43 protein-coding genes (2 of these 43 only partly in view) are annotated in these 57671 nt (G+C 67.0%); 21 read left to right on the forward strand and 22 right to left on the reverse strand.

Features of this window, described 5'->3' with window-relative positions:
- The 4 genes in view from F9K07_RS10350 to F9K07_RS10365 are tightly spaced (at most 25 nt apart) and all read right to left on the reverse strand, a layout consistent with a single transcriptional unit that may run on beyond the window.
- On the reverse strand, positions 1–2012 hold the 5' portion of the coding sequence (locus F9K07_RS10350; RefSeq protein ID WP_159592452.1) for a PAS domain S-box protein. It extends 547 nt beyond the left edge of the window; 2012 of the gene's 2559 nt are visible here — the first part of the coding sequence; the start codon lies at positions 2010–2012; the stop codon falls past the left edge of the window.
- Positions 2013–2035: 23 nt separating this feature from the next.
- Entirely contained in the window at positions 2036–2896 is an 861-nt protein-coding gene (locus F9K07_RS10355; protein WP_159592455.1) for a sulfurtransferase, read from the reverse strand.
- Between the two features lie 25 nt (positions 2897–2921).
- Positions 2922–3812: a DMT family transporter gene (locus F9K07_RS10360; protein WP_159592458.1), complete on the reverse strand. Its 891-nt coding sequence runs from the start codon at positions 3810–3812 to the stop codon at positions 2922–2924.
- Between the two features lie 2 nt (positions 3813–3814).
- Positions 3815–4969 (reverse strand): aromatic ring-hydroxylating oxygenase subunit alpha, encoded by a 1155-nt coding sequence (locus tag F9K07_RS10365; RefSeq protein WP_159592461.1) that lies wholly within the window; start codon positions 4967–4969, stop codon positions 3815–3817.
- A gap of 279 nt (positions 4970–5248) precedes the next feature.
- On the opposite strand from F9K07_RS10365, the gene xseB reads away from it, so the two are divergent.
- From xseB to dut, 7 genes are all read left to right on the forward strand, one after another.
- Positions 5249–5506, forward strand: coding sequence for an exodeoxyribonuclease VII small subunit (xseB, locus tag F9K07_RS10370; RefSeq protein WP_159592464.1), 258 nt, complete (start codon positions 5249–5251; stop codon positions 5504–5506).
- A complete protein-coding gene (locus F9K07_RS10375; protein WP_442907412.1) occupies positions 5491–6408 on the forward strand; it encodes a polyprenyl synthetase family protein in 918 nt (305 codons plus the stop codon). Before xseB ends, F9K07_RS10375 begins: the two co-directional genes overlap by 16 nt.
- A 46-nt stretch (positions 6409–6454) precedes the next feature.
- Complete coding sequence (gene dxs / locus F9K07_RS10380) at positions 6455–8350, forward strand: 1-deoxy-D-xylulose-5-phosphate synthase (RefSeq protein WP_159592467.1); 1896 nt, start codon at positions 6455–6457, stop codon at positions 8348–8350.
- A 188-nt stretch (positions 8351–8538) separates the two neighbouring features.
- Positions 8539–9618, forward strand: coding sequence for a TRAP transporter substrate-binding protein (locus F9K07_RS10385; RefSeq protein ID WP_159592470.1), 1080 nt, complete (start codon positions 8539–8541; stop codon positions 9616–9618).
- Positions 9619–9730: 112 nt separating this feature from the next.
- Complete coding sequence (locus tag F9K07_RS10390; RefSeq protein ID WP_159592473.1) at positions 9731–10333, forward strand: TRAP transporter small permease subunit; 603 nt, start codon at positions 9731–9733, stop codon at positions 10331–10333.
- The gene (locus F9K07_RS10395) at positions 10330–12117 is read left to right on the forward strand and encodes a TRAP transporter large permease (protein ID WP_159592476.1); all 1788 of its coding nucleotides are present in this window, start codon (positions 10330–10332) and stop codon (positions 12115–12117) included. Before F9K07_RS10390 ends, F9K07_RS10395 begins: the two co-directional genes overlap by 4 nt.
- 35 nt (positions 12118–12152) lie before the next feature.
- Complete coding sequence (gene dut, locus F9K07_RS10400; RefSeq protein WP_159592479.1) at positions 12153–12602, forward strand: dUTP diphosphatase; 450 nt, start codon at positions 12153–12155, stop codon at positions 12600–12602.
- A gap of 217 nt (positions 12603–12819) precedes the next feature.
- Here dut and F9K07_RS10405 read toward each other — a convergent pair whose 3' ends face one another.
- Positions 12820–13371, reverse strand: a complete 552-nt coding sequence (locus F9K07_RS10405; protein WP_159592482.1) for an FKBP-type peptidyl-prolyl cis-trans isomerase — start codon at positions 13369–13371, stop codon at positions 12820–12822.
- Between the two features lie 14 nt (positions 13372–13385).
- Between F9K07_RS10405 and F9K07_RS10410 the strand changes: the two genes are divergently transcribed.
- The 3 genes from F9K07_RS10410 to F9K07_RS10420 all read left to right on the forward strand — a co-directional run bounded on the left by F9K07_RS10410 (position 13386) and on the right by F9K07_RS10420 (position 15615).
- Positions 13386–14546 carry a JmjC domain-containing protein gene (locus F9K07_RS10410; RefSeq protein WP_159592485.1) on the forward strand — a complete coding sequence of 387 codons (1161 nt, stop codon included), beginning with the start codon at positions 13386–13388 and terminating at the stop codon, positions 14544–14546.
- A gap of 48 nt (positions 14547–14594) precedes the next feature.
- Positions 14595–15101 carry a hypothetical protein gene (locus F9K07_RS10415; RefSeq protein ID WP_159592488.1) on the forward strand — a complete coding sequence of 169 codons (507 nt, stop codon included), beginning with the start codon at positions 14595–14597 and terminating at the stop codon, positions 15099–15101.
- Between the two features lie 139 nt (positions 15102–15240).
- Positions 15241–15615, forward strand: a complete 375-nt coding sequence (locus F9K07_RS10420) for a hypothetical protein (RefSeq protein WP_159592491.1) — start codon at positions 15241–15243, stop codon at positions 15613–15615.
- A 111-nt stretch (positions 15616–15726) separates the two neighbouring features.
- Here F9K07_RS10420 and bamC read toward each other — a convergent pair whose 3' ends face one another.
- The 5 genes from bamC to F9K07_RS10440 all read right to left on the reverse strand — a co-directional run bounded on the left by bamC (position 15727) and on the right by F9K07_RS10440 (position 19820).
- Complete coding sequence (gene bamC / locus F9K07_RS10425) at positions 15727–16818, reverse strand: outer membrane protein assembly factor BamC (protein WP_442907434.1); 1092 nt, start codon at positions 16816–16818, stop codon at positions 15727–15729.
- Positions 16819–16888: 70 nt separating this feature from the next.
- A complete protein-coding gene (gene dapA, locus F9K07_RS10430) occupies positions 16889–17788 on the reverse strand; it encodes a 4-hydroxy-tetrahydrodipicolinate synthase (protein WP_159592497.1) in 900 nt (299 codons plus the stop codon).
- Between the two features lie 72 nt (positions 17789–17860).
- A complete protein-coding gene (locus F9K07_RS10435; RefSeq protein WP_236581880.1) occupies positions 17861–18451 on the reverse strand; it encodes a class I SAM-dependent methyltransferase in 591 nt (196 codons plus the stop codon).
- On the reverse strand, positions 18451–18582 hold the full coding sequence (locus tag F9K07_RS32080) for a hypothetical protein (RefSeq protein WP_268894752.1): 132 nt from the start codon (positions 18580–18582) through the stop codon (positions 18451–18453). The genes F9K07_RS10435 and F9K07_RS32080 overlap by 1 nt, the downstream gene beginning before the upstream one ends.
- Positions 18579–19820 (reverse strand): MFS transporter, encoded by a 1242-nt coding sequence (locus F9K07_RS10440; protein ID WP_159592500.1) that lies wholly within the window; start codon positions 19818–19820, stop codon positions 18579–18581. The genes F9K07_RS32080 and F9K07_RS10440 overlap by 4 nt, the downstream gene beginning before the upstream one ends.
- Positions 19821–19981: 161 nt before the next feature.
- Here F9K07_RS10440 and F9K07_RS10445 point away from each other — a divergent pair, with 161 nt between their 5' ends.
- The 4 genes from F9K07_RS10445 to F9K07_RS10460 are packed head-to-tail and all read left to right on the forward strand — an operon-like array spanning position 19982 to position 25717.
- The gene (locus tag F9K07_RS10445) at positions 19982–21952 is read left to right on the forward strand and encodes a DNA topoisomerase IV subunit B (RefSeq protein ID WP_159592503.1); all 1971 of its coding nucleotides are present in this window, start codon (positions 19982–19984) and stop codon (positions 21950–21952) included.
- Positions 21953–21967: 15 nt separating this feature from the next.
- A complete protein-coding gene (gene parC / locus F9K07_RS10450) occupies positions 21968–24322 on the forward strand; it encodes a DNA topoisomerase IV subunit A (RefSeq protein ID WP_159592506.1) in 2355 nt (784 codons plus the stop codon).
- Positions 24323–24367: 45 nt separating this feature from the next.
- Positions 24368–25474: a DNA glycosylase AlkZ-like family protein gene (locus tag F9K07_RS10455; protein WP_159592509.1), complete on the forward strand. Its 1107-nt coding sequence runs from the start codon at positions 24368–24370 to the stop codon at positions 25472–25474.
- 60 nt (positions 25475–25534) lie between these two features.
- Entirely contained in the window at positions 25535–25717 is a 183-nt protein-coding gene (locus F9K07_RS10460; RefSeq protein WP_159592512.1) for a hypothetical protein, read from the forward strand.
- 43 nt (positions 25718–25760) lie between these two features.
- Here the strand turns inward: F9K07_RS10460 and F9K07_RS10465 are convergent, their stop codons facing one another.
- The 4 genes from F9K07_RS10465 to F9K07_RS10480 all read right to left on the reverse strand — a co-directional run bounded on the left by F9K07_RS10465 (position 25761) and on the right by F9K07_RS10480 (position 33423).
- Positions 25761–26231 (reverse strand): RidA family protein, encoded by a 471-nt coding sequence (locus F9K07_RS10465; protein WP_159592515.1) that lies wholly within the window; start codon positions 26229–26231, stop codon positions 25761–25763.
- Positions 26232–26256: 25 nt separating this feature from the next.
- A complete protein-coding gene (locus F9K07_RS10470) occupies positions 26257–27228 on the reverse strand; it encodes a transglutaminase family protein (RefSeq protein ID WP_159592518.1) in 972 nt (323 codons plus the stop codon).
- A 2-nt stretch (positions 27229–27230) separates the two neighbouring features.
- Positions 27231–29831: a circularly permuted type 2 ATP-grasp protein gene (locus F9K07_RS10475; RefSeq protein ID WP_159592521.1), complete on the reverse strand. Its 2601-nt coding sequence runs from the start codon at positions 29829–29831 to the stop codon at positions 27231–27233.
- 85 nt (positions 29832–29916) lie between these two features.
- The gene (locus tag F9K07_RS10480; RefSeq protein ID WP_159592524.1) at positions 29917–33423 is read right to left on the reverse strand and encodes a transglutaminase family protein; all 3507 of its coding nucleotides are present in this window, start codon (positions 33421–33423) and stop codon (positions 29917–29919) included.
- A gap of 132 nt (positions 33424–33555) precedes the next feature.
- Between F9K07_RS10480 and F9K07_RS10485 the strand changes: the two genes are divergently transcribed.
- Entirely contained in the window at positions 33556–34575 is a 1020-nt protein-coding gene (locus F9K07_RS10485) for a 3'-5' exonuclease (RefSeq protein ID WP_159592527.1), read from the forward strand.
- A gap of 18 nt (positions 34576–34593) precedes the next feature.
- On the opposite strand, the gene F9K07_RS10490 is transcribed toward F9K07_RS10485, so the two are convergent.
- Genes F9K07_RS10490 through F9K07_RS10505 form a run of 4 tightly spaced genes read right to left on the reverse strand, consistent with a single transcriptional unit; the run spans position 34594 to position 39446 of the window.
- Entirely contained in the window at positions 34594–35772 is a 1179-nt protein-coding gene (locus tag F9K07_RS10490) for an iron-containing alcohol dehydrogenase family protein (RefSeq protein ID WP_159592530.1), read from the reverse strand.
- A 49-nt stretch (positions 35773–35821) separates the two neighbouring features.
- Positions 35822–36226, reverse strand: coding sequence for a nuclear transport factor 2 family protein (locus tag F9K07_RS10495; RefSeq protein WP_159592533.1), 405 nt, complete (start codon positions 36224–36226; stop codon positions 35822–35824).
- Between the two features lie 14 nt (positions 36227–36240).
- The gene (locus tag F9K07_RS10500) at positions 36241–37215 is read right to left on the reverse strand and encodes a Bug family tripartite tricarboxylate transporter substrate binding protein (RefSeq protein ID WP_159592536.1); all 975 of its coding nucleotides are present in this window, start codon (positions 37213–37215) and stop codon (positions 36241–36243) included.
- Positions 37216–37271: 56 nt separating this feature from the next.
- Positions 37272–39446 carry an acetate--CoA ligase family protein gene (locus F9K07_RS10505; protein ID WP_159592539.1) on the reverse strand — a complete coding sequence of 725 codons (2175 nt, stop codon included), beginning with the start codon at positions 39444–39446 and terminating at the stop codon, positions 37272–37274.
- Positions 39447–39777: 331 nt separating this feature from the next.
- Here F9K07_RS10505 and F9K07_RS10510 point away from each other — a divergent pair, with 331 nt between their 5' ends.
- Complete coding sequence (locus F9K07_RS10510; protein ID WP_159592542.1) at positions 39778–42459, forward strand: hypothetical protein; 2682 nt, start codon at positions 39778–39780, stop codon at positions 42457–42459.
- A 64-nt stretch (positions 42460–42523) separates the two neighbouring features.
- Here F9K07_RS10510 and F9K07_RS10515 read toward each other — a convergent pair whose 3' ends face one another.
- Positions 42524–43024 carry a cyanophycin metabolism-associated DUF1854 family protein gene (locus F9K07_RS10515; RefSeq protein ID WP_159592545.1) on the reverse strand — a complete coding sequence of 167 codons (501 nt, stop codon included), beginning with the start codon at positions 43022–43024 and terminating at the stop codon, positions 42524–42526.
- Positions 43021–45303 carry a cyanophycin metabolism-associated ABC transporter gene (locus tag F9K07_RS10520; protein ID WP_159592548.1) on the reverse strand — a complete coding sequence of 761 codons (2283 nt, stop codon included), beginning with the start codon at positions 45301–45303 and terminating at the stop codon, positions 43021–43023. Before F9K07_RS10520 ends, F9K07_RS10515 begins: the two co-directional genes overlap by 4 nt.
- Before the next feature lie 165 nt (positions 45304–45468).
- Between F9K07_RS10520 and F9K07_RS10525 the strand changes: the two genes are divergently transcribed.
- Positions 45469–47694 (forward strand): cyanophycin synthetase, encoded by a 2226-nt coding sequence (locus F9K07_RS10525; protein WP_159592551.1) that lies wholly within the window; start codon positions 45469–45471, stop codon positions 47692–47694.
- Between the two features lie 41 nt (positions 47695–47735).
- Entirely contained in the window at positions 47736–50342 is a 2607-nt protein-coding gene (cphA, locus tag F9K07_RS10530) for a cyanophycin synthetase (RefSeq protein WP_159592554.1), read from the forward strand.
- Here the strand turns inward: cphA and F9K07_RS10535 are convergent.
- The gene (locus F9K07_RS10535; RefSeq protein ID WP_236581991.1) at positions 50331–51314 is read right to left on the reverse strand and encodes an endonuclease/exonuclease/phosphatase family protein; all 984 of its coding nucleotides are present in this window, start codon (positions 51312–51314) and stop codon (positions 50331–50333) included. The genes cphA and F9K07_RS10535 overlap by 12 nt on opposite strands.
- 143 nt (positions 51315–51457) lie before the next feature.
- Complete coding sequence (locus F9K07_RS10540; protein WP_159592560.1) at positions 51458–53272, reverse strand: DEAD/DEAH box helicase; 1815 nt, start codon at positions 53270–53272, stop codon at positions 51458–51460.
- 311 nt (positions 53273–53583) lie between these two features.
- Between F9K07_RS10540 and ettA the strand changes: the two genes are divergently transcribed.
- The 3 genes from ettA to F9K07_RS10555 all read left to right on the forward strand — a co-directional run.
- Entirely contained in the window at positions 53584–55245 is a 1662-nt protein-coding gene (gene ettA, locus F9K07_RS10545; RefSeq protein WP_159592563.1) for an energy-dependent translational throttle protein EttA, read from the forward strand.
- Between the two features lie 120 nt (positions 55246–55365).
- Positions 55366–55911 (forward strand): DUF1415 domain-containing protein, encoded by a 546-nt coding sequence (locus F9K07_RS10550; protein ID WP_159592566.1) that lies wholly within the window; start codon positions 55366–55368, stop codon positions 55909–55911.
- A 97-nt stretch (positions 55912–56008) separates the two neighbouring features.
- Positions 56009–57671, forward strand: partial view of a DUF1631 family protein gene (locus F9K07_RS10555; RefSeq protein ID WP_159592569.1) — the 5' portion only. The gene runs 434 nt beyond the window's last position; only the first 1663 of its 2097 coding nucleotides appear in the window; it begins with the start codon at positions 56009–56011; its stop codon lies off the right edge, out of view.

Genomic DNA, 57671 nt, shown 5'->3' on the forward strand with positions numbered 1-57671 from the left:
TGTTCTTCCGGGCTCAACCGGGGGCCGACCTCTTCGGCCAGCAGACGGGTGAATCCGTCGATGGCGCGCAGAGGCGACTTGAGGTCGTGCGAGACCGAATAGGCGAACGAGTCGAGCTCGGCGTTGAGCAACTGCAGATCGGCCGTGCGCTCGCGCACGCGCTGCTCCAGCGTCTCGTTGAGCCGCTGGATCTCGCGGTCGCGCCGCAGCCGCACCAGCTCGGCATTGGCACGGCTGGCGAAGATGGAGATGAGCGCCTGCGCATCCTGCCCCAGGTCCACCGGTCCGCTCCAGAGCGCGAAGATCACGCCAATGGCCGTGCCATCGGCGTCGCGCAGCGCCTTGCCCAGATAGGCCTGGCAGCCCGAATCGATCAGGCTGTGGGCCTGCGGGAACTGCTCGGCCAGGCCCGACGTGCAGATGAACATGTCCGACTGCAGCAGCGTCCTGGCGCAGGGCGTGCCCTCGATGGAGAAGGTGAAGTTGGGGCGGGACTGCTCACCCTGGCGGACCGCCAGGCTGCGCACACGCCCGTCGCTGCGGCACTCGCCCACCACCACCATGTCCGCGCCAATGGTCTCACCCAGGTGGCGCGTGAGCGCGCTGAAGAACGCCTCCCCGGTTTCGGCGGCCACGCCGCGTGCCACGTTGAGCAGCAGCGCTTCACGCCGTTTCTCTTCGTCGATGTTGACGTTGCACGACAGGATGCAGGGTTCGCCATCGATCTCGATGAGTTCGGCCCACAGGCGGGTATCCACCAGCGAGCCGTCCTTGTGGCGCATGCGCGTCTCGTAGCTGTGAATGTGGCCATCGCGCAGCAACTGCGCGACGAAGGCTTCGCGGTCCTGGGGCGAGAGCCAGGTACCGATCTCGATCGAGGTCTTGCCCTTGATTTCCTCGGGCTTGAGTCCCTGCGCCTGGTCCTCGGCCTGGTTGACTTCGATGAACGAGCCATCGGACAGGCGCGAGATGGTCATGTTCAGCGGACTGAAGTTGAAGGCCTTGGCAAAGCGCTCTTCGGAGCGGCGCAGCCGCTCCATCACTTCGTTTTGCGCGCTCACATCGGTGATGGTCGTCATCACGAGCTTGTCTTCGCGGTCGTCTCCCATCTCGCTGGAGACGAGGCCTTCGAACGTGCTGCCATCGGCGCGCAGGCCACGCGCGGGGAACTGCTCGACGCGGCGCGTCGCGAACAGGCGCGCGAGGTAGATCTCGCGCTGCTCCGCGTCGGCCCACAGAAAGTCGTCCTGGCGCCCCAGCGCCTGGGCCTTGGTGTAGCCGTAGCAGCGCTCGAACGCCGGGTTCAGGTCCAGGATGATGCCCGAGCGCGCCGACTGCGCGAGCATCGGGCTGGGGCTGGTGTGAAAGATGCGGGCAAAGCGCTCGAGGTTGCGGTCGCGCTCCTGCTCGGCCTTCTTGTGCAGCTCCAGCGCATCTTTCTGCCGCTCGAACGCCTCGCGCAGCTGGCGGCCGCTGTGGTAGACCATCACGGCCACCACGATCAGCGTGGCCGAATGCGTGATCCACACCCGCAAGCCGACCTCGAAATACGGCGTTGCGCTGAACCAGCCTTGAACCTCGGCCAGGGTGAGCAGGCCCAGCGCCCCCACGGCCGAAATCACGGTGACGATCAGCGCGGTGCGGCCGAGGAACGTGCCTGCGCCGGCCACGGCGGCCACGAACAGGAAGCCCACCGCGGTGCGCACCGAGCCGTAGGTGATCACCGACAGGATGGCCGAACCCAGCGTGCCGCACACGATCACATGCGGCACATAGTTCAAGCGGTTGCGGCGGGCAAGTGCGTAGGCCAACAGAGACACGGCCATCAGGATGCCGGCAATCCAGGCCTCGCGCTGGCCAGGGCTGGCCACCAGCAGATCGAACACGAGCACCACGAACGCGGCCGTACCGGTCAGCAAGGCCAGCAGTTCCATCACGCGTTTGCGTTGCGAGGCGATCGGCGGCGCCACGCCGACGGGGCGGGTGTTGGGAGGAGAGGACGGGAGCGCCATGGGCGTTGAATGTGTCGTCTTTTTCAGCCCTGGGCGACCGGCAGGCCCGGCGTGTTGCACCACTCGCTCCAGCTGCCGGGGTAGAGGCGGGTGCGGCCCAGGCCCGCGATTTCCATGGCCAAGAGGTTGGGCACGGCGCTCACGCCGCTGCCGCATTGGTGTACCACGCTGGCTGGGTCACGGCCCGCCAGCAGGCGTTCAAATTCGAGCCGCAGTTGCGCGGCGGGCTTGAAACGGCCGTCGGGCATCGCGTTGTCGCTGAACGGCCGGTTGAGCGCGCCGGGGATGTGGCCGGCCACCGGGTCCAGGGGCTCGGTCTCGCCGCGAAAGCGCACGGCGGCGCGCGCGTCGACCACGGTCTGCTCCGCACGGCCCAGCGCACCCGAGAGCTCCTGGGCCGACACGGTGCGGGCCAGGGGCTCCTTCAAGGCGAAGCTGGCGGGCGGGAGCGGCAGGGCCGGGCCCGACGCCACCGCGCCTCCAGCGGCCTTCCAGGCGGCCAGTCCGCCGTCGAGCACGGCCACGGCCTCGTGCCCGCACCACTTGAGCATCCACCACAGACGCCCGCTGGTGGTGATGGCCTGGCGGTCGAGCACCACGGCCTGCATGCCATTGCCCAGGCCCAGCGCACCCAGCCGCGTGGCGAAGGTCTCGCGCGAGGGCAAGGGGTGGCGGCCACCGCTGGCCCGCTGCGCTGTCGAGGACTTCTCGCTCAGGTGGTGGTCCAGGTGCACGTAGATCGACCCAGGGATGTGCTCGCCCTCGAACTGGGCCTGGCCCGCCTCGGGCTTCATCAGGTCGAAGCTGCAGTCCATCACGCACAGCGGTGCGCCGCTGGCCATGAGTTCCTGCAACTGGGGGGCGGTGATCAGCGTCGTGTACATGCGGACATTGTGAGGGAGGACCCGCTCAGTGGTCCTCCGCTGGGGCATTGGGCACGGCACGCACGCGCAGCACCGTCGACGCAATACCGCTCAGAATGATGAGCGCCATGCCCAACCAACCGATCAGGGGCAAGGCTTCGCCGAAGAACAGCAGGCCGAAGAAGGCCGCGAACACGATGCCCGAGTACTGCAGATTGGCCACCACCATCGTCGCCCCTCGGGAGTACGCCCGGGTCATGCACAGCTGCCCGAGCACGGCCAGCAGTCCGATGGGCAGCAGCCACAGGGCAGAAGGCCAGCGCCATTCACTGGTGCCGGTGAACAGCATGCCAATGGCGCCCGCCAGGGTAGCGCACAGGCTGAAATAGAACACGGTGCGCAGCTCGGGCTCGCCCGCGCGCGCAAGCCCTGCGACCTGCAGATAGGCGAGGGCGGTGAAGATGCCCGAGAGCAGGCCGGCCAATGCGCCGACGACCTGATCGGGGGCCAGGGTGGGGCGCAGCATCATCGCCACGCCACCGAAGCCCGCGAGCACGGACAGAAACAAAGGGGCCTGCTCCCGGATCGGTGCCTGCCGGCCTTGCAGCAGGAGCGCGCCGCCGATGAGGAAGGTGGCGATCCACACGCTGCTCATGTAGTTGAGCGTCATGGCTGTGGCCACGGGCAGCGAAACGAACGAATAGAACCAGGCCGCGAGCGCGGTCGTGCCGACCACGCCGCGCCATGCGTGCATCATGGGCACGCGGGTGCGCAGCGAGACGCCTTGGCCGCGCATCAGCACCGCCAGGGCCAGGACGCCCACGAGTCCCCGGTAGAACACCAGTTCCAGGCTCGTGAAGTGGGCCGAGCCGAACTTCACGCACACGCCCATGGCCGCGAAGAAAAACGCGGCCAGCAACATCCACAGGGCTTGCACGTTCAGCGCACCGAAGGCGCAGAGGGGCTCATCCTCCCCCTATACCACTCGTGGAAGTGCTGCATGCCATCTTCCATCGGGCTCTGGTAGGGGCCGACCTCGTTGTCGCCGCGCGCCAGCAAGGCCTTGCGGCCCGCGTCCATGCGCTCGGCGATCTCGTCGTCCTCGATGCAAGTTTCCATGTACGCGGCCCGCTGTGCCTCGACGAACTCGCGCTCGAACGCAGCGATTTCCTCGGGGTAGTAGAACTCGACCATGTTGATGGTCTTGTCCACGCTCACCGGGTGCAGGGTGGAGACCGTGAGCACGTGCGGGTACCACTCGACCATGATGTGCGGGTAGTAGGTGAGCCAGATCGCGCCGTGCTCGGGCATCTTGCCCTGGCGGTACTGCATCAGCTGCTCATGCCAGCGCTGGTACACGGGGCTGCCGGCCTTGCCCAGCAGGTTGGCCGGGCCGACCGTCTGCACCGAGTACTCGGACTTGAACTCCCAGCGCAGGTCCTCGCAGGTGACGAAGCCGCCCAGTCCCGGGTGGAAGGGCGCGACGTGGTAGTCCTCCAGGTAGACCTCGATGAAGGTCTTCCAGTTGTAGTTGCACTCGTGGATTTCCACGTGGTCCAGCACCATGCCCTCGAAGTCGAGTGCGGCGCGCGGCCCCATGTGGGCCAGGTCGGCCTGCACGTCGCGGCCGTTGTCCTCGAACAGCAGGCCGTTCCATTCGCGCAAGGCGTAGTTGTTGAGGTTGAGGCAAGGGTCCTGCTCGAAATGCGGCGCGCCCAGCAACTGCCCGGCCTTCTCGCCGTGCGCGCCGCTGTAAGTCCAGCGGTGCAAGGGGCAGACGATGTTGCCGCCGGCGCTGCCGCTGCGCGTGTCCGCGAGGTTGCCGCGGCCTGTGAGCATGACGGCCTGGCGGTGGCGGCAGACGTTGGACACCAGTTCGACACCCTTGGCGGTGCGCACGAGTGCGCGGCCGCCATTCTCATGGGGCAGCGCGTGGTAGTCGCCGACGTTGGGGACCGAGAGTTGGTGCCCCACGTACCGGGGCCCGCGCTGGAAGAGTGTTTCCTTTTCGCGCTGGAACAGCGCCTCGCTGAAGTAGCTGGAAACCGGAAGTTGGCTTGCGGCCTGCTGCAGTTGAAGACTTAAATCAGACATGCGGTCCTGACCTGAAGACTCCCCCTATGAAGGGGCAGGGTAAGCGCTGTGCTCGTCAGACGAATTCGCGCGGGGTGGGTGGGTGGTGCGTCCCTCCGGACAGAAGCTGTCCGTGGTAAAGAGTGGGGGCGAAAAAAGGAACGCGGATTGTACCCCCAGGGGGAAATGCCCTTCGCGGGCATAAAATGCCCTTTTCATGAGCCCTCCCACGGCCGCGCCAACGGCGCATGGCCTGCGCCCACTCCAGTGGTGGGCAAGGGCCTCAGCCGATCGAAAACCATGCCTACACCCACTTCTTCTCGCGCTCCCCGAGAGGCCGCCACGCCCGCCCCGGCGACCAGCTATGAGGCGGCACTGGAAGAGCTCGAACAACTTGTTGCACAACTCGATGCCGGCAAGCTGCCCCTGGACCAATTGCTCACGCGCTACCAGCGCGGCGCCGAATTGCTCACCTTCTGCCGAGCACGGCTGGACGAAGTCGAGGACCAGATCAAGGTGCTTGAAGGCAGCACCCTCAAACCGTGGGACGCCAATTGAGCGCGGTTCTTTCCTGCGACACCGACTTCGTGGCCTGGCGCCAATCGCAGCAGGAGGCGGTGGAGCGTGCGCTGGACCGCTGGGTGTGCGCCGGCGCACCCGCTGGCCTGGGCGATGCCATGCGTTACGCCGTGCTCGACGGCGGCAAACGGCTGCGTCCCCTGCTGGTGCTGGCCACCTGCGAGGCGGTGGGCGGGCAAGCCGCGGCGGCCATGCGCGCGGCGTGCGCGGTGGAGCTCATCCACGCGTATTCGCTGGTGCACGACGACATGCCCTGCATGGACAACGACGTGCTGCGCCGAGGCAAGCCCACGGTGCACGTGCAATTCGGCGAGGCGCAAGCCCTGTTGGCCGGCGATGCCTTGCAGGCGCTGGCCTTTGAACTCCTGGTGCCCGGCGACGGCAGCATGGGCGACGCCATGAGCGCTCGCCTGTGCCGCCTGCTCGCGCTGGCCGCGGGTGCCGACGGTATGGCCGGTGGCCAGGCGGTCGATCTCGCCAGCGTGGGTGTGTTTCTCGACCTGCCCTCGCTCGAAGCCATGCACCGCCGCAAGACCGGCGCTCTGCTGCAGGCCAGTGTGGCCATGGGCGCGGCCAGCGGCCAGGTGGCGTCCGATACGCAAGCCGCGCTGGCGCAGTACGGCGCCTGTGTGGGGCTGGCCTTCCAGGTGGTCGACGACATCCTGGACGTCACCGCCGATTCCGCCACCCTGGGCAAGACCGCCGGCAAGGATGCCGCCGCCGACAAGCCCACCTTCGTTTCCCTGATGGGCCTGGCCCAGGCCCAGGGCTATGCCGACCGCGTGCTGGACCAGGCCCACGATGCCCTGCGCCGCTGCGGCCTGAACGACACCCGCACCTTGCACGCCCTGGCCGATTGGGTCGGGCGGCGTGTTACCTGATGAGCCTCGCCAGGCCGCCACACCCATGACCCAAGCGACGCCTCCCATGAGTTCCCTGTTGTCGTCCATCGATACGCCGGCCGACCTGCGCCGACTCTCGCGCACACAGCTCAAGCCCCTGTCCGACGAGTTGCGCGCCTTCGTGCTCGACAGCGTGTCGCGCACCGGCGGACACCTCAGTTCCAACCTGGGCACGGTAGAGCTCACGGTCGCCTTGCACTACGTGTTCAACACGCCCGACGACCGCCTGGTCTGGGACGTGGGCCACCAGACCTATCCGCACAAGATCCTCACCGGCCGGCGCGAGCGCATGCACACGCTGCGCCAGCTGGGCGGCATCAGCGGCTTCCCGCGCCGCGACGAGAGCGAGTACGACACCTTCGGCACCGCGCATTCGTCCACCAGCATCTCGGCCGCGCTGGGCATGGCCCTGGCGTCCAAGCTCAAGGGCGAGCAGCGCAAGTCCATCGCCATCATCGGCGATGGCGCCATGACCGCCGGCATGGCATTCGAAGCACTGAACAACGCCGGTGTGGCCGATGGCCGCCTGCTGGTCGTGCTCAACGACAACGACATGTCGATCTCGCCGCCAGTGGGCGCGCTCAACCGCTACCTGGCGCAACTCATGAGCGGCCAGTTCTATGCCGCCGCCAAGCACGTGGGCAAGCAGGTGCTCAAGGGCGCGCCGCCGTTGTTCGAACTGGCCAAGCGCCTGGAGGAACATGCCAAGGGCATGGTGGTGCCGGCCACCCTGTTCGAGAAATTCGGCTTCAACTACATCGGCCCGATCGACGGCCACGATCTGGAATCGCTGATCCCCACGCTGGAGAACATCCGCCACCTGCTCGAGACCGACAGTGGTCCGCAATTCCTGCACGTGGTCACGAAGAAAGGGCAAGGCTACAAGCTCGCCGAAGCCGACCCCGTGGCCTACCACGGTCCGGGCAAGTTCGACCCTTCGGTGGGGCTGACCAAGCCCGCCACCCCACCCAAGCCCACCTTCACCCAGGTGTTCGGCAAATGGTTGTGCGACATGGCCGAGGCCGACCCGCGGCTGGTCGGCATCACGCCCGCCATGCGCGAAGGCTCGGGCATGGTCGAGTTCGAACGCCGCTTCCCCGCGCGCTACTTCGACGTGGGCATTGCCGAGCAGCATGCGGTCACCTTTGCCGCCGGCCTGGCCTGCGAAGGCCTCAAGCCCGTGGTGGCGATCTACTCCACCTTCCTGCAGCGCGCCTACGACCAGCTCATCCACGACGTGGCCTTGCAGAACCTGCCCGTGGTGTTCGCGCTCGACCGCGCCGGCCTCGTGGGCGCCGACGGCGCGACCCACGCAGGCGCCTACGACATCGCCTACCTGCGCTGCATTCCCAACATGTCCGTGGCCTGCCCGGCGGACGAAGCCGAATGCCGCCAACTGCTGAGCACCGCCTTTGCACAGAACCACCCGGTGGCGGTGCGCTATCCGCGCGGCGCTGGTGCGGGCGTGGCGCAACCGGCAGGCCTGGAAGGCCTTGCATTTGGCCGTGGCGAACTGCGCCGCCGCGGCAGCGGCGTGGCCATTCTGGCGTTCGGCACGCTGCTGCAACCCGCGCTCGCGGCGGGCGAAGCACTGGGTGCGAGCGTGGCCAACATGCGCTGGGTCAAGCCGCTGGACCTCGATCTCCTGCGCGAACTCGCCCAGACGCACGCGGCGCTGGTGACAGTCGAAGAAGGCTGTGTCCAGGGTGGCGCGGGCGCGGCCGTTCTGGAGGCGCTGCAGGCCGAAGGCCTGGTGCTGCCGGTGCTGCAGTTGGGCTTGTCCGATACCTTCATCGAGCACGGCGACCCCGCCCGTTTGCTGGCGTTGGAGGGGCTGGACGCGGCGGGCATCGAGGCCTCGGTGCGCGCCCGTTTTGGTGCGCAATTGCAAGGCGCGCCCGCCCTCAAACGCGTGGTCTGAAGCCGCGCCGCCAGCGGCGGCGGCAAAGCTTGCAGGAGGCTGAGGGCACGCGCGCGTGAGCCCTCTTTCGAGGGAAAACCCGTGAGATCCCCTGAAGGGCGATTCCTAGAATTTCGTTGGACTTTCGAGTCTGCGGCCTGTTCGCAGAGTGGGTCGGGTGTATGCCTATACCAACCACGGAGTTACAAATGGATCGTCGTTCTCTCATCCAGCACGCCGGCATCGCCGGCGTGCTTGCCGCCGGTGTGGCACCGGCTGTGCATGCCCAGGCCGCCATCCGTTGGCGACTGGCTTCGAGCTTTCCCAAGGCGCTGGACACCATCTTCGGTGCCGCTGACGTGTTCGCCAAGAAGGTCAGGGAAATGTCGGGCGGGAAGTTCTCGATCACCGTGCACGCGGGGGGCGAGATCATGCCCCCCTTCGGGGTCGTCGATGGGGTACAGGAAGGCACCGTCGAATGCGCGCACACCGCCCCCTACTACTTCTTCGGCAAGGACGATACCTTTGCATTGGACTGCGCCATTCCCTTTGGCCTCAACAGCCGCCAGATGACGGCCTGGATGTACGAAGGCAACGGTTTGAAGTTGTTCCGCGAGTTCTACGCGGGCTACAACATCGTGAACTTCCCCATGGGCAACACGGGTGCGCAAATGGGCGGCTGGTACCGCAAGGAAATCAAAACGCTCAACGACATCAAGGGCCTGAAGATGCGCATAGGTGGTTTTGCCGGCAAGGTGTTCACCCGCATGGGCGGCGTGCCGCAGAACATCCCCGGCGGCGAGATCTACCAGGCGCTGGAGAAGGGCACCATCGACGCCAGCGAATGGGTCGGCCCTTACGACGATCAGAAGCTGGGTTTCAACAAGGTGGCGCGGTACTACTACTACCCCGGCTGGTGGGAAGGAGGCCCGCAGCTCACGCTGTACGTGAACAACAAGGCCTACAACAGCCTGTCTGCCGAGCACAAGGCCATCGTGGAAGCCGCCGCGGCCTTGGCCCACACGACCATGCAGGCGAGATACGATGCCCTCAACCCGATGGCCTTGAAGCAACTGGTGGCTTCTGGCACCAAGGTACTGGCCTTCCCCAAGGCGGTGATGGACGCGGCGTTCAAGGAGTCCATGGCGGTGTACGCCGAGAACAACGCCAACAATCCCAAGTGGAAGAAGATTTACACCGACTATTCCAACTTCCGCAAAGACCAGAACCTCTGGTTCCGATTTACCGAAGCGCAGTTCGACAATTACATGCAGCGCGCCAAGCTCTGAACCTCCGACCGCTAACCGGTGGTTGCCCTGGGGGCAACCACCGCTGACCAGCCGCAGCGAGGGCGGTAGACTTGCGCCCGGCCCACAGGCGCCATCTCTAATGGGAAACCCCATGTCGTTCTTGCTCAAAATTTCACGTGTTATCGATGCGCTTGCCGAACTGATCGGCAAGTTGGCCATGTGGCTCATCCTTGCCACCACCCTTGTCAGCGCAGGCAATGCCATCGTGCGCAAGCTGTTCAGCACCAGCTCCAACAGCCTGCTGGAGATCCAGTGGTATCTGTTCGCGGCGGTGTTCATGCTAGGCGGCGGCTATGCCTTTTTGCGCAACGCCCATGTGCGCATCGACTTCATCTCCAGCCGTTTCAGTGCCCGCGGGCGCAACTGGGTGGACGTGGTCGGCATCCTGTGCTTTCTGTTCCCGCTGTGCTACATGATGGCGTCCCTGGGCTGGCCCCTGTTCGAGCGCGCCTGGGTGACGGGCGAGATGTCGTCCAACGCCGGCGGCCTCATCCGCTGGCCCGTGTACGGCCTCATTCCACTGGGCTTTGCCTTGCTGTTCCTGCAGGCCGTCTCGGAGTTGATCAAACGCTTCGCGTTCCTCACCGGACGAGGACCGGATGTGCTCAGCCTCGCCGTACCTGACGAAGTCAAGCAGCTCGCCGACGACATCCTGGCGCAGAAAGAAGCGCAACGCGCAGGAGCGTCGTCATGATCGAGCTGCTGACGCAAAACTTCGTGCCAATGATGTTCGCAGGCCTGCTGGTTTTCCTGCTGTGCGGATTTCCAGTGGCGTTTTCGCTCGCCGCCACTGGCCTGTTCTTCGGCCTGATCGGCATGGAGTTGGGCCTGTTTCCGTCCAACCTGTTCCAGGCGCTGCCGCTGCGGGTGTTTGGCATCATCCAGAACGACACGCTGCTCGCCATCCCGTTCTTCACGCTCATGGGCATCATCCTCGAGCGCAGCCGCATGGCGGAGGACCTGCTCGAAACCGTCGGCCAGGTGTTCGGCCCGATGCGCGGCGGCGTGGGCGTGGCCGTGGTGCTGGTGGGCGCTTTGCTGGCCGCTACCACCGGCGTGGTCGCGGCTTCGGTCATCTCCATGGGCCTGATCGCCATGCCCATCATGCTGCGCTATGGTTACAACCGCGCCATCGCCACCGGCACCATCACCGCCTCGGGAACCCTGGCCCAGGCGCTACCGCCCTCGCTGGTGCTGATCGTGCTCGCGGACCAGTTGGGCCGTTCTGTGGGAGACATGTACGCGGGTGCGCTCATTCCGGGCCTTGCCCTTGTGGGCTTGTATCTCCTGTTTCTCGCCGTCGTGGCGCTGGTGCGGCCCGCGTGGGTACCGGCTTTGCCGCCCGAAGCCCGCATCTATGTCGAATCCAACGGCGACAGCGGCCACGTGTCGCTGCTCGTGCTGCTGGCCGTGTGTGGGGCGACGGGTTATGCCTGGTCGCAGGTGCACCAGTCGATCTTGAACCCGCTCCTGGGGCGGGAGCTGGCGGCACCCGGCGACGAAGTCTTCATCATGTCCATGACGGTCGCCGCTGTCGTCGCGCTGGGGCTCGCCCTGCTCAACCGGCTGTTCAAGCTGGGGCTGCTGTCGCGCCTGTGCGAACGCGTGACCTTCGTGCTGATCCCGCCGCTCGTGCTGATCTTCCTTGTGCTGGGCACCATCTTCCTGGGGGTGGCCACCCCCACCGAAGGCGGTGCCATGGGCGCGCTGGGTGCGCTGATCATGGCGAGTGCACGGCGCACGCTCTCGTTCGGGCTGCTCAAGCAAGCGCTGGAGAACACCACCAAGCTGTCCATATTTGTCATGTTCATCCTGGTGGGCTCGACGGTGTTCAGCTTCACCTTCAATGCGGCCGATGGGCACATCTGGGTGGAGCATTTGTTCGACAAGCTGCCCGGCGGGCAAGTCGGTTTCCTGCTGTTCGTGAACGTGCTTGTGTTCATTCTGGGCATGTTCATCGACTTCTTCGAAATCGCCTTCATCGTCGTACCGATGCTGGCGCCAGTGGCCGAGAAGCTGGGCATCGACCTCATCTGGTTCGGCATCATCCTGGCGATGAACCTGCAGACCTCGTTCCTGACGCCGCCGTTCGGTTTTGCGTTGTTCTACCTGCGCAGTGTGGCCCCGCGAGAGGACTACAACGACGCTGTGACCGGCCGGCGCATCCGTGCCGTGACGACTGGGCAGATCTACAAGGGCTCGATCGCCTTCATCATTCTGCAGCTCATCATGGTGGCCGTCGTCGTGTTCTACCCGAACATCGTCTCGGGTAACCTCAAGGCCGCCGCCAAGGTGGACGACGCGACCGTCACCGACATGTTGCGCAACATGTCGGGTATGGAAGAGGAGGCGCAGGAGTCTCCAGAAGAAGCCGGCGGCAACACAGAGGCCGCGCAAGTGCCGATTCCCGAACCCGCGGACGAGCCTCAGAATGCCGAAGATCCTGCGAAAGCGCTGAACGACAGCCTCAGGAAATAGCACCCAAATACCCCCACAAGGAGCTGAGCGAGAGCATGCACATCGATGTCAAGGTTCTGGACCCGCGCGTGGCGGACCATTTGCCCCGTTACGCCACACCCGGCAGCGCCGGGCTCGATCTGCGTGCCTGCCTGGACGCACCCCTGACGCTGGCGCCCAATGCCTGGCAACTGGTGCCCACCGGCATGGCCATCCACCTGGCCGACCCGGGCTACGCCGCCATGATCCTGCCGCGCTCCGGCCTCGGCCACAAACACGGCATCGTGCTGGGCAACCTGGTCGGGTTGATCGACAGCGACTACCAGGGGCAGCTCATGGTGAGCGCCTGGAACCGCAGCGAGGTGCCCTTCACCATCGAGCCGCTGGAGCGCATCGCGCAGATGGTGATCGTGCCCGTGGTGCAGGCGCAGTTCAACGTGGTGAACGACTTCGCTGAGATGAGCGAACGCGGCGCAGGCGGCTACGGTTCAACCGGGGTGAAGTGAACACCCCCCTGCGCCGCTGACGCGGCTTCCCCCTCTGTAGCGCGCCTGCGGCGCTTCGAGGGGGGACGGCATCTTGGGCCGGCGTAGCCGTCCCTCGATGCCTCTGGAATGAGTCGCGTGCGCCGGAGAGAGTCCTGTGTTTTGGGTTGACGGGACCGAGCCTCTTGGCCCCTTTGCATCGTCCCTTTGAAGGGCGCGCAGCGTGGTGGGGTGCTTTCTAGTGCAAGGTCCTTGGGCCGGGCGGGTCGATGCCCGGGCCTTGCAGTTCGTCCGGACCGTCGATCTGCATGCGAAAGAAACCGGTGCCCAGCGTGCCCTTGCCCACTTCGTCCTCGCGCGCTTCGCGCACCGCGTGGACCTTCAGGCGGATGCGCAGCGCGATGCCGGCCAGCGGGTGGTTGCCGTCCATCACCACGTGGTCGGGGTAGATGTCGCTCACGAAGTAGAGTCGGTCCTGCGGGGCCGAGGGATTGCTGCCTGGGGGCAAGCCTTCGAAGCCCATGCCCGCCTCGATGTCGTCTGGAAACAGGTGGCGCGGCTCCAGGAACAGCAAGCGGTCGTCGTAGTCGCCGAACGCATCGGTCGGTTCGAGCTGCAGCTCGACCGTGTCGCCCGGCGAATGGTGCAACAGCGCCTCTTCGATCTTGGCCAGCAGATCGTTTCCACCGACCAGGAACTCCACCGGCTCGTCGAGCACATCGAGCTCTTCGCCCAAAGTGTCCTTCAGGGTCCAGGTGAGCGCCACGACACATTGTTGGTTGATTTTCATCCGACAATTGTCACATGCCCCACGCAAAGACCCCCTCCACGCCGCTGTCTTCGTTGCCCTCACCAGAGGCGCCCTTGGCCTTGTTGGGTGGTCTCAGTCCGGCACAGTTCATGCGCCGCCACTGGCAGAAAAAACCGCTGTTGATCCGTGCGGCCCTGCCGGGGTTTGCGCCCTTGCTGAGCCGCCAGCAACTGTTCGACATGGCAGGCGACGAAGCCGTGGAGTCGCGCCTGATCGTGCGCAAGCTGCAGGGCTGGACGCTCAAGCAGGGCCCGTTGGACAAGAAGCAGCTGCCGCCCCTCAAGCAGGCCGGCTGGACCCTGCTCGTGCAGGGCGTGGACCAGCACCTCGAAGCCGCGCACGCGCTGCTGCGGCAGTTTCGTTTCGTGCCCGACGCGCGCCTGGACGACCTGATGATCTCCTGGGCCAGCGATGGCGGTGGCGTGGGGCCGCATTTCGACAGCTACGACGTCTTTCTGCTGCAGGCCACGGGACGGCGGCGCTGGCGCATCGGCCGCCAGGCCGATCTGTCCTTGCAACCCGATGTGCCGTTGAAGATCCTGCGCCACTTCGAACCCGAGGAAGAATTCGTGCTCGAGCCGGGCGACATGCTCTACCTGCCCCCGAAGTGGGCGCACGATGGCGATGCGGTGGGCGGCGACTGCTCGACGTACTCGATCGGTTTTCGCGCGCCGCAGCGCGGCGGCCTGGCGGGCGAGTTGCTGCAGCGCATGGCCGACGAATTCGAAGACCCTGCGCTGTACCGCGATCCCCAGCAGCCCGCGACCACCACCCCCGCAGCGATGCCCGCAGGCCTTGAAGCTTTCGCGGCCGATGCTCTGCAACGCCTGCTGGCCGAACGAGGTTCCCTGGCCTGTGCGCTGGGCGAAGTGATGACCGAGCCCAAGCCCCGCGTGTGGTTCGACGAACCCGACGCCGACTGGAGCCCGGGTGCCTTGCAGCTGGACCGGCGCACGCGCATGATGTACGACGATCGGCATGTGTTCATCAACGGCGAGAGCTTTCGGGCGGGTGGCGCCGATGCGCGTCTCATGCGCGCGTTGGCGGATCACCGTGGCCTGGACCAGCGCCAGGTGGCGCGCGCCAGCGAGGGTGCCTTGGCCTTGCTGGAAGACTGGTTCGATGCCGGGTGGTTGCTCCGGGTGGCGGACTGATCTTCGCGCAAGACCCGTTGCCATGGGTGCGCCGTGCAGGAGGTGTGCATGACCGAAGAATCCCCCGCCACCAACGGCTTGCCCGAAGGCCGGCTTTCGGGCCGCCAGGTGTTCACCGACCTGGTGCGCCAGGCCTTCGCCACCGCGGCCCAGGAAGGATGGCCACGCATCGTGCTGTGCGATGCCGACTTCACCGACTGGCCTCTGGGTGACCGCGCGGTCGTGGAGGCGCTCAACGCCTGGTCCACGCACGGCCGTTCGCTTCAATTGCTGGCGCGCGGGTACGGCCCGCTGCGGGAGCTGCATCCCCGTTTCGTGCAATGGCGTGTGACCTGGTCGCACCTAGTCGAGGCCCAGGCGTGTGCCAGTGCATCGGCCGACGAGCTGCCCAGCGTGCTGTGGTCGCCGGTCTGGACGCTGCAGCGGCTGGACACCGCGCGCGCCACCCTGGTGGCCAGCCGCAGTGCAGAGCGGCGTGTGCTCCTGCAGGAACAGATTCAACAGTGGTGGCACAAGGGGGCGCCGGGCTTTCCAGCGTCCACGCTGGGCCTGTGAGCCGACCTCGGGCAGTCGAGGGGCATCGCCATGGTGGCCGATGGCACCGATTTGGGGAGGCGTATCATCCCGCCGACCGGAGGGATTCCATTCCGTTCATCCAAACTGTTCAACACATACCTGCCTGGAGGCGCATCTCATGAAAAAAACCATTCTGCTCACCGCTGTTCTCGCCGCTCTTGCCCTGACCGCTTGCGGCAAGAAGGAAGAAGCCCCTGTGGCCGCTCCGGCACCTGCCGCTGAACCCGCTGCTGCGCCTTCGATGGCCGGCGCTGCCGAATCCGCCAAGGAAGCCGGTGCTTCTGCTGCCGACGCCGCCAAGGAAGCCGGTGCTGCGACCGCGGATGCGGCCAAGGAAGCTGGCACGGCCACGGTCGACGCTGCGAAAGAAGCGGCCGACAAGGCCAAGGAAATGGGTGCCGCTGCGGTGGACGCTGCCAAGGAAGCGGCCGACAAGGCCAAGGAAGCCGGTGCTGCCGCTGCCGACGCTGCCAAGTCCACGGTCAACAAGTAACGCAACGCGGACGGATCGGTGGCCCTCGCGGCCGCCGCCATCACAAAAAAAAGCCACCGCAAGAAATTGCGGTGGCTTTTTGCATGGGCGGTGCACCGCCCTGGGTCGGCGTTACTTGAGGTCTTCTGCCAGCAGCTTGGCGATGCGCTGTGCGGCGGCGGAGCCATCGGGGCGTCCCTGGTTGTCGAGCACCGCGACCGTGGTCTTGTTGTCGGTGCTGGTGACCGCGACGCGGTAGCGTTCGGTGGCGGCTTCGGTCTTGGAAGCGCCGAACATGCGGGCGAAGAAGCCGGGCTGCTTGGTGTCCATCACCGGTTCGATGTAGCGCACGAAGTACAGGCCCTTGCTGCGGTCGCGGTCTTCCACGGTAAAGCCGGTTCGGTCCAGCGAGAGGCCTACACGGCGCCAGGCGCGGTCGAAGTTGTCGTCGAACTGGACCACCGGCGCGTTGTTCACCTGGGTGACGCGCGCCACCGCCTGCTGCGCCGGCGCGCTTGCGGCAATCGCCTGCGACTGGGCTTCGGTCACACCGAGTTTCACCATCAGGCGGCGCAGGAATTCGGTTTCCAGCTCCACGTCGGCCGGTCGGGGCTGCCACACGGTCTGGTCCTTGTCCTTGTTGGAGTACACCTCGACCATGCCACGGTGGCTGATGTAGATCTCGGTGCCCCCATTGGCGGTGCGCTCCAGGCGGGTGCGGAAGCGGTCGCGCTCACCGGTGGAATACAGGCTGTCGAACACCTTGCCGATGGTCGATCGGATGAAGTCTTGCGGCAGCTTGGCGCGGTTCTCGGCCCAGTCGGTCTCCATGATGCCCAGGGACTCCTGGTCGAGGTCGAGCAGGAAGCCGTTCTCTTGCCAGAAGTCGCGCAGCGGTGTCCAGAGCTTGTCGGCGGGGCGGTCGACCACCAGCCAGCGCTGGCTGCCCGCGCGCTCGATGCGCACGTCGCCAATGGTGGTGGCCGCGGTGGTCGCGGCGGTGGCCTGCGACGGCTGGCTGGTCTGGTAGCCGCTGGCCGTGACCACGCCGCCGGGCACGGTGTAGCGCGAGTCGCGGCTGAGCTGGGTCAGGTCGGGCGGCACGTCCAGCGTGCTGCCGCGCTGGGCGCTCTTGTAGTCGATCTTGTCCTCTTGCAGCATCGAGCAGCCCGCTGCGAGAACGGTCGCGGTGGCCAGCAGGCCGATTCGGGTGAAGGTCGGGATCGGGTGGCGAATGGACATGTTGGGGAGGCTCGTTGGAAACGGAGAAAAGAAGACGCGCGGTGAGACAGCGTCAGGAAAGCAGGCCGCTGGCGCGCAGCGCCGCTTCCACGGCGGGCACGAGCGAGCGCGTCATCGGCGTCATCGGCAGGCGCATGGCCTCGTTGCACAGACCCATGCGCGACATCGCCCACTTCAGCGGAATCGGGTTGGCTTCGACGAACAGGTTCTTGTGCACCGGCATCAGCTGGTACTGGATGGCCATGGCACGCTTCACGTCGCCCGCGATGGCCGCGGCGCACAGTTCGCTCATGAGGCGCGGTGCGATGTTGGCGGTGACGCTGACGTTGCCCTGGCCGCCGCACAGCATGAGCGCCACGGCGGTCGGGTCGTCGCCCGAGTAGACCGAGAAGCCCTTGGGCAGGTCGTGGATGAGCCACTGCGCGCGCTCGATGTTGCCGGTGGCTTCCTTGATGCCGACGATGCCCGGTACCTGCGCCAGGCGCAACACGGTGTCGTGCGCCATGTCGGCCACGGTGCGGCCGGGCACGTTGTACAGGACGGTGGGCAGATCGCCCACGGCTTCGGCGATGGCCTTGAAGTGCTGGTACTGGCCCTCTTGCGTGGGCTTGTTGTAGTAGGGCACGACCTGCAGCTGGCAGTCGGCGCCCACGCTCTGCGCGAAGCGCGCGAGCTCGATCGCCTCGGCCGTGGAGTTGGCGCCGCAACCGGCCATGATGGGTACGCGCCTGGCGCCGTGCGTTCGCGCCTGTTCGACCGAGACGCGAATGATCTCGCAGTGCTCTTCGACATTGACGGTGGGCGATTCGCCGGTGGTGCCGACCACGCCGATGCAGTCGGTGCCTTCGGTGATGTGCCAGTCGATCAGCTTGCGCAGCGTGGGGTAGTCCACGCTGCCGTCTTCGTGCATGGGCGTGACCAGGGCCACGATGCTGCCGGTGATGGGTGTCATAGATTGAGACTTGAATTTTGAGCGTCCACCAGTGGCCCCACGTGGGCACGGCCGGCGCGCGAACCTTGCATTCTACCCAGCGGTGTCGAGGCGAAACCGTGGGGGCGGGGCGGGCGTTCCGGGCCGTTTTCGCACCGCCGCCAGCCGCTGGACGAAGCGTTCGGGACGGTCGCAGAAGCCATCCTCGTAGGCGACCACGTGCAGACCCGTGAAGGCTTGTAAAAGTTCGCCGGGTTGCAACAGGAAGTCAGGGCGCGAGGGCTTGCCGACGGTTTCGTTGCCGCTGGCAAAGGTTTCGTACAGGAGCACGCCACCGTCGGCCAGGCTGTTGCGCAAGGTGGGCAGCAGTGGGCGCCACAGGTAGTTCGTCACCACCACCAGATCGAAGCGCTCGTCCTCGAAGGGCCAGGGCCCGTTTTCGATGTCCGCCTGCACGATGCGCGCGCCCGCCTGCGCCAGCGGCAGCGTGCTCGCGATGGCCTCGGGCGAGCGGTCGACCCCGGTGACGGGGTGGCCTTGCGCGTGCAGCCAGTACAGGTGGCGCCCCGGTCCGCAGGCCACATCGAGCACACGCCCACCGGGAGCGGCCAGGTGGTGCCAGCGCTGGATCCAGGAAGAGGGTGGGTGCAGGGGCTGTGCAGGCTGGATCGCCGTCTTCATCATCAGAAGCAGCTCCAGAGCTGGTCTGCCAGGCTCACCAGGAAATCGGGCCTGTGGTAGAGCGCGAAGGTGGCCAGCAAGGCCGCCATGACCGCGGCCCAGGCCAGCAGGTGCAGGGCGCGGCTGCGGTTCACGCGGCCGCCCCCACGCGCTGCGGCGCGCGAACGATGGGCGTCTCGCGCACCGGCAGGTTGATCAAGCCGGCGAACACACCCAGCGCGATCGACAGATACCACACGATGTCGTAGCTGCCGGTCTGGTCGTACAGCACGCCGCCCAGCCACACGCCCAGGAAGCTGCCGATCTGGTGGCTGAAGAAGATGAAGCCGCCCAGCATGGACATGTGGGCCACGCCGAAGATCTGGGCCACCACCGCGTTGGTGGGCGGCACGGTGGAGAGCCACAGCACGCCCATGACGGCGGAGAACACATACACGCTCATGGGTGTGAGCGGCACGATCAGGAACACGCTGATCGCGATGGCGCGCGCGAAGTAGATGAACGCCAGGATGTGGCGCTTGGCCAGACGCTGGCCGAGCGTGCCGGCGGCGTACGTGCCGATCACGTTGAACAGGCCGATCAGCGCCAACGCGTAGCTCGCCACCTGGGGCGACAGGCCGTTGTCCTTGAGGTAACTGGGCATGTGCACGCCGATGAACACCACCTGGAAACCACAGACGAAATAACCGGCCATGAGCAACTGGAAGCTGCGGTAGCGAAAGGCTTCGCGCAGCGCCTGCGCGATGGTCTGTTCCCGTTGCGCCGGCGCGCCCGCGGCGAAGCCCGGTTCGCGCAGGCCCATGGCCAGCGGCACGACCAGCAACACCACCAGGCCCAGCACCAGCAGCGCCTGCTGCCAGCCGATGCCGCTGATGAGCCAGCCTTCGACCGGCACCATGAGGAACTGGCCGAAGGAGCCGGCCGCCGCCGCCACGCCCATGGCCCAGGAGCGCTTCTCGGCCGGGATCTGCCGCCCGATCACGCCATAGACCACGGCATAGGTGGTGCCGGCCTGCGCCGCGCCGATCAGCACGCCGGTGGTCAGCGCGAACGTCAGAGGGGTGGTGGTCAGCGCCATGCCGGCCAGGCCCAAGCCGTAGAGCATGGCGCCGACGACCAGCACGCGGAAGGCGCCGAAGCGGTCGGCCGCCATGCCGGCGAAGATGCCGCACACGCCCCAGGAGAGGTTTTGCAGCGCCAGGGCGAAGGCGAAGTTCTCGCGCGTCCAGCCCTGGGCCTGGGTGATCGGTTGCAGCCACAGGCCAAAGCCGTGGCGGATGCCCATGGAGAGCGTGACGATCATGGCGCCGCACACCAGCACCTGCGCGGCGGACAGGCGGGGTGGCATCGGAGAGAGGGGGCTGGTCGGCATGCGGGAACTGTAGCGAAGACCGATGGGCTTTGCCTGTCGCGGGCATGCCGCGCCCGCTTGATTTTTTTTGCCACCAATGATGAAGCCCGCGCATCGCTCGCCCGTGGAGAGATGCAAGGTCTGTATTTGCATACAGTCTTCGGGACATACAATCCGCCCCCATGGCGACCCAAACACCCAACGAATACTCCGAAGGCTCGATCCGCGTCCTCAAGGGGCTGGAGCCGGTCAAGCAGCGGCCGGGCATGTACACCCGCACCGACAACCCGCTGCACATCATCCAGGAAGTGCTGGACAACGCGGCCGACGAGGCCCTGGCCGGCCACGGCAAGAAGATCAAGGTCACGCTGCACACGGACCACTCGGTGAGCGTGGAAGACGACGGGCGCGGCATCCCGTTCGGCCTGCACCCGGAAGAGAAAGCGCCCGTGGTCGAACTGGTGTTCACCCGCCTGCACGCGGGCGGCAAGTTCGACAAGGGCAAGGGTGGCGCGTACAGCTTCTCGGGCGGCCTGCACGGCGTGGGGGTGAGCGTGACCAACGCGCTGTCCACCCGCCTGGAAGTGACGAGCTTTCGCGAAGGCCAGGTGGCCAAGCTGGCGTTTGCGGCTGGCGACGTGGTCGAGCAACTGGTGGTCGTGCCCAAGGGGGCAGACGATCGCAAGCAGGGCACCACGGTGCGTGCCTGGCCCGATGCGAAGTATTTCGAGTCCGCCGCGCTGCCCATGGGCGAGCTCACCCACCTGCTGCGCAGCAAGGCGGTGCTGATGCCGGGCGTGAGTGTCACGCTGGTCAACGAAAAGACCAGGGAAACGCAGGCTTGGCTCTACAAGGGTGGCCTGCGCGATTACCTGCAGCAAACGCTCAATGGCGAACCCGTCATTCCCCTGTTCGAAGGCGAAGGCTTTGCCGACAGCGGGCACGACAGCTTTGCCGAAGGCGAGGGCGCGGCCTGGTGCGTGGCCTTCACCGAAGACGGCCAGCCGGTGCGCGAGAGCTATGTGAACCTGATTCCCACCAGCGCCGGCGGCACGCACGACAGCGGCCTGCGCGACGGCCTGTTCCAGGCGGTCAAGAGCTTTATCGAGCTGCACGCGCTGCTGCCCAAGGGCGTGAAGCTGCTGCCCGAAGACGTGTTCGCGCGCGCCAGCTATGTGCTCAGCGCCAAGGTGCTCGACCCGCAGTTCCAGGGCCAGATCAAGGAGCGCCTGAACTCGCGCGATGCCGTGCGCCTGGTCGGCAGCTTCGTGCGCCCGGCGCTCGAACTGTGGCTTCACCAGCACGTGGACTACGGCAAGAAGCTGGCCGAACTCGCCATCAAGGCCGCGCAGTCGCGGCAGAAGGCGGGGCAGAAGGTCGAGAAGCGCAAGGGCTCCGGCGTGGCCGTGCTGCCCGGCAAGCTCACCGATTGCGAGAGCCGCGACCTGGCGCACAACGAGGTGTTCCTGGTCGAAGGCGACTCGGCTGGCGGCAGCGCCAAGATGGGCCGCGACAAGGAATCGCAGGCCGTGTTGCCGCTGCGCGGCAAGGTGCTCAACACCTGGGAGGTCGAGCGCGACCGCCTGTTCGCCAACACCGAAATCCACGATATCTCGGTGGCCATCGGGGTCGACCCGCACGGCCCCAACGACTCACCCGACCTGAGCGGCCTGCGCTATGGCAAGGTCTGCATCCTCTCCGACGCCGACGTGGACGGCTCGCACATCCAGGTGCTGCTGCTCACGCTCTTCTTCCGCCATTTCCCCAAGCTCATCGAAGCCGGCCATGTGTTCGTGGCCCGCCCGCCGCTGTTCCGCGTGGACATTCCCGCGCGCGGCAAGAAGCCGGCGGCCAAACAATACGCGCTGGACGAAGGCGAACTGCATGCCATCCTGGACAAGTCCGCCAAGGACGGCGTGGCACCCGAGAAGTGCCAGATCAGCCGCTTCAAAGGGCTGGGGGAAATGAACGCCGAACAGCTGTGGGACACCACCCTCAATCCCGACACGCGCCGGCTCATGCCGGTGGTGCTCGGTGCGGTGGACTTTGCCGGCACCGAAGCGCTCATCACCAAGCTGATGGGCAAGGGCGAAGCGGCTTCGCGGCGCGAACTCATGGAGTTGCACGGCGACTCCGTCGAGGTTGACATCTGATTTTTCTGAGCATCCATGTCCGATCTGAACAACCCTGAACTGCCGCTGTCCGCGCCCGACGACGACGGCCTGAACCTGGCGAACTACGCGCAACGCGCCTACCTCGAATACGCCCTCTCGGTGGTGAAGGGCCGTGCCCTGCCCGACGTGTGCGACGGCCAGAAGCCGGTGCAGCGGCGCATTCTGTACAGCATGGACCGCATGGGTCTGGGCTTCAGTGGGCCGAACCGCAACACCGCTGCGCGCCCGGTGAAGAGCGCGCGCGTGGTCGGCGACGTGCTCGGCCGTTTCCACCCCCACGGCGACCAGGCCGCTTACGACGCGCTGGTGCGCATGGCGCAGGACTTCTCCCAGCGCTACCCGCTCATCGATGGCCAGGGCAACTTCGGCTCGCGCGACGGTGACGGCGCGGCGGCCATGCGTTACACCGAAGCGCGCCTGTCCAAGATCACCACCTTGCTGCTCGACGAGATCGACGAAGGCACGGTGGACTTCGTGCCCAACTACGACGGCTCCACGGTCGAGCCCAAGCAGTTGCCGGCGCGCCTGCCGTTCAACTTGCTCAACGGTGCTTCGGGCATTGCCGTGGGCCTGGCCACCGAAATCCCCAGCCACAACCTGCGCGAAGCGGCCGATGCCTGCGTGGCCCTGGTGAAGAACCCCAAGCTCACCGACGAAGAACTGCTCGCCATCCTGCCCGGGCCCGACTACCCCGGTGGTGGCCAGATCATCAGCCCGGCGGGCGACATCGCCGACGCCTACCGCACGGGCCGTGGTAGTCTCAAGGTGCGCGCGCGCTGGAAGATCGAAGACCTCGCGCGCGGCCAGTGGCAACTGGTGGTCAACGAGTTGCCGCCCGGCGTGAGCACGCAGCGCGTGCTCGAAGAAATCGAAGAACTCACCAACCCCAAGGTGAAGGCCGGCAAGAAGGCCCTCACGCAGGAGCAGACGCAACTCAAGGCCAGCATCCTCATGGTGCTCGACGGCGTGCGCGACGAGTCCAGCAAGGACGCGCCGGTGCGCCTGGTGTTCGAGCCCAAGAGCAGCCGCATCGAGCAGCAGGAGCTCATCACCGCGCTGCTGGCGCACACCAGCCTGGAAACCTCGGCGCCGATCAACCTCACCATGATCGGGCTCGACGGCCGGCCGACGCAGAAATCGCTGCGGCAGATGCTCGTGGAGTGGATCGAATTCCGCCAAGGCACCATCACCCGACGCTCGCAGCACCGCCTGACCAAGGTGCTCGACCGCATCCACATCCTCGAAGGCCGGCAGCTGGTGCTGCTCAACATCGACGAGGTGATTCGCATCATCCGCAACAGCGACGAGCCCAAGGCCGCGCTGATCGAACGCTTCAAGCTCAGCGACCGCCAGGCCGAAGACATTCTTGAAATTCGCTTGCGCCAGTTGGCGCGCCTGGAGGCGATCAAGATCGAGCAGGAGTTGAAGGAACTGCGCGAAGAGCAGGGCAAGCTGGAAGACATCCTGGCCAATCCAGGCAGCTTGAAGCGCCTGATGGTGAAAGAGATCGAGGCCGATGCCAAGACCTTCGCCGACGAACGCCGCACGCTGATCCAGGCCGAGAAGAAGGCCGTGGCCGAGATCAAGGTGGTGGACGAACCGGTGACGGTGGTGATTTCCAGCAAGGGTTGGGTGCGCGCGCGCACCGGCCATGGCCACGAGGCCGCCAGCTTCGCCTTCAAGGCCGGTGACGGCCTGTACGGCACCTTCGAATGCCGCACGGTAGACACGCTCATCACCTTTGGTAGCAACGGCCGCGTGTACACGGTGCCCGTGGCGAGCCTGCCCGGCGCGCGCGGAGACGGGCAGCCCATCACCACGCTGATCGAGCTGGAAAGTGGCACGCAGCCGCTGCATTACTTCGCCGGTCCGGCCAACGCTGCCGTGCTGCTCAGCAACAGCGGCGGCTATGGCTTCCTGGCCACGGTAGAGAACATGACCACGCGCCAGCGCGGCGGCAAGACCTTCCTCAACCTGGGCGAGGGCGAGTTGCCCTGCGCCCCTTCGCACGCGGCCTTCGGTTCGGGTGGCGCGCCGCTCGTGCCCGCCACGCACGTGTGCTGCGCGTCCACCGGCGGGCGCATCCTCACCTTCGAAATCGGCGAACTCAAGATGATGGAGAAGGGCGGCCGGGGCCTGATGCTGATCGACCTGGACGCCAAGGACACCTTGGCCGGCGCGGTCGCCTACACGCGCAGCGTGAAGATCGAGGGCATCGGACGCGGCGGCAAGGAGCGCGACGAAACGCTGGAGATCCGCAGCCTGAACAACGCGCGCGCCGCGCGTGGCCGCAAGGGCAAGGCGGCGGACCTGGGCTTCAAGCCCAACCGCATCACGCGGGTGGAGTAGGGAGGGTATCTCGGTCACGCCGGGCTCATTCACACCTCCCAAGCCATGGCTCGGTCTCCCACGCTGAACGAACTGCGCCGCTACGCGATCGCGCGCAGCCTGTTCAAGCCGGTCACGTTGCCGGCCGCGATCCGCCGGCTCGGCTTCGTGCAGGCCGACCCGATGCGCGCGCCGGCCCGTGCGCAAGACCTCATCCTCTTGCAGCGCGTGAACGGCTACCGGGCCGGCGACCTGGAGCGCCGCTATGAGCGCCTGGGGATCGAAGAAGACATCTTCGTCAACTACGGTTTCGTGCCGCGCGGCATGCTGGCCTCGCTGCACCCGCGCACGCCGCGCCGACCCTGGGACGCGGCCACGGAGCAGCAGGCCCGCGAGGTATTGGCCTATGTGCAGGAGCGGGGCACGGTGCACCCGCGCGAGGTCGGCGAAGCCTTTGCGCACCATGGGCGCATCCCGGGGTACTGGGGCGGCGAGCTCAACGCCAGTACCCGCCTGCTGGAACGCATGCACCAGTATGGTTGGTTGCGCGTGCGCCGCCGAGAGGCGGGCACCCGCGTGTACGAAGCCATGGCGCACGCCGAACAGGACGAGAGTCCATCGGCGCGGCGCGCGCGCGCCGAGGCCCTGGTCGACGCCATCGTGGCGCTGTACGCGCCGATCCCCGCACCCAGCCTGGGTTACCTGGTCACCTTGCTGCGCTACGGTGCGGCCCACCTGTCCGGCGAAACCCGTGCGGTCGTGAAGGGCGCTCGCGAGCGCTATGGCCATGCGGTGGTCGACGGCACCACCTGGTTCTGGCCGGCGGATGAAAACCCGGCCTCGCGCCGCCACCAGCCGGGCGAGGGCGTGCGCCTGCTCGCCCCATTCGATCCCGTGGTGTGGGACCGGCGGCGGTTCGAAATGCTGTGGGGCTGGGCGTACCGCTTCGAGGCCTATGTGCCTGCCGCCAAGCGCACCATGGGGCACTATGCCTTGCCGGTGCTGTGGGGCGAAGCGATGGTGGGCTGGGCCAACCTGCGGCTGGAGCGCGGGCAGTTGCGCCACGAACTGGGGTTCGTGGCATCGCGCCCGCGCGATGTTGGTTTTCGCCGCGCGCTGGACGAGGAGTTGGCGCGCTTTGAGATTTTCTTGTCCCGAGAGGCCGCCGCCTGAGCGCAGGTGGTCGGCGCCGGGTGCAGATGTTGTGAACGAAGTGAAGCAGGTGACGTGAAGATGGGCAGCAGCAACGAGTGGGTAGGCATGGTGATCGCGGCGGCGGTGGCCGTCCTGGCGTTTGGCATTTCGCGCTATGTGGTGCGCCGCATCACCCAGCGGCGCGCTGACAAGGCACAAGCCCAGGCGAAGTCCCTGGAAAGCCGGCAGGTGCGCCGTGCCAGGGAGCGCCAGGGGAAGTAGGCGCCGGGCGGCGCCCTCTTCACGGGGCCAACACCCTCAGGCCTTATTCGAGTTCTGCGATCAACTCGATTTCGACGCACGCGCCCATGGGCAGTTGCGCCACACCGAACGCGCTGCGTGCGTGTGCGCCAACCACCGAACCAAAGACTTCGCCGATGAGTTCGCTGCAGCCATTGGTGACCAAGTGCTGTTCGGTGTAGGTGGCGGTCGAGTTGACCAGGCTGAGCACCTTCACGATGCGTTTGACGCTGTCGAGGTCTTTTCCTGCAGCCTGGCAGGCGGCGTTCAGGGTGCCGAGCAGGTCGATGGCCACGGCACGTGCGGCGGGCTTGGCTTCGTCGGTGGTCATGGTCAGGCCGAGTTGGCCGACCCAGGGCTTGCCGTCTTTGCGCGCGATGTGCCCGCTCAGAAAGATCAGGTTGCCGGTCTGCACGAAGGGCACGTAGGCCGCCGCGGGAACGGAGACGGGGGGCAGGGCAATGCCGAGTTCGCTCAGCTTGGTATACACGCTCATGGAAGGCTCCTGAAGAATGAGCGGGTCATTCTATCGATGGGGTGCCCTCGGTCCCCCCGATCGCGTGGAACTCCTGCGGCGGCGCCACCGTCACTGCCACGGCCAGCGTGTGCCGCGCGCCGCTCTGGATCACGCCGCGCATCGGTGAGACATCGGAGAAGTCGCGGCCCGTGGCGAGGCTTACGTAGTCCTCGCCCGGGCTGCCCCAGCCGCAGCGGTTGTTGGTCGGGTCGAAGTCGAACCACGCGCCGCTGGAGCCGCCTTGGGTGGCATCGTCGGGCAATGGCACATACACCGATACCCACGCATGTGATGCGTCGGCGCCGATCAGGCGCGGCTTGCCCGGTGGTGGGCGAGTCAACAAGTAGCCGCTCACGTAGCGCGCAGGCAGGCCAAGCGAACGCAGGCAGCCCAGCATGATGTGGGCGAAGTCCTGGCACACGCCTTTGCCCTGCGCGAGCGCGTCGAGCGCGGGCGTGTTCACCTCGGTGCTGTCGCTCTCGTAGGTGAGCTCGGTGTGGATGCGCTCCATCAGCGCGCGCGCAGCTTCCAGCATGGGCCGCCCGGCTTTGAACGCGGGACGCGCGAAGGCCGCGAAGGCGTCGTCGCGTGGCACATAGGGTGAGGCGAAGAGGAACTCGCTGGCCGGATCGAACGGCGCCTGGGCGCGGTAGCGGAAATGCTCGCGCACGCGTTCCCAGGTCTGGCCGCGCCACGGCGGGCTCTCGGGCAGGGGCCTGGGAGCTTGCGTGTCGACCAGGCTGTCGGCTTCCACCGTCAGCATGTTGTGGCTGGACTGCAGCGAGAAAAAAGTGCGTTCGTTGCCGAAGACGTCGGTGGTCTCGCTGCGCGCGGCGGGTTCGGGGTCGATGCGCAGTTCGTGCGCCAACACGCGCTGCGAGGGCGTGTTCGCCGGTTGCAGGTGCACCATGTGTTGCGCCATGTCGATGTTGCCGTGGTAGCGGTAGCGGGTGCGGTGCAGGATGCGCAGGTGCATGGTCAGGCCCCGAGGCTCTGGTTGCTCTGGTCGGCGTGGCTGAAATGCAGGCGCGAGAGCTCGTCGGACACGGTTCTCGCGGCCACTTCGCAAGCGTCGAGCAGTTGGGCCAGGTCGCTCCAGCGGCGTTGTCCATCGGGGTCGCACTGCCAGTTGCTCAGGTCGGCCAGCCTCCAGGTGGAAGGGTCGGGCAGGTGGCGCACCAGCAGCGCGTCTTGTGGGGCGGCGCTTTGCGACAGCCGCTTCAGGCGCGAGCGCAGTGTGTCGACCACCCAGGTGAGCGAGCGCGGGTTGTCGCGGTCCAGCACCAGCAGTTCGATCAGGGCCACCATGTCGCGCCGCTGCTGATACTGCGCGTGGAAGGTGATGGTGCTGTCGAACAGCGCGACCACCGCTTCGAAACCCGCCGCGTCGTGCACGCAGCCGTCTTCGAGCGCCAGCGCGAGCGCGCGCGACAGGGTGGTGAGGCGCTCGATGTGGCGGCCCATGGAGAGCAGGCGCCAGCCGTCGTCGCGCACCATGCGGTCGGTCTGCGAGCCGGTGATGGCCGCGAGCTGTTCGCTGGCGTGCTGCAATGCCACGATGGCCTCGGCGGTGGCGTATTCGGCGTCGGTCGAGAGCGCCGCGCAGTCGCGCGCGAAGCGTGCCTCGGTGCGCTCGATCAAGCTCCAGTGCTCCTGCGACAGGCGCGCGCGCACCTGGGCCGCGGCCGATTTGAGCGCGCGCAGGTTAAAGCCCACGCTGAAGGATTGCGCGGCCATCGGGTCGCCCTGCGCGGGCGAAAGCGCGGCGATGAGGCTGCGGGCGAACACGCGGGCCGATTGCGTGGCGTCGGGCACGCGCGGCAGCACGAGCGAGTTCTCGCGCGCGGTGTGCGTGAGCCATTCCAGCAGTGCGCGGGACGCGGGCTCTTCGCCGCCCAGGTGGCTGAGCGCGATGTGGGCCAGGCGCACGCTGTTCTCGGCGCGTTCGGTATAGCGGCCGAGCCAGAACAGGTTCTCGGCGGCGCGGCTGGTCACGGCCCTTTTCTGCGGCGCCTGCGCCGGCGTGCCCAGTCCGGAAATCAGCAGGCTGGTGTGGTCCACCGGGTCATCGGTCATGACCCAGCAGTCGGCGCTGCTGCCACCGCGCTGCATGGCGGCGATGAGTTGCCCCCGCGGCGCCAGACGCACCAGACCACCGGGCAGCACGCGCCAGGACTGGGGCCCGTCGGCCATGGCGAACACGCGCAGCATGGCCGAACGCGGCAGCAGCCGTTCGTTGGACCAGGTGGGCGTCTGGGACAAGGGCAACCACGATTGCACGGTGTGCTCGTCGGGGTGGCGCAGCATGCGGCCAGCCCATTCGTCGAGCGCGCGCGGGCTCAGGGCCTGGCCCATGACCGCGTCCATCTCCGTGCTCGGGTAGGTGGACTTGATCACGCTTTCCTTGAGCAGCGGCAGCACCTCGCGCAGCGCCGCGTCCTCGCCGCACCACCAGGTGGCGAGGGACGGCAGGCTCAGTTCCTCGCCCAGCAAGTGGCGGCTGATGGCAGGCAGGAAGCCCAGCAGCGCGTTCGATTCCAGCGGCGCGGAGCCGGGCGCGTTGAGCAGCAGCAGGTTGCCCGCGCGCAGTGCCTGCAAGAGGCCGGGCACGCCCAGGCGCGAGTCCGAGCGCAGTTCCAGCGGGTCGAGCCATTCGTCATCGAGCCGCTTGATCAGCGCGTGCACCGGCTCCAGACCGTGCAGCGTCTTGAGGAACAGGCGTTGGTCGCGCACGGTGAGGTCGTTGCCTTCCACCAGGGTGAGGCCGAGGTAGCGCGCCAGGTAGGCGTGTTCGAAATAGGTTTCGTTGTAGGGCCCGGGCGTGAGCAGTGCGATGCGCGTGTGCTCGCCCGCGGGCGACATGCGCTTGATGCCGTCCATGAGCGCCTGGTAGCTGGCCGAGAGGCGCTGGACCCGCATGCCCGAGAAGGCCTTGGGGAACTGGCGCGAGATCGCGATGCGGTTTTCCAGCAGGTAGCCCAGGCCCGACGGTGTCTGCGTGCGCTGGCCCACCACCCACCAGCGGCCGTCGGGGCCGCGGGCGAGGTCGAAGCCCACGATGTGCAGCCAGGTGTCTCCCATGGGGCGCGTGCCCTGCATGGAGCGCAGGTAGCCCGGGTGGCCTTGCACCAGGGCGGGCGGCAGCAGCGACTGCTTGAGCAACCGGCGTTCGCCGTAGAGGTCGGCCATCACCGCATTGAGCAGGCGTGTGCGCTGTAGCACACCGCTTTCGATTTGTGCCCAGTCCTGCTGGCCGACGATCATGGGGAACAGGTCCAGGGCCCAGGGGCGTTGCAAGCCTTTGGAGGCGTCGGCATAGACGTTGTAGGTCACGCCGTTGTCGCGGATCTGGCGTTGCAGGTTCTCGGCGCGCCGGTTCAGGTCGGCGAAGCCGTCGTTGCCGATGTGTTCGAAGAAGCTGGCCCAGTGCGGTGCGAGCGCCGGGGATGCGGCTGTGCCGCCCGCGCGCAGTTCGTCGAAGTGGCCCGCGTCGGCGGGCACGGAGAGCGACAGTGCCCATTCCCCCGGGGTGCCGGGGCGCAAGGTGTCAAAAAGGGAGTCGTGGGAATCCGGCGTCACGCGTCGAAGTATGCCCGCTGGAACGGGAACGGAGCTCCCCTCTGCACCGAGTCCGTCTCACTCCTGTCCGCATCGCCTTTGCGGGTCATGTTCGCAGGTCCAGGGTGAAAGGGAATTCGCGGCTGTGGCGTGCGGGCGCGACGTCCATGCGCCCGGGCGTGTGCCCCATCTGGAAGAAGCGCGAGAGCCGGCGGCTCTCGGCCTCGTAGGCGTTGATGGGAAATGTGTCGTAGTTGCGCCCGCCCGGGTGGGCCACGTGGTATTGGCAGCCGCCCAGGGAGCGCTGGAGCCAGGTGTCGACGATGTCGAAGGTCAGCGGCGCGTGAGCGGGAATGGAGGGGTGCAGGGCCGATGGCGGGCTCCAGGCCTTGTAGCGCACGCCGGCCACGTATTCGCCCACGGTGCCGGTGCTCTGCAGCGGCAGGGCGCGGCTGTTGCAGGTGATCACATGGCGGCTGTCGTTGAAGCCGCTCACACGCACCTCCACGCGTTCCAGGGACGAGTCCACGTACCGCACGGTCCCGCCGACCATGCCTTCCTCGCCCATGACGTGCCAGGGTTCCAGCGCGTTGCGGATGGTCAGCTCGATGCCGCGCGCCGCGACCTGGCCCACCAGCGGGAAGCGGAATTCGAAGTGCGGTTCGAACCAGGCCATGTCGAAGGCGTAGCCGGCGTCGGCCATGTCGGTGAGAACGTCCTCGAAGTCCATGCGCACGAAGCTGGGCAGCAGGAAGCGGTCGTGCAGTTCGGTGCCCCAGCGTGTGAGCCTGCCGTGCCACGGCTGTTGCCAGAAGCGCGCGATCATGGCGCGCAGCAGGAGCTGCTGCGCGATGCTCATGCGCGCGTGGGGTGGCATTTCGAAAGCGCGCAGCTCCAGCAGGCCCAGACGGCCGGTGGGACCATCGGGCGAGTAGAGCTTGTCGATGCAGAACTCGCTGCGGTGGGTGTTGCCGGTGACGTCGATCAACACGTTGCGCAGCGTGCGGTCCACCATCCAGGGCGGCATGTTTTCGCCATGGGTTTCGCGGTTTTTCCGGATCTGCGCCAGTGCGATTTCCAGCTCGACCAACTGGTCGTTGCGCGCCTCGTCCACGCGCGGGGCCTGGCTGGTCGGGCCGATGAACAGGCCGCTGAACAGGTAGGACAGCGAAGGGTGGTTGTGCCAGTAGGCCAGCAGGCTACCCAGCAGCTCGGGCTTGCGCAGGAACGGCGAGTCCGCAGGCGTGGCGCCGCCGAGCACGAAGTGGTTGCCCCCGCCGGTGCCGGTGTGGCGGCCATCGGTCATGAACTTCTCTGCGCACAGCCGCGTCTGGTGCGCGGCCTCGTAGAGAAATTCGGTGTGCTCGACCAGCTCGCCCCAGTGGTGCGCGGGGTGGATGTTGACCTCGATCACGCCCGGGTCGGGCGTGACCTGCAGCATCTTCAGGCGCGGGTCGCGTGGTGGCGGGTAGCCTTCGAGCACGATGGCCATGCCCAGCTTCTCGGCGGTGGCTTCGACGGCCGAGAGCAGGTCGAGGTAGTCCTCCAGCCGTGCCATGGGCGGCATGAAGATGTAGAGGTGCTGTTTTTTCGCGCCTGCGGCGTGTTCGGCCTTGGGTCCGTTGGCGCGGCTGGGGTCTCGCGCTTCCACGCAGAGCGCCGTGCGCGTGAGCCAGGCGGCGGATTCACCGCGTTGTGGGAAGCGCTGCGCCAGCGCCTGAGCCGGCGTGGCACCTGGCCCGGGTTGACCGGAGCGCAGGCCTTCGATGGTTTCGGCGTCCGGGTCGAAGTCCATGCCTTGCATCGACACCGTGCCGCCTTCGGCGAACCCGCCGCCCACCTGGTGCGGGGCGACCTGGTGTTTCGTCGCCGCGCCGCGCGGCAAGGGGTCGCGCGCGGAGTGCGGGTCCTGCTCGATGTGGTACGGGTAGTCGCCGGCCGAAACCCAGGGCAGCGAGTCCAGCGGCAAGCGATAGCCCATGGGCGAATCGCCGGGCACGAGATACATGCGCTCGTCGCGGAAGAACCAGGGGCCGGTGGACCACACCGTGCCCGCCAGGCGCGGGTAGCCGCTCTTGCCGTTGCTGGAGAGCGCGCCGTTCTGCCCCGAGGCCTGCAGCGGCAGCACATAGCCCACCGTGGCGTCCAGCCCCTGGCCGAACACGCGGCGCAGGCGCGCGCGTTCGAGCTCGTCGTCCAGCTTGCTGTCGAACGGGTCCACGTTCACCGGCAGGCGGCGCTCGCGCCAGAGGTAGTACCAGGTGTCCTCGTAGCCCGGCGTGATGTACTGCGTGGACAGGCCGAGCTTGCGCGCCAGGGCCTGCGCGAAGCGGCGCGCGTCGTCGCTCGTGTAGTGGGCCTCGTCGCGCTCGTCTGCGAGCAGTGCGGGGTTGTGCCAGACCGTGTCGCCATCGGCGCGCCAGAACATCGAGAGCGCCCAGCGCGGCAACTGCTCGCCCGGGTACCACTTGCCCTGACCCATGTGCACGAAACCGCCCGCGCCGTACTGCTCGCGCAAGCGCCCCAGCAGCTCGGTGGCGTAGCCGCGCTTGGTGGGGCCCAGCGCATCGGTGTTCCATTCGGGCGCGTCGCGGTCGCCAGTGGCCACATAGGTCGGCTCGCCACCCATGGTCAGGCGCACGTCGTGTTGTTCCAGATCGGCGTCCACCTTCTCGCCCAGGGCCAGCACGCCGGCCCACTGCGCGTCCGTGTAGGGCGCGGTCACGCGCGGCGACTCGTACACCCGCGTGACGCCCATGTGGTGGCTGAAGCTCACCTCGCATTTGTCCATCCCGCCTTCGACCGGCGCGGCGCTGGAGGGCTGCGGCGTGCAGGCCAGCGGAATGTGGCCTTCGCCCGCGAGCAGGCCCGAGGTCGGGTCCAGCCCGATCCAGCCGGCGCCCGGCAGGAACACTTCGCACCAGGCGTGCAGATCGGTGAAGTCGCGTTCCGGACCGCTGGGGCCGTCGACCGATTTCACGTCGGGCGCGAGCTGGATCAGGTAGCCCGAGACAAAACGCGCGGCCAGCCCCATGTGGCGCAGGATCTGCACCAGCAGCCAGCCGCTGTCGCGGCAGGAGCCGCTCCTGAGCCGGAGCGTGTCTTCCGGCGTCTGCACGCCGGGCTCCATGCGGATGGTGTAGGCAATGTCGCGCTGCAGGCGCTGGTTGATGTCGACCAGGAAGTCGATGGTGCAGCGCTCCTGGCGGTCCACGCCATCCACGTAGGCCTGCAGCAGTGGCGTGAGCGGCGCGGTGGCGAGGTAGGGCGCCAGTTCCTGTTTTTGCGCGGCGGCATAGGCGAAGGGGAAGTTCTCGGCCGAGGGTTCGAGGAAGAAGTCGAACGGGTTGTGCACCGCCATCTCCACCACGAGGTCGATGGTCACCTTGAACTCGGTGGTGGGTTCGGGGAAGACCAGGCGCGCCTGGTAGTTGGCGAACGGGTCTTGCTGCCAGTTGATGAAGTGCTCCCCCGGCTCGATGCGCTGCGAGTACGACAGCACCTTGGCGCGGCTGTGCGGTGCGGGCCGCAAGCGGACCACCTGGGGACCCAGCTTGACCGGGCGGTCGTAGCGGTAGTGGGTGATGTGGCTCAGGGCAACGTGGATGGCCATGCGGAGGTCTTTCCAGAAGAGCGGTGGCAGAGAAATGCGATTCGCGGTCCGCGTCCATGCTAGCAAGACTCGCACCACGGTGGCTCTCCATTGGTTTCACCGACGGCATGCCCACTGCGGTAGGCTCCACGCATGGACCAGTTCAGTTTCGAGTTCGACGCCCCCGCCGCGCCGGCACCTTTGCCTCCTTTGCCGCCTCCGCCGCCCCCAGCCACGACCCTTGCGGCCCCATCGCCGACGCTGGAGGAGATGGCGCAACGCCTGGAGGCCGATGGGAATTTTCGCGTCCTTCGCCGCCTGGTGCCCTGCACCGACTACGGCCCTGGCGCCGCCCAGGAATCCCAACGCGTGCTGGTGCTCGACACCGAAACCACCGGCCTTTCACACCAGGCCGACAAGATCATCGAACTCGCCATGCTCCTCGTGAGTGTGGACCTCGGCACCGGCACGCCTTTTGGTCCGGTGGCGCTTTTCGAAGGCTTTGAAGACCCGGGCATGCCCATTCCCGCCATCGCGAAGGAAGTGACCGGTATCAGCGACGACATGGTCCGGGGGCATCGCCTGGACGACGCGCAGGTCCAGGCCCTGGTGGCCCAGGCCGACCTGATCGTGGCGCACAACGCGGCGTTCGACCGGCCTTTCGTGGAAGCGCGCTTCCCGTGTTTTGCCGAGAAGGCGTGGGCCTGCTCGTTCGCCGACATCGACTGGAAGGCGGCGGGCGCGGAATCGGCCAAGCTGAGCGCGCTGGCGCAGAACCACGGCTGGTTCTACGACGCACACCGCGCCCAGGTGGACTGCCATGCCTTGCTGCAGGTGCTGGCCCGCCCGTTCGGCCCCGGCCCGCTCACGGGTCTGAGCCACTTGATCGCCGCGGCCGCCCAACCCAGCTTCAAACTGCGCGCCACCGGCTCGCCCTTCGAGTCCAAGGATCTGTTGAAGAGCCGGGGCTACCGCTGGGACGGCGAAACCAAGGTCTGGTTCTGCACGCTGCCCAGCCAGGAGCGCCTGGACGCGGAGCTGGACTGGCTCAGGACGGAGGTCTATGGCGGGCGGCGCAACGCGCGGGTGGAGGTGGAGGCTCTGGACAGTCTGGCGCGGTATTCGGCGAGATCGGGTGTCGTGGCGCCGCGAGCGTTGCACGATCCGCGATGAGCCGCTGTCAAGCGGACATCACCAGGCCGACTCGAGCAGTTCCCTCACCTCCGGCTCAGACGCCAGGCGCGGGTTGAAATAGAGCCCGCGGTCGGACATGGCACCGCGAGCCAAGGCCGGCACGAGCGCCCGGTCCAGCCCCGCCTCGCCCAGGCCGCGCGGCACGCCGATCTGGCGCTGCAATGCTTGCACGGCCGCAATCGCGGCATCGGCCGCCTCCAGTGGCGTCTTTCCCGCCACCTCCACGCCCATGGCCTGCGCTGCCAGCGCCAGGGGCTCTGCCGCCACCTCGCGGTTGAAGCGCATGGCATGCGGCAGCATGACCGCGTTGGCCGTTCCGTGCGAAAGCCCGCCCAGCGAACCCAGGCCGTGGCAGATGCCGTGGTGGATGCCCACGCGCGCGTTGCTGATGACCAGTCCGCTCAGGTAGGCGCCGACCAGCGCCTGTTCTCGCGCGGCCAGGTTGGCGGGATCGGCCACGACGCGCGGCAGCGCCTGCCGCAGGTAGCGGATGCCCTGCAGCGCGAGGCCCTCCGAGATCGGATTGCGCACGCGCGAGTACATGCCTTCGATGCAATGCGCCAGGGCGTTCATGCCCGTGGTCGCGAACAGGGCGGCCGGGACGTCGACCGTGGCCAGGGCATCGAGCACGATCAGGCGCGGCACCACGCCAGGGTCCCAGAAGACCAGCTTGTGGCCGTGTTCGTCGCGCACGCCCAAGCCGGGGGTCACTTCCGCCGCCGACAGCGTGGTGGGCACCGCGATGATCGGCAGCTTGGGTGCGGCCAGCACTTTCTGCACGTAGTGGTCCGGGGGGTGGAATACGTTGGCGTGGTCCGCCAGCGTGCCGCCTTCGGCCAGCAGGATGGCGGCGCCCTTGGCGCTGTCCGACGCGCTGCCGCCGCCCACCGCGACGAAACCGTCGACGCCCAACGCGCGCGCTTTCGCGGCCATCGCCGTCACGTCGGCCACACCCGAATGCTGCGGGATGCCGGTCCACTCGTGCGCGACCGCATCGCCCAGCGCCGCCCGGACGGCCGCCATGGCCCGGCCTTGCGCCGTGCGTGTGCCGCTGACCAGCATCACGCGCCGCATGCCGAGGGTGCGTGCCTCCTCGGCCAGCGTCTCGATGGCGCCCGGTCGGCACAACAGTTTGCTGGGTGAGAAGCTGAGTTGAAAGCCGGGGGGCAACTGCATGGGAATGGTGTCTCTTGATGTGAAGGGTGGATCGGCTGGACTGGGAGGTTCAAGTGCCTGGTGCGGGCAGGCTGGTGGCGTGGTAGTGCGCCATCTGCCAGCGTCCGTCGCGCAGCACCCAGGTGCTCATCACGCGGCTGCGCGCTTCGCGGGCCTGGCCTTTGATCTCGAAGCGCGCATGGGACACGCCATCCAGCAGCGCTACATCGCCGAACAGCCGCACGCGCGTGTCCTCGCGGCGGATGCCGAGGAGGCGCGCGCGCCCCGCGCGCACGCCCTGGAGATAGGTTTTTTTGCTGTCGACGAAGGCGTTGCCGTGGACATAGACCAGTTCGTCGGCGTGCGCACGTTCCAGGGCCGCGAGGTCGGCCTCAACGAGCGCGCGCATGCGCGCGTCGTCGGCCGCCTCGATCGCGGCGCCATCCACGGCCGGCAAGGAGGAGGTGGGATGCATGAACGCCGTCTCCTTCATTCGGGTTGCACGCCCGCTTCCTTGGCGAATTTCGCCCACATCGCCATTTCTTCGCGGATGCGCGCGTGGATCTGTGCGGGGGTGTTGATGAGCACGTCGCCGCTCAGCTTCTGCAAGCGCTCGCGGAACTCCGGCTTGTTCAGCACCCGCGTCAGGGCGGACTGGAGTTTGGTGGTCACGTCGGGAGGCAGACCCGCCGGGGCCCCCATGCCCATCCAGGAGGTGAGCGCCACGCCAGGCAATTGCTCGGCGATCGTGGGCACCTGCGGCGCGCCGGGCTGCCGCTTTTCGGATGCCGCGCCGAGCACGCGCATCTTGCCGCCCGCGGCTTGCGCCATGGCAATTTCCATGGGCAGGAAGGCGGCCTGCAACTGCCCGCCGATGAGGTCGGTGATGACCTGCCCCGGCGCCTTGTAGGGAACCTCGGTCAGCTGCACCTTCGACGCCGTCTGCAGCATGTGCACCAGCACGCGCGAACTCGACGAGTAATGCGACATGGTGAGCTTGCCCGGGTTCGCCCGCGCCCAGGCCACCAGATCGTTCACCGACTGGAACGGTTGCTGTGCGGGCACCACCAGCATCCAGGGCAAGGAGGCGAACAGGCCGATGTGGGTGAAATTCTTCAACGGGTCGTAGCCCGGGTTCTTGACCAGGCTCATCACCGCCGCGTGGGTGCCGTTGGAAGTGAGGCCCAGGGTGTAGCCGTCGGGCGCGCTCTCGGCGACCGTGCGCGTGCCGACCACACCCGAGGCGCCCGGCCGGTTCTCGACATAGACGCTGCCGCCCAGTTCGGGCCCCAGCATGTCGGCCACGAGCCGCATGATGTTGTCGCCCGACCCGCCCGCGGGGTAGGGGTAGATGAAGCGGATCGGCTTGTTCGGGTAGTCCTGCGCGTGTGCGCCCGCCCATGGGAAGAGGCCGGCGAACAACAGCGCGAACAGCAGTGGGAGCAAGGAAAGTCTCTTGGTCATGTCTGTCTCCTGGTGGTGGATATCGAACGCCTGTCGAAACGGCTCGCCGTGGTGCATCAACCGGGTGCGCGCACGATCAACGCATCCACCGCTGCCATGCGCGAGCCTTCGCAGATCAGCGGGTTGATGTCGAGTTCCGCGACCAGATCGGCCTGGTCTGCCATGAATTCCGAGACGCGCACGGCCACGTCGGCCAACCGCTCGCGGTCGACCGGCGGCAGGCCCCGAAAACCCTCCAGGGCGGACTGCGCGGACAGGCGCGCCAGCAACGCGTGGGCCTGCGCTTGGGTGACCGGTGCCAGGTCGACCGCGGTGTCACGCAACACCTCGACCCACACGCCGCCCAGGCCGACGACCACGAGAGCGCCGAACTGCGCGTCGATGCGCCCGCCCATGACCAGCTCCAGGCCCCGGGCGAACATGGGCTGCACGAGCACACCGTCAACCTGTATCGGTCTGCCGGCCGGCGCATGGCGCTGGGCGTTGGCCATGACCTCGTCGAAGGCCGCGCGCACGGCGGGCGCGTCGCGCAAGTTCAGGCGCACGACCCCGGCCTCGGTCTTGTGCGGCAGATCGGCCGACTCGACCTTGAGCACCACCGGGTAGCCGAAGTCCTGCGCCGCTGCCACCGCGTCGTCGGCGGTTTGCACCAGCCGGTCGGGCACGAGCGGAATGCCGTAGTGGGCCAGCACCGCCTTGGAGCGGCGCTCGCCGAGTGCGGTGCCGGCAGGTGTTTGCAGCAACAGCGCGCGCGCCGCTTCGCGTGCGAACGCCGTACTGACGCGGGTGGCGGCCTGGTCCATCCGGGCACGCCGATCCCCGCGCCGGTGCCATGCCGCGAGGGTCGCGAAGCAGCGGTCCATCGAGCGGAACAGGGCGATGTTCGGCGTCTCTTGCGTCTCGCGCGCACCCGGTCCGTCCAGCCAGGGCGAGAGCCACACGTTGCAGGCCATCTTCTGGTGGCGGGCCGCGGCCTCGCCCAGCACGCGGCTGCGTTCGGCCACCTTGCTGGACGACCAGTTGGTGGTCATCATCACCGCGCCGAAGGTCGGGTCGGACATCAGCGCCTCGGCGCAGGCCGGGAACGCGCCCGGTTCGGTCAGCATCTGCGCCGTCATGTCGAACGGATTGCGCGCCGAGCCGTAGTCGGGAATGTGTGCAGCCACGATGGCTTGCACCGCCGGTTGCGGCTGTGGCAGGTCCACGCCGTGGACTTCGGCCTTGTCGGCCGACATCACCGTGCAGCCGCCCGAGGTGTTGAGCGCGGCGACGCCACGGGCGCGCGGTGCCACCGCCTTGAGGAAGAACTGCGCGGCCTCGACCAGCGACTCGAAATCGTTCACCGCCACCACACCGTAGCGCTCGAAGGCGGCGCGGTAGGCGGCGTTGGCACCGGCCATCGAGCCGGTGTGCGACACGGCGGCCTGCGCGCCCAGTGCGCCCGTGGCCATCTTGTAGATCACGAGCGGCTTGTCGGCGCGCCAGGCGCGTTCCATGGCGTCGATCAGGCGGCGCGCGTTGGTCATGCCCTCGAACACGCTCACGATCAAGCCGCAGTCCGGTTCGTCGGCCAGGTAGGCGATCAGGTCGGCCACGTCGACGTCGCAACAGTTGCCCGCGCTCAACACCAGGCCCACGGGCGAGCCCTGCTCGACCACCTGCGAAAGCGAGTTGGCCATGGCGCCGGACTGGCTGGCGATGCCGATCCAGCGCCCGGGCAGCGGGCGCGGTGCGGGGTACGGCGCGAACGAGACCACCGCGCGCGACACGTAGTTGACGATGCCCAGGCAGTTCGGGCCTGCGATGCGCATGCCGCTGCGTGCCGCGATCTCGCCCAGCCGCGCTTGCATCGCGATGCGCTCGGGCCGGGCGGTCTCGGCGTAGCCGGCGGCGTACACGATGCAGGCGCCCACGCCCGCCTCGGCGCATTCGAGGACCAATGCCTCGACTGCGTCGCGGCCAGCGGCGATCACCACGCAGTCGGGCACCTCGGGAAGGGCTGCGATGCTGGGGTGGCAGACCCGTGCGGTGATCTGGGTGTGGCGCGGGTTCACCAGATGGACCGCGCCGGTGAATTCGCGCAGGTGGCTCAAGGTGGTCCAGCCAAAGCTCTCCTCGCGCGAGGAGATGCCTGCGATGGCGATGCTGCGCGGTGCGATCAGGGGCCGCAGTTCGCCGTGTGCGTAAGCGGCATCGCGCGGCGGTGCGAGGGCGCCTACCCGGCTATCCATGGGCCACCTCGCGCCCTTCAGAAACGGTCGACATGCTGCACCCGGCCATCACGGACTCCTCGTCAAGGTGGGGACGATTGTGGAGAGCCGCGCGACGTGCATGACCAGATGTGCACGCACATTTCACGGATGCGAAGGCGCGCGATCCGATTGAGGGTTTTCCCGAGCGTCGATGCCACCGCTGGGCCGCCGTGGCGGCAGCCCGCTGCAACGCGCCGAACCCCCAGGAACCGAACCTTGGCGGGGGTTACTGAAATTTTGCCTCCCGGTGGGGACCACCTTCCACCTCCTCTGTCGCGGAACCCGGATCTGCATCCACCAAGGAAACCCTATGTCCAAGCCCACCACATTGAATCGCTCTGCGCCGCACAGCGCACCGCTCAAACACCAGGACATTGAGCCTCCCCAAAAGCCGTCGTTTTTCCAGCGCATTGCCGAGAAATTGCCTGCTGCGCAGAAGCGCGCACGGCAGGCGGAGGAGTCCCACCACTCGGAGGCAGAAGGCCAAGTGGACAAGCTCCTCTTGGCAGTCGAGAAAAACGATGTGGCGGCTGCTCAGTTGGCCAGTGTCCAACTGGATAGCAAGTTGGTCGCGCTCAAATATCAGGGCACCAAGCGCGATCTGTCCCCGACGCAATTGCGGAACAACTGCTTTCTCAACATGGTCGGTGCCAAGAGCCCGACCGATCTTCGCAAGCTGCTGGACAAGTTGGAGAGTTTCCAAACCGCGGACTTGAAGACCGCTGGCCTGCGGGAGTCGACCATGCACCTTGCCTTCCTGGTGAAGTCCGAAATCTTGCACCGCGAGATGGTCAAGTTCATGGAGGAAGGCGCACTTTTTTCTGGCGACGAGAGCGGATTGTCTGTGGGCCAGAAGGAAAGCTTGTCCACGTTGCGCAAGCTGGCACCTGAACTGCAGCAAGAAGCGGTCTTCTTTGCCCAGTTGGGAAAAGGTGAAGCATTGAATGCACGGTTTTCAAGAAAAGCGCTCGACAGATTTGTGGTGGAACTCAGCGGGTTGGGTGCAAAGACGGGTCGACGCTTCGAAAAAGCAACTCCAGTTGGTAAACAGGTGCAGCGAATTGACAGGAAAGCGTTCGGCGCAGCGGCGGAACACAAAGCCAAGCTGGAGCTTGAAGCCAAGAGCCGCCTGGAGCTGGGAAATCTGGTCACCGCCATACGAGGCGCAGATGAAGCAACGGCCTCCTTGGCAGGGACCCGATTGAATCTCGCGTTGGCATCGATCCACGAGAAACATTCGAGCCTGGGTCAGTCGGAGCTTCAGCTTCGCGGTAGGCTTCTGCTCGAGACGGTGACGGCCATGCAAGACAGGGATCTCGACGACCTCTTGGCCTCGATCGAAGGCATGCAGCCAGAGTTTGACTTCACGGGGCTGAAGGGTTGGCTCGAGCATCTCGCCGTTTCGGCCCGTGCAGAAATACTGCGCCGCGGATTGGACGTCCTTGCGAAGGAGGGCGTGCGGTATGGACAGCAGGACGCGCCGGACTTCCAGAAACTGGATGGCATCCAGCGGCAAGACGTGATCGCGTTGGCCAAGATCGCTGCACCGCTGAAAACACAGATGCGTCCCTATGCGGATCCGCAGACGAACGTTGTGGTTGGAGCGAATCTCGGCCTTGACGCGCTGGACAGGATCGTGGCTCAGTTGGGTGCCCACTTGGGCATGGTAAATAACATGGCCAGCAAGGAGATTGAGGATCTCGTGGTTGCGTTGAAGAACGGAGAGGAGGACGTTGCGGAACTGGCCAGCCTCATGCTGGACGGGGTAGCGGCTCCTGCTCACAACCCAGGTGTTCAAAGCACCGTGGAGCTCAGACATCCTCATCTGCTCAGTTGGGTCGCTGCTTGCGATCTGGACGATCTCCTTGAACTCGACGAGCTGCTGGATCCGAACTCGTTGAGCACCTTTTCTCCAGCACTGGCCGATGTGGCGACGCATTTGGCCGTATTGGCCAAGTCTGAAATTTTGTACCGTTGGATCGAGTTGGATGCCATTGAACTGAGTCAGTCGACTGAAATTTCCAGGTTGCCCGGCATTGCGTCGGATGTGCAAAGCATGGGAGGCCCTTATTTGACCGGCGAAGCGCTGGGCGAGGTTCAGGACATTTCTTCCGATCTCGGCGGTTACGTTGAACGTCAAAACGCTGTTGCCGACTTCATCCAGAGCTTGCAGAAGGACGACACGGTGCGTGCTCAACGCATCGGCAACGAGATCACGCAGTCGATCGGTGGCGTCGTGGCCGCGGGCAGTGGTGCATCCGATGTGCAACTCCGCGGCGCACTTCTGCTGCAAGCGGCGAGATCCATGAAAGCGGTGGATCTCTATCTTCTGGAACCCAAGCTGGCGAGCCATCTGGCGAAGTCGCCTTCTCCCTCATTGCGAGAAGTGATCGAGCATCTGTCCCTGGCGGTCCGCGCTGAAATGTTGCGCCGCGCCATGGAGGACTTCGCAAAGAGAAGGGTGTTCTTTGGAGAGCCTCTCCAGGCGAACTGGACGGGTTTGAGCAACACGGAACGGGTACAGATCGTCGCGTTGTCTCAAGCCTCACGCCGTCTGCTGCAGGACGCGGGCAACTACGTCGATCCGGGCACGGGGGAGGTGGCCGGGGCGGGCATTGCGAAGACCGAGTTGGAACACATCGCCTCATTGCTTGAGAGCCAGGCGGGGGAGCGCACGGCGAGAAGTCTGCTCACGGCTTTGACCGATGCGGATTTCCCGGCTGTCCAGAAATTCGGCAATGAGATGGATGCGTTGGTTGGCCGCAGTGGTCACAATACTTCCGCCGGTCGATCCGCCGTCCAATTGCGGGGGGAATGGTTGTCAGCGGTGACCCGTTCGCTCGATTCGACGGAGCTTGTGAGTTTGCGCGATTCGCTGGTGCCGGTTCTGGAAGCCAGCCTCGATCCGCCCTTGGCAGATCTGCTTGCGCAAGTCTATTTTGCGATGGCGTCTGAACTCCGTGTACGGGGGGTTGATGCGTTTCCTGGTTAGAGCGTGAATTTCAGGGTGGCGCAAGATTGCCCCTCGGGTCCCGCAAGACTGCGGGGCGAATCTCTCAAAGAAACCGATCCAGCAACCGCCGCGAGTGCGCATCCAGTGCACCGCGGTCGCGCACCGCAAAGCTCACGCCGTGGCTGCTCTGGATCAGCAGCGCATTGCCGTCCAGGCGGCGAATGTCGTCCTCGCTGCGCAGCACGAAGCTGGTAGACCCCCGGTCGGTGGTGACCTTCCAGGTGCTGGGCGTGGCGAAGGTGGAAGCCGAATCGATGCGCTGGATCACCGGCGTGAACTCGCGTTGAGCCAGTTCTTCTTCCAGCCATTGGCGCAGTTCGGCGGGCAGCGCCGACAGGCGCTCCACCCACACCAGTTCGTGGCCATCGCTGCCCACCAGAGACAGGCCTTCGTCGGGCGCGCCGATGGGGAAGGCGCGCACGGGCACCACGCCCACGTGCTCCACACCGGCCTCGTCGGTGAAGACCAGGCGGCCAAAAGCGTTGCGCTGCAAGCGCCAGGCGGGCGCGGCCGAGGGGGAGGGTGTGGTGGTCGTCGTGTTCATGCGTCGTCGTCCCCGTTGGTGTCGCCGTCGAGCAGCGCGGCGGCTTCCTGCTCCTTGCGTGCCTGTGCTTCGTACAGGCGCCAGTAGGCGCCGCGCAGTCCCATCAGCTCGTCGTGCGGGCCGATCTCCACCACCTGGCCACGGTCCATCACCACCAGGCGGTCGGCCTTGCGCAAGGTCGAGAGGCGGTGTGCGATGGCGATGGTGGTGCGGCCTTGCACCAGGTTGTCCAGCGCCTTCTGGATTTCCTTTTCGGTCTCGGTGTCCACCGACGAGGTGGCTTCGTCCAGGATCAGGATGCGCGGGTCGATCAGCAGTGCGCGTGCGATGCTGATGCGCTGGCGTTCGCCGCCGGAGAGGCCCTGGCCGCGTTCGCCCACCAGCGAGTCGTAACCCTGCGGCAGGCGCAGGATGAATTCGTGCGCGTGCGCCGCGCGCGCGGCGGCCACGATGTCGGCGCGCGTGGCGCCGGGTTTGCCATAGGCGATGTTCTCGGCGATGGTGCCGAAGAACAGGAAGGGCTCTTGCAGCACCAGGCCGATGTGGCGGCGGAAGTCGGCCACGGCGACGCGGCGCACGTCGGTGCCGTCGATGCGGATCGCGCCTTCGCTCACGTCGTAGAAACGGCACAGCAGGTTCACCAGCGTGCTCTTGCCCGATCCGCTGTGGCCGACCAGGCCGATCATCTCGCCGGGGCGGATGTCCAGGCTCAGGTCGCGGATCACCGTGCGGCTGCCGTAGCGAAAGCTCACGCCTTCGATTTGCAGGCCGCCTTGCACTTGCTGGAGCGCCACCGGTTGCGCCGGGTCGGGCACGTTGGAGACATGGTCGAGGATGTCGAAGATGCGCTTGGCGCCTGACGCCGCCTTCTGCGTGACGGAGACGATGCGGCTCATGGAGTCGAGCCGCCCGTAGAAGCGCCCGATGTAGGCGATGAAGGCGGTCAGCACCCCCACCGTGATGTTGTTCTGGCTTACCAGCCAGATGCCGAAGGCCCACACCACCAGCAGGCCGACCTCGGTGAGCAGGGTGACCGTGGGCGTGAACAGCGACCAGGTCTTGTTGATGCGGTCGTTGACCACCAGGTTGTGCTCGTTGGCGCCCTTGAAGCGCTTGGCCTCGCGCCCTTCCTGCGCAAAGGCCTTGACCACGCGGATGCCGGGAATGGTGTCGGCCAGCACGTTGGTGACCTCGCCCCAGACACGGTCGATTTTCTCGAAGCCGGTGCGCAGCCGGTCGCGCACGAGGTGGATCAGCCAGGCAATGAAGGGCAGGGGGACCAGCGTGGCCAGCGCCAGCCAGGGGTTGATGGAAAAAAGGATGACCGCCGTCATGGTGATCATCAGCACGTCGGTGATGAAATCGAGCGCGTGCAGCGACAGGAACACGCTGATGCGGTCGGTTTCGCTGCCGATGCGCGCGATCAGGTCGCCGGTGCGTTTGCTGCCGAAGTAGTCGAGCGAGAGTTCGAGCAGGTGGTCGAACGTGGTGGTGCGCAGGTCCGCGCTGATGCGCTCGGAGACCAGCGCGAGCAGCCAGGTGCGCGCCCAGCCCAGGCCCCAGGCCAGCAGGGCCGAGCCGAGCAGGCCGCCCAGTAGCATCAACACCAGCGTGGTGTCGATCGCCTGGCCGTTCTGGAACGGGATCAGCACCCGGTCCATCAGGGGGATGGTCAGGTAGGGCGGCACCAGCGTGGCGGCGGTGGAAGCCAGGGTGAGCAGGAAGCCGGTGAGCAGCGTCCAGCGGTAGGGGTGCGCGAAGCGCCACAGGCGCAAGAGCACCCAGGTGGAGGGCGCGGGCGCCTGGCCGTCGAGTGTGCAGGCCGGGCATTCGTCGCTCTCGGGCGGCAGGATCGCCTGGCATTGGGGGCAGACGCGCGTGCCGTCGTCGGGCGCCTGCTCGGTGTTTTGTTCGCGCTGCGCCATCACGCGCTGGAACTGCTCGACCAGGCGCGCGGCCCGGTTGTGCTGCGCCATCGTGAAACGCCAGACCGCCAGGCGCTGGTGGACGTCGCACAGCTCCAGCTGGCCCACGCCGGCGTGGTCGCTCAGGCGCAGTTCCATACCCGAGGACAGGGGCCAGACCTTGTCACCGACTGTGAGGTTTTGACGGCTTAACAACAGCGTTTCGTTACCGAACGTTAAATCGCTGTTCAAGTCCAGCGGTAACGAGGTGACAGCGCTATCATCGCCCCCCAGCTGGGTTGATGCGGGCCGCTGGGCGTCCTGTGCAGGGTCGGCTGCGGGGGCTGAGGAATCAGCTGGAAAGCGTGAAAGCATGGTGAAGATGACAACGTGGCGTCGACCGCGAAGAGCGGCATGCTCCCACAGGGGAGCTTTGCATTCTCACCGATGTCGGGTCCGCAAACGTTGATGGCATTGAAGTTCTTGTGAAGCTTGGCCGGTGCTGCACCCGGTCGCCCAACCCTGCGTCCCCTCGGAGACATGAGCCCGAAACACGACATCCGTCTGCTACGCATCAACTACCTGCGCGGCCCCAATATCTGGACCTACCGTTCCGTCCTCGAAGTCTGGCTGGATCTGGGGGATCTGGAGGATTTCCCTTCCAACAAACTGCCCGGCCTCACCGACCGGTTGATCGCCTGGCTGCCCGCCCTGGTCGAGCACCACTGCGGCGTGGGCGAGCGTGGCGGCTTCATCGAGCGCTTGCGCGAAGGCACCTGGGCCGGACACATTCTTGAGCACGTCGTCATCGAACTGCTCAACCTCGCGGGCATGCCCACCGGCTTTGGCCAGACGCGCGAGACCTCGAACCGGGGCGTCTACCGCATGGTGTTCCGCGCGCGCGACGAAGCGGTGGCGCGTGCCGCGCTCGCCGAAGCGCATGCCTTGTTGATCGCGGCCATCCGCCACGGCGATGGCGCTCCCGCGTTCGACGTGGCCGCCGCGGTGGCGCGCCTGGTCGAGCAGATCGACGACAGTTACCTCGGGCCCAGCACCGCGTCCATCGTCTCGGCCGCGACGGACCGGGGCATTCCGCACCTGCGCCTGAACGAGGGCAACCTGGTGCAGCTGGGGCATGGCCGCCGCCAACGCCGCATCTGGACGGCCGAGACCGACCGCACCAGCGCCATTGCCGGCAACATCGCGCACGACAAGGACCTGACCAAAAGCCTGTTGGCCTCCTGCGGCGTGCCGGTGCCCGAAGGCCAGGTGGTCGAGAGTCCCGAAGCGGCCTGGGAGGCCGCGCAAGAGATCGGCCTGCCGGTGGTGGTCAAGCCGTCGGATGCGAATCACGGCCGGGGCGTGAGCCTGGACCTCTCCGAGCGCGCGGACATCGAGAAAGCCTTTACCGTGGCCGATGCCGAGGGCAGCGAGGTCATCGTCGAGCGCTACATTCTGGGCGACGAGCACCGCCTGCTGGTGGTGGGCGGTCGCGTGGTGGCGGCCGCGCGCGGCGAAAGCTTGTCGGTGCTGGGCGACGGCCGCTCCACCGTCGAGCAACTGATCGACAGCCAGCTCAACAGCGACCCGCGCCGGGGCGAGGCCGAGGAATACCCGTTGGAGACCATTCACCTGGACCGCGAACCCGTGATGCGCCTGCTGCTGGAGCGCCAGGGCCTGTCGGGCGAGGCGGTGCCCGTGGCGGGCCGGCGCGTGATGGTGCAGCGCAACGGAAACGTGGCGATCGACTGCACGGACGACGTGCACCCGGAGGTGGCGCATGCCGCCACACTGGCCGCGCGCATCGTCGGCCTGGATGTGGCCGGCATCGACCTGGTGGTGCAGGACATCCGCCGCCCGCTGCAGGCGCAGGGCGGTGCCGTGGTCGAGGTGAACGCCGGCCCCGGCCTGCTCATGCACCTCAAGCCCGCCACCGGCCTGGCGCGCCCGGTGGGGCGTGCCATCGTGGACCATTTGTTCGACGACGGCGGCAACGGCCGCGTGCCCATCGTGGGTGTGGCCGGTTCCAACCATGGCAACGCCATCGCACGCCTGGTGGGCTGGCTGCTGCACTTGAGTGGCCACAAGGTCGGCCTGGCTTGCCAGGACGGCCTGTTCCTCTGCAACCGCCGGGTCGACGCGCGTCCCAGTGCGCACTGGGATGCCGGCCACCGCCTGCTGATGAACCGGGAGGTCGACGCGGTCGTGCTGGAGAACGGCGCGGCCGTCATCCTCGACGACGGCCTGGCCTACGACCGCTGCGCCGTGGGCGTGGTGACCGATCTCGACCACGTGCGGGGGCTGGAACGCCACGACGTGCACAACACCGACCAGCTCTACCGCGTGCTGCGCACCCAGGTGGATGTGGTGCTGCCCGACGGCGTGGCCGTGCTCAACGCCGACGACGCGCGCGTGGCGCAGATGGCCGACCTGTGCGATGGCGACGTGATCCTGTACGGACTGGATGCCGGGTCCCCCGCGCTGCAAGCGCACCGCGCCAGCGGGCGGCGCACCGTCTCGGTCTCGGGTGAGGCTCTCGTGCTGGCCCAGGGCGCGCACAAGGCGCACCGTGTGCGGCTGGACGCGCCGGTGGTGCAAGGCCTGGTGGCCTCGCTGGGCCTGCACACGCTGATGGCCGTGGCCGCCGCCGCGTGGGCGCTGGACGTGTCGCCGGAGCTCATGGCCGCGGGGATCGAGACCTCGGGTCTTCTCACCGCACCTGCCGTCCCGATCAAAGAGTCTGTTGCTTCCAGCACGGCGCGCTGAGCGGCCCTGCACCCGTTCCTCAACCCACTGCGACCTCCTTTATGGACGTTTCCCGCATCCGGACCTTGCGCGGCCCCAATCTCTGGAGCCGCCACACCTGCATCGAGGCCATCGTGGCCTGCGAACCGCACGAAATGGACCTGCAAGCCCTGCCCGGATTCGAGCGCCGGCTGCGGGAACTCTTTCCCTCCGTGGGGCCGCTGCAGCCCAGCAACCCGCACCAGGAGCGTCTGTCGCTGGCCCACGTGCTCGAAGACACCGTGCTCGCCCTGCAGGCCCAGGCGGGCTGCCCGGTGACCTTCAGCCGCACGGCTGCCACGCTGGACACCGGCGTGTTCCAGGTCGTGGTGGAGTACAGCGAAGAAGGGGTGGGGCGTCTGGCCTTCGACCTCGCACGCGAACTGCTCGCGGCCGTGGCAGCGAGCGAGACGACGCATTTCGACGTGGACGCCGCCATTGCCCGCCTGCGCGCGCTCGATGAAGACGTGCGCCTGGGCCCGAGCACGGGCTGCATCGTCGACGCCGCCGTGGCCCGCAACATCCCCTACCGCCGCCTCACCTCGGGCAGCCTGGTGCAGCTGGGTTGGGGCTCGCGCCAGCGGCGCATCTGGGCCGCCGAGATCGACCGCACGAGCGCGGTGTCCGAATCGATCGCCCAGGACAAGGACCTCACCAAGGCATTGCTGGCCGCAGCCGGCGTGCCGGTGCCTGAAGGCCGGCCGGTCGCCGATGCCCAGGACGCCTGGGTCGCCGCGCAGGAGATCGGCCTTCCGGTGGTCGTCAAGCCGCAGGACGGCAACCAGGGCAAGGGCGTGACCGTGAACATCGTCTCGCGCGAGCACCTGGCACAGGCGTTTCGTGCCGCCGCCGAATACGGCCAGGTGATGGTCGAGCGTTTCCTGCCGGGTTTTGATTTCCGCCTGCTGGTGGTGGGCGACAAGGTGGTGGCCGCGTCGCGCCGCGACCCACCGCACGTCATCGGCGACGGTGAGCACACGGTGCGCGAGCTGGTCGATCTGGTGAACCAGGACCCCCGGCGTGGTGACGGCCATGCCACTTCGCTCACCAAGATCCGCTTCGACGACATCGCCCTGGCGCGCCTGGAGGTTCAAGGGCTTCAACCCGGCTCCATCCCCGAGATGGGCCGCCGCGTCGTGCTGCGCAACAACGCCAATCTGAGCACCGGCGGCACCGCCACCGACGTCACCGACGACCTGCACCCCGAGGTGGCGGCACGCGCCGTGGCCGCGGCGCAAACCGTGGGCCTGGACATCTGCGGCGTGGACGTGGTCTGCGAAAGCGTGCACGAGCCGCTGGAACAGCAGAACGGCGGCGTGGTCGAAGTCAATGCCGCGCCGGGCCTGCGCATGCACCTCTCGCCGTCGTTCGGCAAGGGCCGCCCAGTGGGCGAGGCGGTCATCGCCAGCATGTTCGATGCCGGTGACGACGGGCGCATTCCTGTCGTGGCCGTCACCGGCACCAACGGCAAGACCACCACCACGCGCCTGATCTCGCACCTCATGGCCGCCAGTGGCCTGCGCGTGGGCATGACCAACACCGACGGCGTGTACGTCGACGGCCGCCAGATCGACAGCGGCGATTGCTCCGGCCCCAAGAGCGCGCGCAATGTGCTGCTGCATCCCGACGTGGACGCGGCGGTGCTGGAAACCGCGCGCGGCGGCATGCTGCGCGAAGGCCTGGGTTTCGACCAGTGCCAGGTGGCTGTGGTCACCAACGTGGGCGCGGGCGACCATCTGGGGCTGAACTACATCACCACGGTGCAAGACCTCGCCGTGCTCAAGCGCGTGATCGTCATGAACGTGGCGCCCACGGGCTACGCGGTGCTCAACGCGGCCGATCCCATCGTCGCGGCCATGGCGGCCAAGTGCCCGGGCGGCGTGGTGTTTTTCGCGCAGGACCACGACCATCCGGTGCTCGCCGCGCACCGCGTGCAGGGCAAGCGCGCCATCTGCATCGAAGGCGACCGCATTCTGGTGACCGAGGGCAGCTGGCGCGTGCAGATCCCGTTGCAGGGCGTGCCGATCACGCGCGGCGGCACCATTGGCTTCCAGAAGGACAACGTCATGGCGGCCATCGGCGCGGCCTGGTGTGCCGGCCTGGACTGGGACACCATCGTGCGCGGCCTCTCCAGCTTCTCCAACGACGCCGACAACGCGCCGGGCCGCTTCAACGTGATGGACTACCGCGGCGCCACCGTGATCGCCGACTACGGCCACAACCCCGACGCCATGCGCGCCCTGGTCGAGGCGGTGAACGCCATGCCGGCCCGGCGGCGCAGTGTGGTCATCAGCGGCGCGGGCGACCGCCGCGACGAAGACATCCGCGAGCAGACGGCGATTCTGGGCGCGGCCTTCGATGACGTGCTGCTGTTCCAGGATGCCTGCCAGCGCGGGCGCGAAGACGGCGAAGTGCTGGCACTGCTGCGCCAGGGCCTCGACGGCGCGAGCCGCACGCGCGAGGTGCAGGAGATTCGCGGCGAGTTCATCGCCATCGACACGGCGCTCGCGCGCCTGCAACCGGGCGACCTGTGCCTGATCCTGGTCGACCAGGTGGAAGAGGCGCTGGCGCACCTGGCCCTGCGCGTGCGCGAGAGCGCTGCAGCGCCGGCCGCCGCGTCAGTCGGGTAGCCGCAGCCGCAGCAGCGCGCGCACGAAGCCGTGGTCGCTCAGGCTGCGGTCGCGGCCTTCGAACAGATGGTCGTTGAACACTTCGACGCGCCGCACGTCGCCCAGCGCACGCTCGCTGGTCGCCACGAACTCTTCGCTCACGAGAATCTGGTCCAGCACCTCGGGAAAGCCTTGGTGGATGTGGGAATAGGCCACGTCGCGGCGCAGCGCGAATTCGCCCTGCACGTCCCAGGCGCTGTAGAGAGCGCTGTCGCGGGCCCCCTTGTCGTAGGCGGTCTGTGAGGTCGCCGCGATGAGCTGCGTGGTCACGCTGTAAGGGCCGTCGTTGAGATCGCCCATCAGCACCAGGGGCAGTCGCGTGCGGTGCAGCAGCTCGACCACCTTCAGGCGCAGCGCGAGCGCTTCGCTGGCGCGCATGATCAACGAGCGCAGCGAGGCCAGCGCCTGAACGGCCGGATCGCTGGTGTCTTCGATGAGCTTGCCGTCGGCGTCTTCCAGGAACTTCGGCCGCTTGCTCTTGAGATGCGCGGTGATCACGCACACCTGCTGCCCCTGCTTGAGGCGCAGCGTGGCCAACAAAGGCGGGCGTTCGAAGCGCGTGTGCAGGCCCAGGCCCGGCACCTGCACCGCGGCGGCGGACGGGAAGTCGGGGATGGACGCCATCGACTCCACCTTGAGCCGCGTGACGAATCCCACCCGCGGCGTGCCCTGCGCGCCGGCCAGGCCAGGCCCGTTCTCGGCGCCGGGCACCGCGACCGCGTGGTACTGCAGGCCGCTGCGCGCCACAGCGGTGCGCAGCGCGTCCTCATCCCACACCTCCTGCACCGCCAGCACGTCGGCATTGAGCGCCTTGAAGCGGTCGCCCAGCCAGTCCACCTTCTGGTCGTAGTCCTTGCGGGTGTAGGGCGGCTGGTTGTCGTAGAAAGAGCGCCCGGGCAGGGCGAGGTTGAGCACGTTGCAGGTGGCCACCATCAAGGTGGTCCAACGCGGCAACGCCCCGTTGCCAGGGAGGACAAGCGGGGCGTTGGAGGGGTAGGCGGGAGGCGGTGGTCCGGGTTGCATCAACACACTGTAGTGTGAAACACCACGGCGCGCCGCAAGGCGCGGCGCGGGGGTTAGCGAATTCTGCCGTAGCTGGTGCGCAGTGGGTCGGCACCACCGCCGCGTTGTCCACCACCACCGCCACCATTGCCACCTCGACCGCCGCCCTTGCCACCGCGGTTGCCGGTGCGCATCGCGTCGATGCTGGTGCGCAGCGGGTCGGGCTGGCCGCCGGCGTTGGCCGGACGCGGACGCGGCTCGCGGATGCGCAGGCTGCCCAGGTGGGCGTTGGGGCCGGGCTGGCGTTCGTTGCCGCCATCGTTGTCGTCGCGCGGGCCACGGTCCATACGAGGACCTCGGTCTTCGCGGGGCGGGCGCTGGCCCTGTTGACCGCCGTGGCGTTGTTGTCCCTGGCGCGGCTGGCCATTGCCGCCGCCACCGCCGCCATGGCCATTGCCATTGGCGCGCTGACCGCCGCCATTGCCGCGGCGGCGTCCGCCGTCTCCGCGAGGACCATCGGCTGGTGCACCGTCACCGTCACCGGCAGGGCGCTGGCGCTGACCGCCACCACCATTGCCACCACGGCCCCCCCCACCCTCACTGGCCTTCTTCTCGCGCACGCGCTGCAGCATCTCGGTGCGCGCGGCCTTGGCAGCAGCGGCCATCACTTCGCGGCTGGGCGGCTTGCCGGCGCCGCCCCAGATGGTCTGGCGGCCCATCGCGATGGGCTCGGCCCTCTCGCCGGGCTCGGGCATGAACTCCTGGAAGATCTGCACCGGAATCTGCTGCTTGGTGAAGCGTTCGATTTCCATCATGAAACCTTCTTCGTCCAGGCTCACGAGGTTGATGGCTTCACCGCTGTTGCCCGCGCGGCCGGTGCGGCCGATGCGGTGCACGTAGTCTTCGCAGACGTTGGGGATTTCGTAGTTCACGACGTGCGGCAACTCGTCGATGTCGATGCCGCGCGCGGCGATGTCGGTGGCCACCAGGGCACGGATTTCGCCGCTCTTGAAGCCGGCCAGCGCCTGGGTGCGCGCGCCCTGGCTCTTGTTGCCGTGCAGCGCCATCGCCTCGATGCCGTTCTTGGTGAGGTACTCGGCCACGTTGTTCGCGCCGAACTTGGTGCGGGTGAACACCAGCACCTGGCTCCAGTTGTGCTGGTTGATGATGTGCACCAGCAAGGCTTTCTTCTTGCCACGGCCCACTGGGTGGATCACCTGGGTGATGCGCTGCACAGTCGTGTTGCGCGGCGTCACCTGGATGTGTTGCGGGTCCTTGAGCAGGGCGCTGGCGAGGTCGCGGATCTCGTCGCTGAAGGTGGCGGAGAACAGCAGGCTTTGTTTGTTGGCCGGCACCAGGGCCAGCACCTTCTTCACGTCGTGGATGAAGCCCATGTCGAGCATGCGGTCGGCTTCGTCGAGCACCAGGATCTGCACGGCGGACAGGTCCAGGAAGCCTTGCTGCTGCAAATCGAGCAGGCGCCCGGGGGTGGCCACCAGGATGTCCACGCCGCGCTTCATGGCGTTGATCTGCGGGTTCATGCCCACGCCGCCGAACACCACGGTGGAGCTCAGCGAGAGGTGCTTGCCGTAGACGCGCACCGACTCCTCGACCTGCGCGGCGAGTTCGCGTGTGGGCGTGAGCACCAGAGCGCGGATGCCCACGCCCCCAAAGCGGCTCTTGGGCCGCTCGCCCGCGGCCAGGCGGTGCAGCATCGGCAGGGTGAAGGCGGCGGTCTTGCCGGTGCCGGTTTGCGCGCCACCGAGCAGGTCGCGGCCGGCAAGAATGGCGGGAATGGCTTCGGTTTGAATGGGCGTGGGCGTTTCGTAGCCGTGTTCGCGCACCGCTTGCACGATGGCCGGGGCCAGGTTCAGATCGTCAAATGTCATTGTGATGAGGCGCCCGTCCGGGGCGCTGGGGGCATCGGCCACGCCGGTTGCCGATGCCAGTCTGGCTGCGGCGCCCGGTTCAGTCTGGGGCTGATGGGTTCAGGAAGTCGGTGTCGGCAAGTGGCTTGCAGGCACCCCGGCGAAGTGCCGGTGCCGGGCCAACTGATGTGCCCGACCGGCGTATTGTCGCACGAGTGCCCAAAGCATCCGCCATGGCCTTTGGGCAACCTGGGGAGTGCACCCCCGGCGCTGGCCGATAATCGTCCACTTCGCGCCCGCTCGAGGCGCTGATTTCACGCAAGAGAATCGCAATGGCTCAATACGTCTTTTCCATGAACCGGGTCGGCAAGATCGTGCCGCCCAAGCGTCAGATCCTCAAGGACATTTCGCTGTCCTTCTTCCCCGGCGCCAAGATCGGCGTGCTCGGCACCAACGGCTCGGGCAAGTCCACCCTGCTCAAGATCATGGCCGGCATCGACAAGGAAATCGAAGGCGAAGCCATCCCCATGCCGGGCATCCGCATTGGCTACCTGCCGCAGGAACCCCAGCTCGACGCGGAGCAGACCGTGCGCGAGGCCGTCGAAGCCAGCATGAGCGGCGTGCGCGCCGCACAGAAGCGGCTCGAAGAGGTGTATGCGGCCTATGCCGAGGAAGACGCCGACTTCGACGCCCTGGCGGCCGAGCAGGCCCAACTCGAAGCCATCATCTCCACCGCCGGCACCGACAGCGAACACCAACTGGAAATCGCCGCCGACGCGCTGCGCCTGCCGCCCTGGGAGGCCAAGATCGGCCTGCTCTCTGGCGGCGAGAAGCGACGCGTGGCGCTGTGCTGCATGCTGCTGTCCAAGCCCGACATGCTGCTGCTCGACGAACCCACCAACCACTTGGACGCCGAATCGGTGGACTGGCTGGAGCAGTTCCTCAAGCGCTTCTCAGGGACCGTGGTGGCCATCACCCACGACCGCTACTTCCTCGACAACGCAGCCGAGTGGATTCTCGAACTCGACCGCGGCCACGGCATTCCGTACAAGGGCAACTACTCGACCTGGCTGGAGCAGAAGGAAGCCCGCCTGGAGCAGGAGCAGCGCACCGAAGACGCCCGCACCAAGGCCATGAAGAAGGAGCTGGAGTGGGTGCGCCAGAACCCCAAGGGCCGCCAGGCCAAGAGCAAGGCGCGTCTGGCACGCTTCGAGGAGTTGAGCGACGTCGACTACCAGAAACGCAACGAGACCAACGAAATCTTCATTCCCGTCGCCGAGCGGCTGGGCAACGAAGTGTTCGAGTTCAAGAACGTCAGCAAGTCCTTTGGCGACCGTCTGCTGATCGACAACCTGAGTTTCCAGATCCCCGCGGGTGCCATCGTCGGCATCATCGGCCCCAACGGCGCGGGCAAGTCCACGTTGTTCAAGCTCATCAGCGGCAAAGAGCAGCCCGACAGCGGCGAGGTCAAGATCGGCCAGACCGTGCGCATGGCCGTGGTCGACCAGAGCCGCGATGGGCTGGCCGGTGAAAAGACCGTGTGGGAAGACATCTCGGGCGGTCTGGACATGATCACCGTGGGCAAGTTCCAGATGCCCAGCCGCGCGTACTGCGGACGTTTCAACTTCTCCGGTGGCGACCAGCAAAAGCGCGTGGGCACGCTGTCCGGTGGTGAACGTGGGCGCCTGCATCTGGCCAAAACCTTGGCAGAAGGCGGCAACGTGCTGCTGCTCGATGAACCGTCCAACGACCTGGACGTGGAAACCTTGCGCGCGTTGGAAGACGCGCTGCTCGAGTTTGCCGGTTGCGCGCTGGTGATCAGCCACGACCGCTGGTTCCTGGACCGCATTGCCACCCACATCCTGGCCGCCGAAGGTGACAGCCAGTGGGTGTTCTTCAACGGCAACTACCAGGAGTACGAGGCCGACAAGAAGAAGCGTCTGGGCGAAGAAGGTGCCAAACCCAAACGCTTCCGCTACAAAGCCTTGAAATAGGCCCACCCCTGCGCCCGCCCGATGCTCGGGCGGTCACCCCCTCAAGGGGGCGATGTCTTGGGCCGGCGGAGCCGGACCCTCGACATCTCTGGACCGTTCACCTCACTCCGCCGTTTCCTCATGACAGAAGACTTCGTTCTATCCGCCACGCGCCACTGGATCGAGAAAGCCGTCATCGGCCTGAACCTCTGTCCCTTTGCGCGGTCGGTGTACGTCAAGAACCAGGTGCGCATCGTGGTGAGCACGGCGCGGCACCTGGACGCGTTTCTGGACGACCTCGACCGCGAACTGGACCTGCTGCAGAACACGCCGGCCGAGCAGATCGACACCACGCTGCTGGTACACCCCACGCTGTTCCCCGATTTCGAGGTGTTCAACGACTTCCTCAATGTGGTGGACGACGTGGTGGCCGAGCACGAACTCGAAGGCGTGATCCAGGTGGCGCCCTTTCACCCCTTGTTTCAATTCGACGGCACCGAGGCCGACGACATCACCAACGCGACCAACCGCGCGCCGTTTCCCACCTTGCACCTGTTGCGCGAAGACAGCGTGGAGCGCGCGATCGCGTCCGACGCGGGCGATGCCGAAGCCATCGTGGAGCGCAATATCCAGACCTTGACCGACCTGGGCGCCGAGGGCTGGCACACCCTGATGTCAAAACCTTGAACTGGCGGTAAAACCGGGTGCCTTTTTCTGTTTCCTGGGTATAACTGCCGAGGACAATTCTTCATTCGAACCGTCTACGTGAGAAAGAACCGTCTGCATGGACGTCAACCACAACCAAGCTTTCGATGCCTGCATCCGGGACGCTCTCGTCCAGGCGCGAACGTGGATTCCCCGCTGGGTAGGCCAACTGCAGGGTGCGCTCAAGGAACGCGAGGCTGTCGCCAGCCATCTGAGCGAGCGGCAAGGCCTGTTGCAGGCCCGCACCCAGCTCGAAACGCACCGCGACCTGATCGCCACGCGCTTCCTGTCCGCCCTGGGTGACACGATCGGGAGCAGCGCTCCCGATGCCGGTGGCCATCCGCGCCGATCGGCCACCGTGAGCTTCGACGAGCTGGAGCTCATGGGCGACGACCAGGTGCAGGAAACCGTGGAACAGGCGCGGGTCCAGCAGGTCGTGAAGATGGCGGTGGACGACGAACTCGTGCGGCTGACCGCGCGCCTGAGCAGCGCCCAGGGGCTGTCCGTGATGAACCCCGATGCGAACCCGCTGCGCGTCGAAGTGTTCGTGGCCGCGCTGATGAAGTCGCTCAAGAGCGTGCATGTGGACGCCGCCGTGCGCGCGCGCTGGTTGCAGGTGGGGGCGATTCCCCTGGGCGATGCCTTGCGCGACATGTATACCCAGCTGAGCCGGCAGCTCGAGCGCGCGGGCGTGAAACCGGCGGGCTTTGGCGTGAGCCAGACGCCATCTGCCCGCCCATCTGCGGCAGCACAGAAGGACGAGTCGGTGTCGGTCCAGGAGGTGATGGACGACGACAACCTGCTCACGCTCGACCACCTGCACCAGTTGCTGGTGGGCAACCTCGATCTCAACGACAAGTCCAAGCACCCGAACGCCACTTCGGACAACGCGATGGGCCGCACCCTGGCCAGCGAAGTGGTCACGCTCATGCTCAAGCGCATCGCGGCCGACGAGCGCCTGCTGGCACCGGTGCGCCACATGCTGCTGGACATGAAGCCCGCGCTGCTGCAGCTGGCGCGCAGCGAGCCGCGCTTCTTCTCGGACAAACAGAACCCGGCGCGCCGCCTGTTGGACGCCATCACCGAGCGCAGTCTGGCCTTTACCAGCGAGCGCGATTCGGGCTTCGATGCCTTTTCCAAGCGGGTGCACGCCGTGGTGCGCGCGCTGCGCGAGCCGGGCGACGACCTGGCGGATCGCTTCCCGGCGCAACTGGATGCGCTGGAGCGGTCGCAGGCCGCCGCCGTGGCCCCGGCGCAAGTGCAGGCGCGTGGTCTGGCGGTGCAGACGCTGGTGCGGGTGGAGCAGCGCAACCTGCTGGCCGAGCGCGTGGCCACCGAAATTCGCACGCGCAACGATTTTCCCAAGACGCCCGGCGTGGTGCGGCGCTTTCTCACCGGACCCTGGTCGCAGGTGATCGCACAGGCGCGCCTGGAAGAAGCGGGCGCGGCCACACAGCCCCATGGCCGTTCGGCAGCGCAGCGTTACACCGACATGCTGCCCGACCTCATGTGGTCGAGCCAGCTGGCGCTGGCCAGCCTGAACCGCCCGCGCCTGGTCAAGATCATCCCCACGGTGCTGCGCACCTTGCGCGAGGGGTTGGACTCGATCGACTACCCACGCGAGAAGACCGAGGCGTTTTTCCAGGCGCTCATGGGCATGCACGAGGCGGCGTACAAGACCCAGCGCAACGACGCGCCTTCGGTCGACGAACAGCTCAGCGTGCCGCCCGATCTGGACGACG

The sequence above is a fragment of the Hydrogenophaga sp. BPS33 genome, assembly GCF_009859475.1.
GTDB lineage: Bacteria > Pseudomonadota > Gammaproteobacteria > Burkholderiales > Burkholderiaceae_C > Hydrogenophaga.

Excerpts from the sequence above, each read along its gene's own strand:
- F9K07_RS10355 (WP_159592455.1), bottom strand. The coding sequence starts at position 2,896 with ATGTACACGACGCTGATCACCGCCCCCCAGTTGCAGGAACTCATGGCC.
- F9K07_RS10365 (WP_159592461.1), bottom strand. The coding sequence starts at position 4,969 with ATGTCTGATTTAAGTCTTCAACTGCAGCAGGCCGCAAGCCAACTTCCG.
- xseB (WP_159592464.1), top strand. The coding sequence starts at position 5,249 with ATGCCTACACCCACTTCTTCTCGCGCTCCCCGAGAGGCCGCCACGCCC.
- dxs (WP_159592467.1), top strand. The coding sequence starts at position 6,455 with ATGAGTTCCCTGTTGTCGTCCATCGATACGCCGGCCGACCTGCGCCGA.
- F9K07_RS10385 (WP_159592470.1), top strand. The coding sequence starts at position 8,539 with ATGGATCGTCGTTCTCTCATCCAGCACGCCGGCATCGCCGGCGTGCTT.
- F9K07_RS10390 (WP_159592473.1), top strand. The coding sequence starts at position 9,731 with ATGTCGTTCTTGCTCAAAATTTCACGTGTTATCGATGCGCTTGCCGAA.
- F9K07_RS10395 (WP_159592476.1), top strand. The coding sequence starts at position 10,330 with ATGATCGAGCTGCTGACGCAAAACTTCGTGCCAATGATGTTCGCAGGC.
- dut (WP_159592479.1), top strand. The coding sequence starts at position 12,153 with ATGCACATCGATGTCAAGGTTCTGGACCCGCGCGTGGCGGACCATTTG.
- F9K07_RS10405 (WP_159592482.1), bottom strand. The coding sequence starts at position 13,371 with ATGAAAATCAACCAACAATGTGTCGTGGCGCTCACCTGGACCCTGAAG.
- F9K07_RS10410 (WP_159592485.1), top strand. The coding sequence starts at position 13,386 with ATGCCCCACGCAAAGACCCCCTCCACGCCGCTGTCTTCGTTGCCCTCA.
- F9K07_RS10415 (WP_159592488.1), top strand. The coding sequence starts at position 14,595 with ATGACCGAAGAATCCCCCGCCACCAACGGCTTGCCCGAAGGCCGGCTT.
- F9K07_RS10420 (WP_159592491.1), top strand. The coding sequence starts at position 15,241 with ATGAAAAAAACCATTCTGCTCACCGCTGTTCTCGCCGCTCTTGCCCTG.
- dapA (WP_159592497.1), bottom strand. The coding sequence starts at position 17,788 with ATGACACCCATCACCGGCAGCATCGTGGCCCTGGTCACGCCCATGCAC.
- F9K07_RS10435 (WP_236581880.1), bottom strand. The coding sequence starts at position 18,451 with ATGATGAAGACGGCGATCCAGCCTGCACAGCCCCTGCACCCACCCTCT.
- F9K07_RS10440 (WP_159592500.1), bottom strand. The coding sequence starts at position 19,820 with ATGCCGACCAGCCCCCTCTCTCCGATGCCACCCCGCCTGTCCGCCGCG.
- F9K07_RS10445 (WP_159592503.1), top strand. The coding sequence starts at position 19,982 with ATGGCGACCCAAACACCCAACGAATACTCCGAAGGCTCGATCCGCGTC.
- parC (WP_159592506.1), top strand. The coding sequence starts at position 21,968 with ATGTCCGATCTGAACAACCCTGAACTGCCGCTGTCCGCGCCCGACGAC.
- F9K07_RS10455 (WP_159592509.1), top strand. The coding sequence starts at position 24,368 with ATGGCTCGGTCTCCCACGCTGAACGAACTGCGCCGCTACGCGATCGCG.
- F9K07_RS10460 (WP_159592512.1), top strand. The coding sequence starts at position 25,535 with ATGGGCAGCAGCAACGAGTGGGTAGGCATGGTGATCGCGGCGGCGGTG.
- F9K07_RS10465 (WP_159592515.1), bottom strand. The coding sequence starts at position 26,231 with ATGAGCGTGTATACCAAGCTGAGCGAACTCGGCATTGCCCTGCCCCCC.
- F9K07_RS10470 (WP_159592518.1), bottom strand. The coding sequence starts at position 27,228 with ATGCACCTGCGCATCCTGCACCGCACCCGCTACCGCTACCACGGCAAC.
- F9K07_RS10480 (WP_159592524.1), bottom strand. The coding sequence starts at position 33,423 with ATGGCCATCCACGTTGCCCTGAGCCACATCACCCACTACCGCTACGAC.
- F9K07_RS10485 (WP_159592527.1), top strand. The coding sequence starts at position 33,556 with ATGGACCAGTTCAGTTTCGAGTTCGACGCCCCCGCCGCGCCGGCACCT.
- F9K07_RS10490 (WP_159592530.1), bottom strand. The coding sequence starts at position 35,772 with ATGCAGTTGCCCCCCGGCTTTCAACTCAGCTTCTCACCCAGCAAACTG.
- F9K07_RS10495 (WP_159592533.1), bottom strand. The coding sequence starts at position 36,226 with ATGCATCCCACCTCCTCCTTGCCGGCCGTGGATGGCGCCGCGATCGAG.
- F9K07_RS10500 (WP_159592536.1), bottom strand. The coding sequence starts at position 37,215 with ATGACCAAGAGACTTTCCTTGCTCCCACTGCTGTTCGCGCTGTTGTTC.
- F9K07_RS10505 (WP_159592539.1), bottom strand. The coding sequence starts at position 39,446 with ATGGATAGCCGGGTAGGCGCCCTCGCACCGCCGCGCGATGCCGCTTAC.
- F9K07_RS10510 (WP_159592542.1), top strand. The coding sequence starts at position 39,778 with ATGTCCAAGCCCACCACATTGAATCGCTCTGCGCCGCACAGCGCACCG.
- F9K07_RS10515 (WP_159592545.1), bottom strand. The coding sequence starts at position 43,024 with ATGAACACGACGACCACCACACCCTCCCCCTCGGCCGCGCCCGCCTGG.
- F9K07_RS10520 (WP_159592548.1), bottom strand. The coding sequence starts at position 45,303 with ATGCTTTCACGCTTTCCAGCTGATTCCTCAGCCCCCGCAGCCGACCCT.
- F9K07_RS10525 (WP_159592551.1), top strand. The coding sequence starts at position 45,469 with ATGAGCCCGAAACACGACATCCGTCTGCTACGCATCAACTACCTGCGC.
- cphA (WP_159592554.1), top strand. The coding sequence starts at position 47,736 with ATGGACGTTTCCCGCATCCGGACCTTGCGCGGCCCCAATCTCTGGAGC.
- F9K07_RS10535 (WP_236581991.1), bottom strand. The coding sequence starts at position 51,314 with ATGGTGGCCACCTGCAACGTGCTCAACCTCGCCCTGCCCGGGCGCTCT.
- F9K07_RS10540 (WP_159592560.1), bottom strand. The coding sequence starts at position 53,272 with ATGACATTTGACGATCTGAACCTGGCCCCGGCCATCGTGCAAGCGGTG.
- ettA (WP_159592563.1), top strand. The coding sequence starts at position 53,584 with ATGGCTCAATACGTCTTTTCCATGAACCGGGTCGGCAAGATCGTGCCG.
- F9K07_RS10550 (WP_159592566.1), top strand. The coding sequence starts at position 55,366 with ATGACAGAAGACTTCGTTCTATCCGCCACGCGCCACTGGATCGAGAAA.